Origin of the sequence: Tahibacter sp. (assembly GCF_032229445.1) — a bacterium.
Taxonomy (GTDB): domain Bacteria; phylum Pseudomonadota; class Gammaproteobacteria; order Xanthomonadales; family Rhodanobacteraceae; genus Tahibacter.
The window spans coordinates 1-48,928 of sequence record NZ_JAVTWC010000080.1; the positions used below are offsets into that span (position 1 = coordinate 1).

General features: G+C 65.7%; 42 protein-coding genes and 1 pseudogene. 22 read left to right on the top strand and 21 right to left on the bottom strand.

Translation table 11 applies throughout. From position 1 onward, the window contains the following. Nucleotides 1–101: 101 nt before the first annotated feature. The 9 genes from pcp to RUU78_RS14085 all read right to left on the bottom strand — a co-directional run bounded on the left by pcp (nucleotide 102) and on the right by RUU78_RS14085 (nucleotide 8,180). Nucleotides 102–758, bottom strand: a complete 657-nt coding sequence (gene pcp / locus RUU78_RS14045) for a pyroglutamyl-peptidase I (protein ID WP_313917624.1) — start codon at nucleotides 756–758, stop codon at nucleotides 102–104. Next, nucleotides 755–1,726 carry a DUF979 domain-containing protein gene (locus RUU78_RS14050; RefSeq protein WP_313917626.1) on the bottom strand — a complete coding sequence of 324 codons (972 nt, stop codon included), beginning with the start codon at nucleotides 1,724–1,726 and terminating at the stop codon, nucleotides 755–757. The genes pcp and RUU78_RS14050 overlap by 4 nt, the downstream gene beginning before the upstream one ends. Then, complete coding sequence (locus RUU78_RS14055) at nucleotides 1,723–2,406, bottom strand: DUF969 domain-containing protein (protein ID WP_313917628.1); 684 nt, start codon at nucleotides 2,404–2,406, stop codon at nucleotides 1,723–1,725. Before RUU78_RS14055 ends, RUU78_RS14050 begins: the two co-directional genes overlap by 4 nt. Beyond that, nucleotides 2,403–3,176, bottom strand: coding sequence for a 5-oxoprolinase subunit PxpA (locus tag RUU78_RS14060; RefSeq protein WP_313917630.1), 774 nt, complete (start codon nucleotides 3,174–3,176; stop codon nucleotides 2,403–2,405). Before RUU78_RS14060 ends, RUU78_RS14055 begins: the two co-directional genes overlap by 4 nt. Then, the gene (locus RUU78_RS14065; RefSeq protein ID WP_313917632.1) at nucleotides 3,158–4,138 is read right to left on the bottom strand and encodes a biotin-dependent carboxyltransferase family protein; all 981 of its coding nucleotides are present in this window, start codon (nucleotides 4,136–4,138) and stop codon (nucleotides 3,158–3,160) included. Before RUU78_RS14065 ends, RUU78_RS14060 begins: the two co-directional genes overlap by 19 nt. After that, nucleotides 4,135–4,851, bottom strand: a complete 717-nt coding sequence (pxpB, locus tag RUU78_RS14070; RefSeq protein WP_313917634.1) for a 5-oxoprolinase subunit PxpB — start codon at nucleotides 4,849–4,851, stop codon at nucleotides 4,135–4,137. Before pxpB ends, RUU78_RS14065 begins: the two co-directional genes overlap by 4 nt. Next, nucleotides 4,848–5,285, bottom strand: a complete 438-nt coding sequence (locus RUU78_RS14075) for an HIT family protein (RefSeq protein ID WP_313917636.1) — start codon at nucleotides 5,283–5,285, stop codon at nucleotides 4,848–4,850. Before RUU78_RS14075 ends, pxpB begins: the two co-directional genes overlap by 4 nt. Further along, complete coding sequence (locus tag RUU78_RS14080; protein WP_313917638.1) at nucleotides 5,282–5,953, bottom strand: dienelactone hydrolase family protein; 672 nt, start codon at nucleotides 5,951–5,953, stop codon at nucleotides 5,282–5,284. The genes RUU78_RS14075 and RUU78_RS14080 overlap by 4 nt, the downstream gene beginning before the upstream one ends. 112 nt (nucleotides 5,954–6,065) lie before the next feature. After that, nucleotides 6,066–8,180, bottom strand: a complete 2,115-nt coding sequence (locus RUU78_RS14085; RefSeq protein WP_313917640.1) for a tetratricopeptide repeat-containing diguanylate cyclase — start codon at nucleotides 8,178–8,180, stop codon at nucleotides 6,066–6,068. A 231-nt stretch (nucleotides 8,181–8,411) separates the two neighbouring features. Here RUU78_RS14085 and rimO point away from each other — a divergent pair, with 231 nt between their 5' ends. Both rimO and RUU78_RS14095 read left to right on the top strand, forming a co-directional pair. Next, nucleotides 8,412–9,731: a 30S ribosomal protein S12 methylthiotransferase RimO gene (gene rimO, locus RUU78_RS14090; RefSeq protein WP_313917641.1), complete on the top strand. Its 1,320-nt coding sequence runs from the start codon at nucleotides 8,412–8,414 to the stop codon at nucleotides 9,729–9,731. A gap of 11 nt (nucleotides 9,732–9,742) precedes the next feature. Further along, on the top strand, nucleotides 9,743–10,552 hold the full coding sequence (locus RUU78_RS14095; RefSeq protein ID WP_313917643.1) for a DUF3025 domain-containing protein: 810 nt from the start codon (nucleotides 9,743–9,745) through the stop codon (nucleotides 10,550–10,552). A 28-nt stretch (nucleotides 10,553–10,580) separates the two neighbouring features. Here RUU78_RS14095 and greB read toward each other — a convergent pair whose 3' ends face one another. Beyond that, nucleotides 10,581–11,087, bottom strand: coding sequence for a transcription elongation factor GreB (gene greB, locus RUU78_RS14100; protein WP_313917645.1), 507 nt, complete (start codon nucleotides 11,085–11,087; stop codon nucleotides 10,581–10,583). 135 nt (nucleotides 11,088–11,222) lie between these two features. On the opposite strand from greB, the gene RUU78_RS14105 reads away from it, so the two are divergent. Next, on the top strand, nucleotides 11,223–12,701 hold the full coding sequence (locus tag RUU78_RS14105) for a rhomboid family intramembrane serine protease (RefSeq protein WP_313917647.1): 1,479 nt from the start codon (nucleotides 11,223–11,225) through the stop codon (nucleotides 12,699–12,701). Nucleotides 12,702–12,704: 3 nt separating this feature from the next. On the opposite strand, the gene RUU78_RS14110 is transcribed toward RUU78_RS14105, so the two are convergent. Then, on the bottom strand, nucleotides 12,705–13,100 hold the full coding sequence (locus RUU78_RS14110) for a VOC family protein (protein ID WP_313917649.1): 396 nt from the start codon (nucleotides 13,098–13,100) through the stop codon (nucleotides 12,705–12,707). A gap of 385 nt (nucleotides 13,101–13,485) precedes the next feature. Here RUU78_RS14110 and RUU78_RS14115 point away from each other — a divergent pair, with 385 nt between their 5' ends. Continuing rightward, complete coding sequence (locus tag RUU78_RS14115) at nucleotides 13,486–14,394, top strand: cation diffusion facilitator family transporter (protein WP_313917650.1); 909 nt, start codon at nucleotides 13,486–13,488, stop codon at nucleotides 14,392–14,394. Between the two features lie 155 nt (nucleotides 14,395–14,549). Here RUU78_RS14115 and RUU78_RS14120 read toward each other — a convergent pair whose 3' ends face one another. Genes RUU78_RS14120 through RUU78_RS14130 form a run of 3 tightly spaced genes read right to left on the bottom strand, consistent with a single transcriptional unit; the run spans nucleotide 14,550 to nucleotide 16,547 of the window. After that, entirely contained in the window at nucleotides 14,550–15,278 is a 729-nt protein-coding gene (locus RUU78_RS14120; RefSeq protein WP_313917652.1) for a hypothetical protein, read from the bottom strand. 23 nt (nucleotides 15,279–15,301) lie between these two features. Further along, nucleotides 15,302–15,802 (bottom strand): Slp family lipoprotein, encoded by a 501-nt coding sequence (locus tag RUU78_RS14125; protein WP_313917654.1) that lies wholly within the window; start codon nucleotides 15,800–15,802, stop codon nucleotides 15,302–15,304. A 1-nt stretch (nucleotide 15,803) separates the two neighbouring features. Next, the gene (locus RUU78_RS14130; protein ID WP_313917655.1) at nucleotides 15,804–16,547 is read right to left on the bottom strand and encodes an NAD-dependent deacylase; all 744 of its coding nucleotides are present in this window, start codon (nucleotides 16,545–16,547) and stop codon (nucleotides 15,804–15,806) included. 194 nt (nucleotides 16,548–16,741) lie between these two features. On the opposite strand from RUU78_RS14130, the gene RUU78_RS14135 reads away from it, so the two are divergent. From RUU78_RS14135 to RUU78_RS14175, 9 genes are all read left to right on the top strand, one after another. Then, a complete protein-coding gene (locus RUU78_RS14135) occupies nucleotides 16,742–18,895 on the top strand; it encodes a S46 family peptidase (protein WP_313917657.1) in 2,154 nt (717 codons plus the stop codon). 503 nt (nucleotides 18,896–19,398) lie between these two features. Then, nucleotides 19,399–20,364, top strand: a complete 966-nt coding sequence (gene miaA / locus RUU78_RS14140; RefSeq protein WP_313917659.1) for a tRNA (adenosine(37)-N6)-dimethylallyltransferase MiaA — start codon at nucleotides 19,399–19,401, stop codon at nucleotides 20,362–20,364. A 120-nt stretch (nucleotides 20,365–20,484) separates the two neighbouring features. Beyond that, nucleotides 20,485–20,763, top strand: coding sequence for an RNA chaperone Hfq (gene hfq, locus RUU78_RS14145; RefSeq protein ID WP_313917661.1), 279 nt, complete (start codon nucleotides 20,485–20,487; stop codon nucleotides 20,761–20,763). Nucleotides 20,764–20,768: 5 nt separating this feature from the next. Continuing rightward, nucleotides 20,769–22,097 carry a ribosome rescue GTPase HflX gene (gene hflX, locus RUU78_RS14150; protein ID WP_313917701.1) on the top strand — a complete coding sequence of 443 codons (1,329 nt, stop codon included), beginning with the start codon at nucleotides 20,769–20,771 and terminating at the stop codon, nucleotides 22,095–22,097. 421 nt (nucleotides 22,098–22,518) lie between these two features. Continuing rightward, nucleotides 22,519–23,622, top strand: coding sequence for an FtsH protease activity modulator HflK (gene hflK, locus RUU78_RS14155; RefSeq protein WP_313917663.1), 1,104 nt, complete (start codon nucleotides 22,519–22,521; stop codon nucleotides 23,620–23,622). Further along, nucleotides 23,619–24,482 (top strand): protease modulator HflC, encoded by an 864-nt coding sequence (gene hflC, locus RUU78_RS14160; RefSeq protein WP_313917665.1) that lies wholly within the window; start codon nucleotides 23,619–23,621, stop codon nucleotides 24,480–24,482. Before hflK ends, hflC begins: the two co-directional genes overlap by 4 nt. Before the next feature lie 3 nt (nucleotides 24,483–24,485). After that, nucleotides 24,486–24,677 carry a DUF2065 family protein gene (locus RUU78_RS14165; RefSeq protein ID WP_313917667.1) on the top strand — a complete coding sequence of 64 codons (192 nt, stop codon included), beginning with the start codon at nucleotides 24,486–24,488 and terminating at the stop codon, nucleotides 24,675–24,677. A gap of 118 nt (nucleotides 24,678–24,795) precedes the next feature. Further along, on the top strand, nucleotides 24,796–26,088 hold the full coding sequence (locus tag RUU78_RS14170; protein WP_313917669.1) for an adenylosuccinate synthase: 1,293 nt from the start codon (nucleotides 24,796–24,798) through the stop codon (nucleotides 26,086–26,088). 222 nt (nucleotides 26,089–26,310) lie between these two features. Next, nucleotides 26,311–26,727, top strand: a complete 417-nt coding sequence (locus RUU78_RS14175; RefSeq protein WP_313917671.1) for a VOC family protein — start codon at nucleotides 26,311–26,313, stop codon at nucleotides 26,725–26,727. Between the two features lie 149 nt (nucleotides 26,728–26,876). Here RUU78_RS14175 and RUU78_RS14180 read toward each other — a convergent pair whose 3' ends face one another. Then, nucleotides 26,877–27,185, bottom strand: a complete 309-nt coding sequence (locus RUU78_RS14180) for a hypothetical protein (protein ID WP_313917673.1) — start codon at nucleotides 27,183–27,185, stop codon at nucleotides 26,877–26,879. Nucleotides 27,186–27,739: 554 nt separating this feature from the next. On the opposite strand from RUU78_RS14180, the gene RUU78_RS14185 reads away from it, so the two are divergent. Beyond that, nucleotides 27,740–28,096: a hypothetical protein gene (locus RUU78_RS14185; protein ID WP_313917675.1), complete on the top strand. Its 357-nt coding sequence runs from the start codon at nucleotides 27,740–27,742 to the stop codon at nucleotides 28,094–28,096. Nucleotides 28,097–28,883: 787 nt separating this feature from the next. Next, the gene (locus RUU78_RS14190) at nucleotides 28,884–29,321 is read left to right on the top strand and encodes a hypothetical protein (protein WP_313917677.1); all 438 of its coding nucleotides are present in this window, start codon (nucleotides 28,884–28,886) and stop codon (nucleotides 29,319–29,321) included. A gap of 300 nt (nucleotides 29,322–29,621) precedes the next feature. Here RUU78_RS14190 and RUU78_RS14195 read toward each other — a convergent pair whose 3' ends face one another. Then, entirely contained in the window at nucleotides 29,622–31,628 is a 2,007-nt protein-coding gene (locus RUU78_RS14195) for a M13 family metallopeptidase (RefSeq protein ID WP_313917679.1), read from the bottom strand. Between the two features lie 29 nt (nucleotides 31,629–31,657). Further along, nucleotides 31,658–32,323: a helix-turn-helix domain-containing protein gene (locus tag RUU78_RS14200; protein ID WP_313917681.1), complete on the bottom strand. Its 666-nt coding sequence runs from the start codon at nucleotides 32,321–32,323 to the stop codon at nucleotides 31,658–31,660. Between the two features lie 600 nt (nucleotides 32,324–32,923). Here RUU78_RS14200 and RUU78_RS14205 point away from each other — a divergent pair. Continuing rightward, entirely contained in the window at nucleotides 32,924–38,041 is a 5,118-nt protein-coding gene (locus RUU78_RS14205) for a kelch repeat-containing protein (RefSeq protein WP_313917683.1), read from the top strand. 431 nt (nucleotides 38,042–38,472) lie between these two features. Next, nucleotides 38,473–40,323: a hypothetical protein gene (locus tag RUU78_RS14210; RefSeq protein WP_313917685.1), complete on the top strand. Its 1,851-nt coding sequence runs from the start codon at nucleotides 38,473–38,475 to the stop codon at nucleotides 40,321–40,323. Between the two features lie 196 nt (nucleotides 40,324–40,519). Here the strand turns inward: RUU78_RS14210 and RUU78_RS14215 are convergent, their stop codons facing one another. Then, on the bottom strand, nucleotides 40,520–41,542 hold the full coding sequence (locus tag RUU78_RS14215; RefSeq protein ID WP_313917687.1) for an alpha/beta hydrolase: 1,023 nt from the start codon (nucleotides 41,540–41,542) through the stop codon (nucleotides 40,520–40,522). Between the two features lie 408 nt (nucleotides 41,543–41,950). Between RUU78_RS14215 and RUU78_RS14220 the strand changes: the two genes are divergently transcribed. From RUU78_RS14220 to RUU78_RS14230, 3 genes and pseudogenes are all read left to right on the top strand, one after another. Further along, a complete protein-coding gene (locus tag RUU78_RS14220; RefSeq protein WP_313917688.1) occupies nucleotides 41,951–43,489 on the top strand; it encodes a choice-of-anchor Q domain-containing protein in 1,539 nt (512 codons plus the stop codon). Nucleotides 43,490–43,843: 354 nt separating this feature from the next. After that, nucleotides 43,844–44,407: a sulfur transferase domain-containing protein gene (locus RUU78_RS14225; protein ID WP_313917690.1), complete on the top strand. Its 564-nt coding sequence runs from the start codon at nucleotides 43,844–43,846 to the stop codon at nucleotides 44,405–44,407. An 81-nt stretch (nucleotides 44,408–44,488) separates the two neighbouring features. Beyond that, a pseudogene (locus RUU78_RS14230) lies at nucleotides 44,489–44,623 on the top strand (IS5/IS1182 family transposase); the annotation flags it as partial. 249 nt (nucleotides 44,624–44,872) lie between these two features. On the opposite strand, the gene RUU78_RS14235 reads toward RUU78_RS14230, so the two are convergent. Further along, nucleotides 44,873–45,184: a hypothetical protein gene (locus RUU78_RS14235; RefSeq protein ID WP_313917692.1), complete on the bottom strand. Its 312-nt coding sequence runs from the start codon at nucleotides 45,182–45,184 to the stop codon at nucleotides 44,873–44,875. A gap of 15 nt (nucleotides 45,185–45,199) precedes the next feature. Here RUU78_RS14235 and RUU78_RS14240 point away from each other — a divergent pair, with 15 nt between their 5' ends. Next, nucleotides 45,200–45,388: a hypothetical protein gene (locus RUU78_RS14240; protein ID WP_313917694.1), complete on the top strand. Its 189-nt coding sequence runs from the start codon at nucleotides 45,200–45,202 to the stop codon at nucleotides 45,386–45,388. A 48-nt stretch (nucleotides 45,389–45,436) separates the two neighbouring features. Here the strand turns inward: RUU78_RS14240 and RUU78_RS14245 are convergent, their stop codons facing one another. Together RUU78_RS14245 and RUU78_RS14250 are read right to left on the bottom strand one after the other, a co-directional pair. After that, nucleotides 45,437–45,994: a hypothetical protein gene (locus RUU78_RS14245; protein WP_313917696.1), complete on the bottom strand. Its 558-nt coding sequence runs from the start codon at nucleotides 45,992–45,994 to the stop codon at nucleotides 45,437–45,439. A gap of 592 nt (nucleotides 45,995–46,586) precedes the next feature. After that, entirely contained in the window at nucleotides 46,587–46,892 is a 306-nt protein-coding gene (locus RUU78_RS14250) for a hypothetical protein (RefSeq protein ID WP_313917697.1), read from the bottom strand. Nucleotides 46,893–47,350: 458 nt separating this feature from the next. Here RUU78_RS14250 and RUU78_RS14255 point away from each other — a divergent pair, with 458 nt between their 5' ends. Beyond that, nucleotides 47,351–48,862 carry a hypothetical protein gene (locus RUU78_RS14255; RefSeq protein WP_313917699.1) on the top strand — a complete coding sequence of 504 codons (1,512 nt, stop codon included), beginning with the start codon at nucleotides 47,351–47,353 and terminating at the stop codon, nucleotides 48,860–48,862. Nucleotides 48,863–48,928 lie beyond the last annotated feature (66 nt).

Sequence of the window (48,928 nt, forward strand, 5' to 3'; positions counted from 1 at the left end):
TCTGAGCGATCACTCTTCACCCGGCCCGTTGGGCGTTCAGAGTGATCAGAACCTGTGGTTCCGGTTCTGAGCGATCACTCTTCACCCGGCCCATTGGGCGTTCAGTGCGTCGCGCCCGCTGCAACGCGCGCGTCGCGGCGCGTCGCGAGCGCGGTGTCGACGATGACGCGCAAGCTCGCGACGATGACGTCCAGGCTCAGGCTCGGTGCGCCCGCGTGTGCGACGGCCTGTTCGGGCAGGAACGGGATGTGCACGAAGCCGCCGCGCACGCGCGGCGTGTCGCGCAGCGCGTGCATGAGTCCGTAGAACACGTGGTTGCAGACGAAGGTTCCGGCAGTCTGGGAGATTTCCGCCGGAAGCCCGGCCTTCTGCAGCGCGGCGAGCTGGGCCTTGATCGGCAGGGTCGAGAAATACGCGGCGGGTGCGCCGCGTACGACGGCGCGGTCGACGGGCTCGCGTCCGGCGTTGTCGGCGATGCGTGCGTCGTCGATGTTGATCGCGACGCGTTCCAGCGAAACGCGCGAACGGCCGCCGGCCTGGCCGACGCTGATCACGAGGACCGGCGCGTGACGCGTGAGCGCGGCGCGCAAGGCGCGCAGCGACTGCCCGAAACAGGTCGGCAGTTGCAGCGCAATGACCTGGTGTCTGCGCACGATCTGTGCGTCGAGGCGGCGCACGGCTTCCCACGACGGATTGACGGTTTCGCCACCGAACGGGTCGAAGCCGGTCAGCAGCACGCGCGGAAGATCGCTTTTCATCGGAAGGCCAGGAAGTACATCAAGGCAATGTTGGTCGCGGCGAGCAGCACGGCCGTCGCGGCTTGCATGCGGATCACGCCGTAGCTGTCCTTGAGCTCGAGCAGCACCGCCGGCACGATGTTGAAGTTAGCCGCCATCGGCGTCAGCAGTGTGCCGCAGTAGCCGGTCAGCATGCCGAGCGCGCCGATCACGGCCGGATCGCCGCCGTGCTGGCGGATCAGCAGCGGTAAGGCAATGCCGCCGGTCATGACCGGGAACGCTGCGAAAGCGTTACCCATGATCATCGTGAACGCGATCATGCCCAGGCCGTAGGCGACGGTGCAGGCGAGCCGGCTGTCGGTCGGGATGACCTGTCCGATCAGTCCGGCCACAGCCGCGCCGACGCCGGTGCTCTCGAATACACCGCCGAGCGCGGCGAGCAGCATCGGCAGCACGACGGCCCAGCTCAGCTGATCCAGCAGGCGACTCGATTCGCGCAGCGCCTGGACCGGCCGCGCACGCGTAACGCGAAGCGCGAAGACGACGGCGACGCAGCAGCCCAGCGCCAATGCGGGCACGGTCGCGTTGCTGGCCGGGAACAGGCGCCAGTCGCCGGCGACGAGGTAGGGTGAGAGCAGGTACAGCACGGTCGTCACGAGTGGAATCATGAGCGCCGGACCAAACAGGCGATGGCCCAGGCGCTGCGCCGAGGCGTCGCGCGCCGCCGCGTCGGTTTCCGTTGCGGGCGCACGGCGCATGAGGCCGGAGCCGGCCAGCAGTGCCATGACAACGACAGCCACGCCGACGAGCTGGGTCGGCAGGCGGTTGCCTGCCTTGTCCGCGGCGAGGATGCTGTCGCCAGCGGCGAAGACGATGGCGATGAGCGCCCAGAACGCGGCATTGCCCCAGCGCCGCGCGCGCAAGTCGAATACCGCGGCAGCCGCCAGTACCAGCGAGGCGAGCCACCAGACGTAGCTCAGCGCGATCATGCGCGCGGCTCCGCCGCGCGGCGCCTGAGGCCGTACTGGAACACGACGATGCGCAGCGCATGGATGATGAAGGCCGCGAACGCGGTCGGTATCGCCCACAGCGCGATCGCGAACGGTGCGAGCTCAATGCCGTTGGCGCTGTAGAAGGTCTGGATCAACAGCACCGCGCCGAACGCGACGAAGACGTCCTCGCCGAAGAACAGGCCGACATTGTCGGTTGCCGCAGCGAGTGCGCGCGTGCGTTCGCGCTGCTCGTCGTCGAGATCCGGTGCGGTCTTGCGCGCTGCGGCCTCGGACATCGGTGCGATCAGCGGACGTACGGTCTGCGCCGGACCGCCGATGGAAGTCAGTCCGAAGGCTCCCAGGATCTGGCGCAGAGCCATGTAGCAGATCAGCAGCAGCGACAGGCTCATGTAGTAGAGCCCGGCGATCCAGCGCTGCGCGTGCTTGCGCAGGCCGGCGTGTTCGAGCAGCCCGACCACGGGCAGGGTCAGCACGATCAGCAACGGCGCACGCGTGGAGACGAAGGCCTTGCCGAGCAGGGCGAACTGGTCGGGTAGCGACAGGCCAGCGGCGAAGCCGCTGACGAAGCCCGCCGCGACCACGACGAGCATGGGGTTGAGGCGCAGCGCAAAGCCCGCGACTACCGCGGCGACGCCGAGCAGGGGCCAGTAGCTCATGCGCGCGCTCCGGCCACGGGCGCGGCAATCGTGACGCCGGCCTGTTCGAGACCTGCGCGCAGGCGGCGCGCGAACGCCGCGGCGTCGGCCTTGTCGCCGTGGATGCACAGTGTGTCGGCGGCGATAGCCACGGGACTGCCGTCGCCAGCGACGGCGTGCCCGCGCAAGGCGATCGACAGGCCCTGCTGCACCGCTTCCTCGATGTCATGGATCACGGCGCCGGGCTCGCGCCGTGGCGTGAGGCTGCCGTCGCGCCGATAGCGCCGGTCGCAGAAGGCTTCGGCCGCGACGGCGAGGCCCGCGGTCTGGCCGGCGCGCAACAGGGCGCTGCCGGCGAGGCCGACCAGGATCAGCTCTGGGTCGAACTCGGCGACCGCGGCGGCAATGGCGCAGGCAAGCGCGTCGTCGCGCGCCGCCATGTTGTACAGCGCGCCGTGCGGTTTGACGTGCTGCAGCCGTACGCCTGAACTTTTTGCAAAAGCGGACAATGCGCCAATCTGGTAAAGCACCAGTGCCTGCGCTTCGTCGGCGCTGACACTCATCTCGCGTCGGCCGAAGCCCTGCAGGTCGGGCAGCGACGGATGCGCGCCGATGGCCACGCCGTGCGCCGCGGCCAGGCGCACGGTGCGGCGCATGACGTCGGGATCGCCGGCGTGGAAGCCGCAGGCGATGTTGGCCGAGCTGACTTCCGCCAGCACCGCCTCGTCCTGGCCCATGCTCCAGGCGCCGAAGGATTCGCCGAGGTCGCAATTCAGGTCGATGCGTCGCATCCGCTCTCCCGCCGTCGCTGTTTCAATGTGTCGTGCAGCCGCTGCAGCGCCTGTTCGCGGCACTGACGCAGTCGTTCGGTTTCTTCCGCCTCGACCAGCTGTAGCACCACGCTGTCGCCGGGCCGGCGTTGGGCCAGGTGGGACTGGTCCGCGGCGATCAGGTGGGCGATGCGCGGGTAGCCGCCGGTGGTCGGGTGTTCGGCGGCGAGCATGATGGGCTGGCCCGATGGCGGCAACTGGAGCGTGCCCCAGGTGACCGGCGCGGAGACGAGTTCCAGCGGTGCGCGCAGTCGCAGGATGGGGCCGATCAGGCGCACACCGACGCGATTCGACTCCGACGAGACGCGGAAGCGCTGCGCCGTGAGCGCTTCCCGCGAGGGCTGGTCCATTGCACCGTGATGGCTGCCGCGCAACACGCGCAAGGCGCGTTCGGATGTCGGATCGAACCACGGCCACGGCGCGATCGACCAGGCCGGCGCGCGGCGCAAGCGGGGCGCCCCGTCGTGCGCCAGCGGCAACCGGTCGCCCGCGCGCAGCGCACGGCCTTCGCAGGGGCCGAGTCCCGCGTTGACGTCCACGCTGCGGCTGCCCAGCACCGGCGCGACGGCGATGCCGCCGGCGACCGCAAGATAGGCGCGCGCGCCGCGTCGCAGCGCGCCGGCGTCGAGCACGCTGCCGCGCGCGACCGGCACCGGGCGCCACGCCGGCAGTGCGGCGCCGTCGAGCCGCACGTCGGCGTCACCGCACCACGCGATGCAGGCGTCCACGTCAAAGCGCAGGCATGGGCCGCTCAGCGTGCATTCGATCGCGGCGGCATCGTCGGCGTTGCCGACCAGCCAGTTTGCGAGCCGCAGCAGCGTCGGATCCATCGCGCCGGCAGGGCCGACGCCGATGGCCGCATGGCCGCGACGGCCGAGATCCTGCACGCTGCTGAGCAGGCCCGGGCGCAGCACCACGATCATGGGTTTGCGCGGTCCGTCTGCAATTGGCTGAAGGTGGCGGCGTCCACCGCGCGGAAGCGCACGCGCATCCCGGCTGCGAGCCGGTTGGGCGGCGTGGCCTGAGGATCGAACAGGGTCAGCGGGGTGCGTCCGATCAGATTCCAGCCGCCCGGCAGCTCGCGCGGATAGATGCCGGTCTGCGCGCCGCCGATCGCGACCGCGCCGGCCGGTACGCGCGTGCGCGGGCTGGCGCGGCGCGGCAGGTGCAAGCGCGCATCCAGGCCGAGCAGATACGGAAAGCCGGCCGCGAACCCGAGCATCGCGACGCGATACTCGGGTTCGGTATGCGCGGCGGCGAACTCCGCTGCGGCCATCGCTGTGCCCGCCGCGGCGGCGTCGAGGTCGGGACCGAAATCGCCGCCGTAGCAGACCGGAATCTCGATCAGCGCCGTGTCGTCGTGCTGCGACGGCAGTGCCTGCGCCAATACCTGGCGCAAGGCCTGCGCGCAGCGCTGCGCGGGCGTCTCCGGTGCGTGCGGCCACTGTGCCGCATCGAACAGTACCGCGAGGCTTGCGTACGCCGGCACGAGTTCGACGATGCCGGGCAGCTGCCGTGCCGCGATTGCCTGCGCAGCCGCGTGCACGCGCGCATTGGTCGCCGCATCGATGCCGTCGCCGAAATGCAGCAGCAGCGCAGCGTCGCCGAGCGGCTCGATGACGCAGTCCTCGCTCATGCCTCGCGCGGCAGCGCCAGACCGGCGCGCAGCAGGCCGAGCACGCGCGCGCGCTCCTGCGGGGTATACGGCAGGCGTTCACCCACGCCCCAGACCGGCCGCGGCCAGGCCGCATCGCCAACGTGTCGTGCGATGACATGCACGTGCAGCTGGCTGACCACATTGCCCAAGGTGGCAATGTTCATCTTGTCCGGATTGGTGATGGCGTGCAGCACATGTGCGACGCGGTTGATCTCGTCGAGCAGCGCATGCTGCTGCTCGCGGGCGAGTTCGACGAGTTCGCGCAGGCCGGGCTGGCGTGGTACGAGAATCAGCCACGGAAAGCGCCCGTCGTCCATCAGCAGCACGCGCGACAGGCCGAGTTCGCCGACGACCAGGCCGTCGGCGGCCAGGCGTGCATCGAGCGAGAAAGGCACTTCGCCGGGGTCACTCATGCGTCGGCGCCGAGTTCACGCGCGAAGAAGGCGAGGCTGCGTTCGCGGGCGAGCGCAGCCGACGCCGGGTCGTAGTCGGCGCGCACATCGCAGTTGAAGCCGTGTCCGGCCGCATAGACATGGAACTCGGCCTGTGGCTGCCGTTCGCGATGCAGCGAGACGTCCGCCGGCGGGATGATCGGGTCGCGTTCGCCGAAGTGGAACAGCAGCGGTGCGCGCGCCGTTTCGTGGAGGAACGGCACGCTGCGGCCGCCGTAGTAGACGACCGCAGGCAGGCCCAGCCGCGTGGCGCTGAGGAAGGCAACGGTGCCACCCCAGCAGTAGCCGACCACGCCGATGCGGCCCGCCGAGGCGATGGCCTGGGCGGCGCTCGCGACGGATTCCACCGCGCGATCGAAACCGACTTCGCCGGCGAGCGCGCGGCCGCGCGCGACGCCGACCTCGTCGTAGTCGAGCTCGACGCCGCTTTCCACATGGTCGAACAGGGCCGGGGCGATCGCGACGTAACCCGCTTGGGCGTAGCCGTCGACGATGCGGCGGATATGCGCATTGACGCCGAAGATCTCCTGCACTACGACGATGCCGCCGAGTGGTGCTCCTGCGGGATCGGCGCGGTAGGCGCCGATGCAGTGCAAGCCGGGCGTGGGGATGCTGATGAACTGAGGCATGTGAGAAATCAGGGGGGAGTGGGAAACCGCCGAAAGCATAGAGCATTGGCGCAGCCGATACGCTGCCTCAACCCACTCTCGTTTCTCACTCCTCCCACCCTCGTTCCTGCCCTCAGGCCGCGTACGGCACCACCCGATTGCGTCCCTGCGCCTTGGCGCGATAGACGGCCACGTCGGCCGCGCCGAGCAGGTCTTCCAGCGTCCTGGAGCCGCTCTCGTGCAGGCTCGCCAGGCCGATGCTGATCGTCGGCGGTCGGCGCGCCTCGCCGATGCTGCCCAGGCCCTGGGCGACCTTTGCGCGCAGCCGTTCGGCGATCACGGCCGCCGTCGCGGCGTCGCGGCCGGGCATGACGACGACGAATTCCTCGCCGCCGTAGCGGCCGACCAGATCGCCCGGCTCGAGCCACTGGCGCACGATCTGGATACCGCTGGCGAGCACGCGGTCACCGAACAGATGGCCATGCTCGTCGTTGATGGCCTTGAAATGATCGAAGTCGATCAGCAGCAGCGACAGGTCCTGTCCCGAGCTCAGCGCGTGCGCGAGGTTCTCGTCGAGCTGGCGCAAGAGGTGGCCGCGGTTGTAGGCGCTGGTCAGCGGATCCGTGATCGCGGCCTGGTACAGCTCAGCCGCATGCGTACTCAGCTTGGCGTTGGCTGCCTCCAGGCGCACCTCGTGCGCGCTGATCTCCGCGTTCTTGTGCTGCAGCGCGCGGTACAGCGCGCGCGTGGCGCGGTAGCGCCGCAGCAGCAGCAATAGCATCAGCAGCAGCACGCCGCCGACGCCAATGCCGATATTGCGCAACAGCGCCTGCTGGCCCAGGCGCAGGCTCTGCACTTCGTTGGTGAGGCTCAGCAGGCGGATGCGCTGGTCGGCGTCGGCGCGCTCGTAGCGCGACTTCAGCGCGGCGAGCTGTCGTCCTGAACGTGTGCCCAGCAGTTCCTCGCGCAGCGCGGCGCGGCGATGCGCGAAATCGATCGCGGACGCAAGCTGGCCGCTCGCGATCGCGATCTCCTCGCGTGCGGCGAAGGCTTCGCTCAGGGCCGACTTCAATCCGGCTTCGCCAAGCACGCGGATCGCTGCGTCGAGGTGTTCGGTCGCCAGCGCCTCGTTGCCCGCGCGCAGCGCGATGCGCCCCAGGTGCAGCAGCGCGCCGCCGGTGATCTCGCGGTGATTCAGCTCGCGGCCGATGGTCAGCGCCTCGGTCAGCGCGGCCGCCGCCTCGTCGTCGCGGCCCAGGCGGATCAGCGCGCGACCGATCTCCACATTCTCCAGGCCGACGTAGGGCCGGTTGCCGATGCTCGCATCGATCTCGCGCGCCTGCCGCGCCATGGTCAGCGCCGCCGTCGCGTCGCCGATATCGTTGCTGAAGCTCGCGTAGCTGCCGAGCGCGCCGGCCATGGATTGTGGGTCGTAGTTGTGGCGCGACGACGCGAGCGCGGCTTCGAAGTTGAGCTTCGCCTGCTCGGTGTCTTCGATTTCGCGGTAGAGCAGGGCGATGTTGCGGTAGGAAAGGTCGAGCTTTTCCTGGCTGCCGAGCGAGCGACGCAATTCCAGAGCGTCTATCTGCAGCTCCAGCGCGCGGGCAAAATCGCCGAGGTCGCGATGCACGGTGCCGAGGTTCATGAGGACCTGTGCTTCGCCGACGCGGTCTTTCTGGCTGCGACGCAGGGTCAGTGCGGCTTCCTGATGGGTGCGCGCCTCATCGAGCTGGCCGCGACGCCGGGCGACCACGCCGAGATAGCCCTCGGCGGCCGCCTGGGCGCGCACGATCCCGTGGCTGCGTGCCTGCCTGAGCAGTTCGGCGGCCTGCGTGGAGGCGCTGTCGTAGTCGCCGCGGGCCAGCGCCAGCGCGACACGGCGGTCAAGGGCTTCGATCAGGCGGGCGGTGTCGCCGAGCGCGGCCGCGTGTGTGGCCACCGCGTGCCAGGCTTCGGCCGCCTGCCTGCCCGCGCCCAGGGATTGTTCGAGCAGGCCCACATGGCGGGCCAGCTGCAGCCGGCCGCGCCGGCCCAGCATCGGGCCGATCAGGCTGTCGGCGCCGCGCCAGACGTTTTCGAGGCCGACCGCGATGCTCTGCGCCGACGCCGCAAGCTGGCCGGCCATGGTCGGCGAGAGGTCGTCGGCGTAGAGCGGGTCCATCGTGCCGAAACCGCTGACCAGTAGCGCCGTTGCAATGACGCCCAGCGCGCGCTTGCGCCGCGGATTGAGGTGCTGGCCGATCGGCATTGCGCGAGGAAGTCCTGGAAGGGCGGGCCGCCCCATACGGACCGTGGCCCTATGCTAACGCGGTCCGACAGTCAACCGGAGTAAACAAACTTCACAAGCGGTGCCCCGAACCGGCAAACCTCGTTACTGCCCGCGTCCGGAGCCTGCACGCCCAGACACGGTTCCGGGCAGGCTCACGCAGCGTCGGTATTCGGCTTTACAATCCCGCTCTTGCCTCAAGCGAGCTTCCCCATGTCCCGCGAGAACCCAAAGGTCGGCTTCGTCAGCCTCGGCTGCCCCAAAGCGCTGGTCGACTCCGAGCGCATCCTGACCCAGCTGCGCGTCGAGGGCTACGAGATCGTGCCAACCTATGACGACGCCGATGTCGTCGTGGTCAATACCTGCGGTTTCATCGATGCGGCGGTGGAGGAATCGCTCGACGCCATCGGCGAGGCGCTGGCGGAAAACGGCAAGGTCATCGTCACCGGCTGCCTCGGCGCCAAGGCCGACGTGATCCGCGCGGCGCATCCGGGCGTGCTGTCGATCTCGGGTCCGCAGGACTACGCCAGCGTCATGAATGCGGTGCATGCACAGCTGCCGCCCAAGCACGATCCGTTCCTCGACCTCGTGCCGCCGCAGGGCCTGAAGCTCACGCCGAAGCACTACGCTTATCTCAAGATTTCCGAAGGCTGCAATCACCGCTGTTCGTTCTGCATCATCCCGTCGATGCGCGGCGATCTGGTGTCGCGGCCCGTGGACCAGGTGCTGATCGAAGCGGAGAAGCTGGTCAAGGGTGGCGTGAAGGAACTGCTGGTCATCTCGCAGGACACCAGTGCCTACGGCGTCGACATGAAGTACGCCGAGCGCGAATGGCGTGGCAAGTCCTATCGCACGCGCATGACCGAGCTCTGCCAGGGGCTGGCGGAACTGAAGGTCTGGACGCGTCTGCACTATGTCTACCCGTACCCGCACGTCGACGAGATCGTGCCGCTGATGGCCGATGGCCAGCTGCTGCCGTACCTCGACATCCCGTTCCAGCACGCGAGCCCGCGCATCCTCAAGCTCATGAAACGCCCTGGCGCCGTCGACAAGGTGCTGGCGCGGGTCAAGAAATGGCGCGCGATCTGCCCCGAACTCACGATCCGCTCGACCTTTATCGTCGGCTTTCCCGGCGAGACCGAGCAGGAATTCGAGGAGCTGCTGGATTTCCTGCGCGAAGCGCAGCTCGACCGCGTCGGCGCCTTCGCCTATTCGCCGGTCGACGGCGCCCGCGCCAACGAGTTGCCGGATCCGGTCGCCGACGAGGTCAAGGAAGAGCGCCTGGAACGCTTCATGGAAGTGCAGGCGGAGATCAGCGCCGAGCGGCTGGACCGCAAGATCGGCCGGCGCATCACGGTGCTGGTCGACAGTGTCGACGCCGACGGCGCGGTCGCGCGCTCTGCCGCCGACGCGCCCGAGATCGACGGCGTAGTACATGTGGACAATGGGCAGAAGCTGCGCCCCGGCCAATTCGCCGAGGTCGAGGTGATCCACGCCGACCAGCACGACCTGTTTGCCCGCCTGCCGGGCTGAGCGCGGGTCGCATGCGTTTCATCGCGCCGGACCGGGCCGAGTTCAGCCGCGACGTGCTGCGGCAGCCGCCGCTGGCGCAGTGGCGCGACGCCTCGGGCTGGCTCGACGCGATGCAGTTTCCGACCGTCGATGAACTCAATCGCGACTGGAGCGGAGCGTGGCGATTCGTCGCGCAGACGCCGGCGCTGCTCGCGGATGGCCTGCACTACGAGTCACGCATCCACCAGCATGGACAGATCGCGACCCGCGCCGACAACTGGCACGATTTCTTCAATGCGCTGGTCTGGCGCCGCTACCCGCTGCTCAAGGCTGCGCTGAATCGGCGTCAGGTCGCCGAGATCGCACTCATGGGCGACAAACAGCGCAGTCGCGCGCAATGCGCGCTGACCCATTTCGACGAAGGGGGTGTCATCGTCGTGCTGCGCGATGCGCAACTGCTCACGTGCTGGGATGCGCACGACTGGACCGGGCTGTTCTGGGAGGCGCGCGATGCCTGGGCGCAAGGGTTGATCCGCGCGGAAGTGTTCGGCCACGCGCTGCTCGAGATGGCGCTGGTGCCGGACAAGCTGATCACCGGCAAGGCGCTGGTCGTGGTCGAGGCCGACGACCGCGCACGCGATGCGGCGATTCCGGCGCTGGCCGCGGCGATCGCCGACGGCCGGCTGCTCAACGATCCGCAGGAGCTGCGCGCGCTGCCGGTTTCGGGTATTCCCGGTTGGCACCGGGCGAACGACGAAGCGAGCTTTTACGCAGCGGCCGAGTGTTTCCGGCCGCTGCGCACGGGGCGCCGCTATCCGCCGCCATTGAGGCTGGGCGACTGACACAGCCGTCCGCCGCTGTTGTTCAGCGTCACGCGTCGTTGCCGTAGCTGACCTCGACGACGACAAAGGTTGCGCGGCCGCCGGGCAGTTCGGCGCTGAATTCGTCGTCGATGCGTTTCTTCAGCGCAGCGCGCGCCAATGGCGAATCGATGCTGATCAGGCCCAGTGGCGCGTCGGTTTCGTCAGGGCCGACGATGCGGTAGCGGTGTTCGCGGCCCTGCTCATCTTCGAGTGTGATCCACGCGCCGAAGTAGATCGCATCGCGGTCGGTCGGCGCCTCGGGCGCGATCTTCAACGACTGCAGGCGCTTGCCGAGGTAGCGCACGCGCCGGTCGATCTCGCCGAGTTGCTTTTTGCGATACGTGTACTCGGCGTTCTCCGAGCGGTCCCCCTCGGCAGCCGCCGCGGCCAGGGCGCGCACGACTTCGGGCCGGCGCTCGCGCCAGAGATGATCGAGTTCGACCTTGAGCCGATCGTGCCCGGCGCGCGTGATCAGCGCGGTGGAATGTGCTTGAGGCGGACGCCAGCGTCCCATGAGTCAGCGTTCTGCGGAGGGAGCGCGACAAATAGGCGAATCCGCCGCGCATGGCAAGCCGCGCCGCGGCAGCTCCGCACTGCATGCGATCGCGCACTGCCTTTAGAATCGCGTCCACTCAGGGGAGTTCGAGACGTGTTGATTCTGCCGCTGCACCGCCCGCTTGACCGGGCGAATTTTCCGTTCGCGACGATGGCGCTGGTGCTGGTCAACGTGTTCGTCTTCCTGTTCCTGCAGGGGGGCGATGGTGCCGCCAACGCGCGCGCCGTGGCTTTCTACGGCGAAGCGGGTCTCGGCCGCATCGAACTGCCGCTGTACCGCGAGTGGCTGCAGGCCCATCCGCAGGCGCGGCGGGAAGCACTGCTGGAGCACCTGGACGAGGATTCGAGCGCCCTCACCGCGCAGGTGCTGCAGAGCGACGACGCATTCGTGCAGGCGCTCAACGCCAATATCCTGATCACGCCGCAGGACCCGCGTCATGCGGGTTGGAAGGAGCAGCGCACCGAATTCGAGCGGTTGTGGCAGCGTCAGTTCAAGGAGCGTCATCTGCTGCGTTATTCGCAGATAGACCCCGGCCGCGTGCTGAGTTCGATGTTCCTGCACGGCGACTTCGGCCATCTGCTTGGCAACATGATCTTTCTCGTCGTGCTCGGTCTGCTGGTCGAGGGTGCGCTCGGCGCGAGCCTGTTTCTCGCGGTCTACCTGCTCGCCGGTTGCGGCGCCGCGTTCGTGGCGCTGGCCTACCGCTGGGGCGATGTCGGCGGCATGCTCGGTGCCTCCGGCGCGATCGCGGGCCTGATGGGTGCGTATTGCGTGCTGTGGGGACTGCGCAAGGTGCGTGTGTTCTGGTGGGCCTTCGTCGTGTTCGGCTATTCGCGCATCGCGGCGCTGTGGCTGCTGCCGTTCTGGCTGGGCTGGGAGCTGTTCAACCTGGTGGCGAACGCTGACGCCGGGGTCGGCTTCGACGCGCATGCCGGCGGCATCGTCAGCGGTGCGCTGCTTGCCGCCGGCGTGCGTGCGCTGGGCTGGGAGCGGCGCGATTTCCTCGACGAAGACGAGAAGGCCGATCAGGCCAAGGCCCGGGGCGATACGCTGGACCGCGCCCTGCAGCATCTGGGGCGACTCGAAACCGCGCCTGCGCGGGCGCTGCTTGAACCGCTGGACCGGGAAGGCCCGCCATCGCTCGACGTGCGCATCGCGCTGTATCGTTGTGCGCGCTATTCCAACCAGCCAGCGGCGGCCCGCCGCGCCGTGGAGCGCGTGCTCGATCTGCCGCTGGCCGATGCGGCTGCGGCGCGCAAGGTCAAGCAGGTACTGGACGACTACCGCAAGCTCGACGCCGCCGGCATCGAGCTGGCAGCGCCGCAGCAGCTGCAGCTCGCGCGCGCCTGGCTGCGTATCGGGGCCGACGCGGATGCCGAACTGCTGCTGCGCGAGCTGGCCGCGAGCGCGGCCGACACGCCGGGCCTCGCCGAACTGTGCTGGCAGCTCGCACAACGCGCCCGCGAGGGATCGCCCGAGTGGCGCGCGCGTCTGCTGCTCATCGCGCAGCAGTGTCCGCGCAGTGAACTGGCGTCGAAGGCACGCTTCCTGCTCGCCCAGACGGGTGCCTGACCCTCAGCGGGCGAACTGCGCGAACGTGACGAAATGGCCGCCGGGTTCGCGGTAGCCGGTTTCCTGCGCGCCGTAGAAGGTGGTGCGCCGCTCCAGCACGATCTCACAGCCGTCCAGCGCCGCCTCGACCACGGCAAGATCATCGACCTCGACGAACAGCCAGGACTTATCACCGTCGAACTCGCGCGCATAGGGCGCAGCGTCGGCTTCCAGCGAAGCCGCGCTCTGCAGCATGATCTCCACCGATTCGTTCATGAGGATCGCAAAGCCCAGTGTGTCGCCGTGGGGGACTTCGACCGTGACCTGGAAGCCCAGGCGGTCCCGCCAGAACGCGAGGCTGGGTTCGATGGCGTCGACAAAAAGGACCGGCGTGCTCTTGCGAATGACGACATTGGACATGGCGGTTGGCTCCAGGGATGGGGTGGGCGGAATGGTAGACTCCGTCGGCTGCCGGCAGCGTTGCGCAAGTCCTCGATAGGGCCGCAGGCTTCGCTTCCGGAGCACCCGTGAATCGAGCGGACAAAGAATGATTGCCTGGGACCGCAGGTTCCGTCGGTAGACGGCCAACATGTGGGGTTGGCCGGGGTCGTGGAGATCGGGTGCGCGGCGCAGCGGTGACACGGCATTCGATTGTCGTGGCCGTGAGACACGGGCCTGGTGTGCGACCCAAGGGCGGCGTCGGTTTTTGGTTGCTATGGATAGAAATATATTTGTGGGAATTTGGTGTGTCGCAGGAACGACGCTCCAATAGCTTGTTGACAACGTCCTTAGGGGAATTGCGCAGATGGCGGGTAAAGCAGATTCGGTAAAGACGATTTTTTATGCCCTGTTTGCGAACTTCGCGATTTTTGTCGCCAAGCTCGTGGCCGCGATTCTTACCGGTTCGGGTTCGATGCTGGCGGAGGCCGTGCACTCGCTCGCCGACTGCGGCAACCAGGGCCTGCTCCTGCTCGGCCTCAAGCGCGCCAAGGCGCCGCCATCGCCCGACTTTCCGCTGGGCTTCGGCAAGGCGATCTACTTCTGGTCGTTCCTCGTCGCGCTCATGCTGTTCAGCGTCGGCGGGATGTTTTCGATTTACGAAGGCCTGCACAAGCTGCAGCATCCCGAGCCGTTGAGATGGGCCTGGCTTGCGGTAGGCGTGCTGACATTCGGCATCATCGCCGAGGCGCTGTCGATGTGGGGCTGCCTGAACGAAGTGAACAAGGCGCGCGGCTCGCAAAGTCTCTGGCGTTGGTTCCGCGACAGCCGTCAGAGCGAGCTGATCGTGATCTTCGGCGAGGATCTGGCCGCGCTGCTCGGCCTCGCGTTCGCGCTGATCGCGGTGCTGCTGACCATGGCGACCGGCAATCCCATGTACGACGCGATCGGCTCGATCGGCATCGGCGTGCTGCTGATCGTGATCGCGGTCTTCATCGCGGTCGAAGTCAAGGCGCTGCTGATCGGCCAGGGCGTCGAACCGCGCACCAAGGCAGCGATGCTGAAGTTCCTCGGCGCGCGCGAGGAGGTCAAGCAGGTCTACAACCTGCTGACCCTGCAGATGGGTCCCGACGTGATGGTTGCGATCAAGGCCGAGATGGCGCGCTATCTCGCGCCGCGCGACATGATCGAGGACATCAACCGCGTCGAGGCGGCGTTCCGTGCCGAATTCCCCGACGTGCGCTGGTGTTTCTTCGAACCCGACAGCCGCGATTAGCGCGAAAGAGGCGAGAGGAGCGAGAAAACAGTGCGCGTGGGCGAGCCCTGGGCCGCTGGCTCATTTCCCGCTTCTCGTCACTGGTTTCCTGCTCGTAAGCAGCGCTCGATCGGGAGTGAACCCGGAGCTGCGTTCGCGGGTATCGTTGCAAGGCCTCAGTCGCCGCGGAAATACAGCCCATCGATCGCCGTGCTGCCGTCGGGCTGGCCCGGCAGATGGGCCCAGCCCACAATGCCCTCGGCGGTCAGCAGCAGGTAGTCCGGGTTCTGGCCTGCCTCGTCGACGTGGCTGTTGTCGTTGAGCAGCACAGTCACGCGCGAGCCTGCCGCCAGTGTGACGCCGAGAGCCGCCGCGCCGGCGCCGGGTGCCCGGCGCAGCGTGACGGCCTGCTTTAGCGTTCCGCCGATGCCGACATGGCGCAGCGGCTGCGGCACTTCGACAAAGCGGCCGCCTTTCCACACGTATACCTTGCGCTGGTCGTAGAAATTGTTGCTGTGGCCAGCAACGACGATTCGCGCCTCTGGCAGGAACGCGAACTGCGTGCCGGCGGCCTGGAACACGTCCTGCTCGGCCTTGGCCGGATCGGGCAGGAGGCGGCAGCTCGGATCGGCGCTCGGCCCTGAATCGCAGATCAGGGTCATCGCCGGCAGCGTTCCCAGGCGCAGGGTCAGCGGTGCCGATGCGTAGATGCCGGCGGCCTCGTATTCCTTGAGCCAGGCCGGCGCCGTCGCGGTTTCGCTGCGCTCGCGCGGATACAGCACGGTCACGCCTTCGTTGGTGAGGTTCAGGCGCGTCAATGCCGGAAACAGTCCAGCGAGTTCCTCGGCGGTTGCCATACCGGGCAACATGGCGAAGGCGAGCACGAGCAGCGGCAGCAGATTCACGACGGGTCCTTTTTGCAGAGAAATCAGCGGATACGGACGCCGATGCCGACGCCGAAATGCCATTGCGAACGGTCGAACTGGAAGCCCGGCGGCCAGCGGTGCACATGCGCAGCCTCGACCAGCGGGAATACGTAATCGTGTGCGCCGACCTGGCCCGCGCGCGTGCCGGCCAGGCGGCCGTTCAGCGTCACGAACAGGCCGTCGGGATAGTCGTGCCGCTCCACATAGCCCGGCAGCACGATGATGAAGCGGCCGCGCGTACCGGCTGCCGGCACCGGCCTCTGTGCCGTATCGAGCGGATAGGCCAGTACAGTCACTTCGGTCTGGGTCTCGCGGTTTTCGACGGCGAGGATCATGCCGCCCCAGATCACCTCGGCACCGCGATAGCGTTCGGGTTCGGCCGCGACGTCAGACGGCAGCGCCGCCGTTACCGGAGCGCCGGCGACCACGACGGGGCGCGCGGCGCAGGCCGACAGCAGCATGGTGCCGGCGATCAGGCACAGCCACAACAGGGCAGGCTTCATGTCAGCTCTCCTTCCAGGCGGTGAGCGCGGCCGGCAGGGCGATCCCGGCCGGTGCCGCGATCACGAGATCGGCCTGCGGCGTCAGCGGCGTGGCCTGCGGATTGATTTCCGCAAACCACGCGCCGTGCTGCTGCGCGATGGACGGCAGTCCCGCCGCAGGATAGACCATGGCCGAGGTGCCGACGGCGAGAACCACGTCGCAGGCCCGCGCCGCTTCACTGGCGAGATCCAGGGCGTCCGGCGGCAGGTTTTCGCCGAACCAGACCACGCCGGGCCGGGCCAGCCCGTCGGCGTGGTGCGGCGAGCGCGGCGGTTCTCCGGGATTCGCGGCCAGCCAGTCGGCGTCGATGTCCCGGCGCGTCAGCGAGCACAGCGTGCGCGTGATGGATCCGTGCAGGCAGATCGCGTCGATCGAACCCGCGCGCTGATGCAGATCGTCGACGTTCTGCGTGACCAGCGCCGTCGGTACGCGGCGCGCGAGTTCCGCGACGGCGTAGTGCGCGGCGTTGGGTTGTGCCTGCGCGACCTGCTCACGTCGCCACGCATACCAGCGCCAGACCAGTGCCGGGTCGCGGCGAAATGCTTCCGGCGTGGCCAGTTCTTCGGGCCGGAAGCGCGCCCACAGGCCGCCCTGCGCGTCGCGAAACGTCGCGATGCCGGATTCGGCCGAGATGCCGGCACCGGTCAGTACCAGCACCCGGCGTGCCTGCCGCAGACGCGCGGCGAGTTCCTGGATTGCATTCATGGCGCGAAGTTTGGCACCGATGGGCCGCAAGCCGGCACTCAGACCGTGTGCGCGTCGCCATGACTTCCGGCGCTGGCCGGCGGCGGCGGGCTGCGGCATAACGCAACGTTGCGTTCGGCGTCCGCCAGGCTCGGGAAGTCTCTGCCGCCGTCGCGCCTTTCTCTTGCCGACCTCACTTCCTGGGAGCCTTGCCCGTGCGCCGAGTCATCGCCACTGCCGTTGCCGCCTGCTTCGCCACCCTCGCCACCGCCGACGAAGGCATGTGGCAGCCGGCCCAGTTGCCCGCGATCGCCGGCCAGCTCAAGCAGCGCGGCCTCGAACTGGACCCGTCGCGCCTGACCGATCTGACCGGTCCGACCATGGGCGCCGTGGTCAGCATCGGCGGCTGCACCGCGTCGTTCGTCTCGGCCCAAGCACTGGTCGTGACCAACCACCATTGCGCCTACGGTGCCATCCAGTACAACTCCACCGCGGAAAAAAACCTGATCAAGGACGGCTTTCTCGCGCGCAGCCAGGCGGATGAACTGCCGGGCGATCCGAATCAGCGTGTCTACGTGACCGACGAGATCCGCGATATCACGCGCGAGATCGTCGGCAGGATCGATCCGAAGGTCGGCGGCCTGGAACGCTACAACGCGATCGACAAGGCGCAGAAGGCCGCTGTCGCGAAATGCGAAAAACCTGGCATCAAGTGTGATGTATACAATTTCCATGGCGGCTACAGCTTCCAGCTGGTGCGTCAGCGCGAGATCAAGGACGTGCGCCTGGTCTACGCGCCACCGTCGGCGATCGGCAAGTTCGGCGGCGACGTCGACAACTGGATGTGGCCGCGTCACACGGGCGATTTCAGCTTCCTGCGCGCCTACGTCGCCAAGGACGGCAGCTCCAGGCCGTACGCGAAGGACAACGTGCCGTTCAAGCCCAAACACGTCCTGCCGGTCAACGCGGCCGGTCTCGAAGCGGGCGATTTCGTCATGGTCGCCGGCTATCCGGGCCGTACCAACCGCTATCGCCTGGCCGAAGAGGCGCGCGACGCGATCGAATGGCAGTACCCGACCAACATCCGCTGGTACGAAGAGATCCTCGGCATCATCAATCGCGCCGGCGCCCAGGATCCGGCCGTGGCCGTCAAGTACGCCAGTGGCGTCGCGGGCTACAACAACTATTTGAAGAATTTCCGCGGCCAGCTGGAAGGGTTGACCAAGGCGCGCGCGGTGGCGGTCAAGGCCGCGAAGGAAGATGCGCTGACGCAATGGCTGCAGGCCCAGGGCGGCGAGACCGCCGTGCTGGCCGGCAACATCGTCGAGCTGCGCGGCGTGCTCGCGCAGCAGCGCGCGGTGCGCGACCGCGACCTGGTGCTGGGCTATCTCAACCGCACCGGCTTATACAATTCCGCATACCAGATCTACCGCACGGCGATCGAACGCACCAAGCCCGACCTGCAGCGCGAGCAGGGTTTCCAGACCCGAGACGAGGCCAAGATCGAGGGCACCCTCAAGCAGTGGGAACGGCGCATGGATCCGGCCGTCGACCGCGAACTGTTCGTGCATTTCCTGCGCGGTTACGTGAAGCTGCCGGCCGAACAGCGCATCGCCGCGCTGGACACGTGGCTTGGCGCCGCGGCCGGCGACGATGCAGCGCTGGTCAGGCAGGTCGACGCGCTCTACGCCGCCACGACGCTGACCCGGGTCGAGGAGCGCCTGAAGTGGTTCAAGGCCACGCGCAGCGAGATCGAAGCGGCGGACGACGCGGGCCTGAAGTTCATGGTCGCGCTGATGCCGGAACTGCTGGCGATCGAGCAGGCGCGCAAGCAGCGCACCGGCGACGAACTGCGCCTGCGTCCGCGCTACATGCAGGCCATGATTGCGTACAACCTGTCGCTGAATCAGCCAGTCTACCCGGATGCCAACAGCTCGCTGCGCGTGACCTTCGGCCAGGTGCAGGGTTTCAAGAAAGATGGCGCGGAGTTCACGCCGTTCACGAGCGGTGACGGCATCGTCGCGAAAACCACGGGCAAAGCGCCGTTCGACACGCCGGAAAACGAATACAAGGCGCTGGTCGCGCGTGACTACGGCAGTTACGCCTCGGGCAAGAGCGGCGCGCTGCCGGTCAACTTCCTCGCTGACCTCGACATCACCGGCGGCAACTCCGGTTCGCCCGCGCTCGATGCGCAAGGGCGTCTCGTCGGCCTGGCCTTCGACGGCAATTGGGACAGCATCAGCGGCGACTGGATCTTCGACACCAAGCTGACGCGCTCCATCCAGGTCGACGTGCGCTACATGCTCTGGGTGATGGACAAGATCGACGGCGCGCAGAATCTGCTCAGGGAAATGGGCGTCGCGCGCTGAGCGCCGCGTGACCCCGACCCGGGCCGCGCGCCAGTCGTTTCCCGCGTCACGGCCATCGCGGCGGCAGCGCTTCCCCGCGCTGCCGCAGTGCATCGGACGGCGGCCGTGGTTGCATTGCGGGGCAAATGCTTCTAGCAGGCTGTTGAGAAACAGCCTGCTAGCGCGATCCAGAATGGATCGCACGAGAGTCGATCGCGTAAGCGATTGATTCTCGGAGAACGTGGGCAAGCTCCGCTTGCACCGTTCGATTGAGAAAGGGGTTTCTCCCCTTGCTCAACAACCTGCTAGGGGCTTCGCACGCCCATGCCGTCCCGCTGGCGCGCGAGATGCGACTCGCCGTTGCGAACCGACAGGCGCGCGGCAGGCGCGGTCCCGTCCGTGCAGAAGCCTCGTCATGCTTTGTATCTATTGATACAAAGTTTCTGTGTTTTACGGCTCGTATATCCGATTTCCCGTGTCGCGTGTCGACACCACCGTGACGTGAGCGCCGCTACAATCCTGCGATGCCCACCCGTGATCCTCGCCCGCTTGCCGTACTCCTGATGGGGCCTACCGCCTCGGGCAAGACCGCGCTGGCGTGCGCGCTGGCCGAGCGCTTTCCCTTCGATCTCGTCAGCGTCGATTCGGCCCTGGTCTATCGTGGCCTGGATATCGGCAGCGCCAAGCCGGACGCGGCCACGCTCGCGCGTCATCCGCATCGCCTCATCGATATCCGTGAACCGGACCAACCCTATTCCGCCGGCGAGTTCCGCCACGACGCGCTGCGCGAGATGGCGTCGATCACCGCGGCCGGTCGCGTACCGCTGCTGGTTGGCGGCACCGGCCTGTACTTCCGTGCGCTGATGCGCGGGTTCTCCGACCTGCCCGCGGCGGACGCAAGCCAGCGCGAACTGCTGCAGGCAGAACTGGAGCGAGACGGGCTGCTCGCCCTGCATGCACGGCTGGCTCGGCAGGATCCACTCGCCGCGAGCCGCATCCGCGCCAGCGACACCCAGCGGGTGCTGCGCGCGCTGGAAGTGATGGCCTTGAGCGGACGTGCGCTCAGCGAACTGCAGCAGGGCAGGGTCGAGCCACCGCCCTTTCGTCTGCTCAAGCTGGCGCTGGTGCCGGTCGAGCGCGCGCCGCTGCATGCCCGCATCGCCGAGCGCTTCGACGCCATGCTTGCCGGCGGCCTGATCGAGGAGGTGCAGGGTCTGCGCGCGCGCGGCAACCTGCACGCGGACCTGCCGGCCTTGCGCGCCGTGGGTTACCGCCAGGTCTGGCAATACCTCGATGGCGGGTTTTCCCGAGTGGAATTGCGCGACCGCGGCATCTTCGCGACGCGTCAGCTGGCCAAGCGCCAGATCACCATGCTACGCGCCGAAATCGACGCGCGCTGGCTCGACCCCGAGCGGGAGGATCTGTACGCACGCGCCCGCAGTGCCGTTCAGCTGTTTCTCGGCGCGGACGACGGCGTGTGCTTCTCATAACGCAGTCGACGTTCTCGGCGCATTCAAGACGGGTTAAGATCGGGCACTTGGACCGGGGCGCCGGGTTTACGGGGCGCATTCCCTGCTGCTTTTTTTCCGGTTCGATCTAGGAGAACACCAATGTCAAAAGGGCAGTCGCTGCAGGATCCGTTTCTGAACGCGTTGCGCCGTGAACGTGTGCCGGTGTCGATCTATCTCGTCAACGGCATCAAGCTGCAGGGCACGGTCGAATCGTTCGACCAGTTCGTCGTGCTGTTGCGCAATACCGTCAGCCAGATGGTCTACAAGCATGCGATCTCCACCGTGGTGCCCAGCCGCAACGTTCGCCTCGGCGAACCGCACCAGGGCCACGGCGGCGAAGCCGGCGAAACCGATCACGCCGACCATGGCGAGGGTTGACGGCCCTGTTTGACCGGGCAGCCAAGGGCGAGCGCGCCGTGCTCGTCCAGACCAGCCGATCAGGCGACAGCGATGTCGACGCGCGCCTGCAGGAATTCGCGGAGCTGGCCGCGTCCGCCGGCGCCAGTGTCGTCGCCCGCGTATTGGCGCGCGTGGACAAGCCCAACGCGCGCTTTCTTCTGGGGACTGGCAAGGTCGAGGAATTGCGTGAGCTCAAGCTCGCCAGCGAGGCCGATCTGATCCTGGTCAATCACGCGCTGAGCCCGGTGCAGGAACGCAATCTGGAAAAATATTGCGAATGTCGCGTGATCGGCCGCACTGGACTGATCCTCGATATCTTCGCGCTGCGCGCCCGCTCGCACGAAGGCAAGCTGCAGGTCGAGCTGGCCCAGCTCAAGCACATGGCCACGCGCGCGGTGCGTGGCTGGAGCGGTCTGGACAGCCAGCGCGGCGGCTCCATCGGCCTGCGCGGCCCCGGCGAAACCAAGCTGGAACTGGACCGGCGCTACCTGCGCGGGCGCATTCAGCTGTTGCAGGAGCGCCTCGACAAGGCTGCCCAGCAACGCGAGCAGACCCGGCGCAGCCGCGTGCGCAACGCGGTACCGCTGGTGGCCCTCGTCGGTTATACGAATGCCGGCAAGTCGACCCTGTTCAATCGTCTCAGCGGCGCCGGCGTCTATGCCGCCGACCAGCTGTTCGCCACCCTCGACCCGACCCTGCGCCGTATCGACGGGCTGCCCTGCGGGCCGTTCGTGCTGGCCGATACGGTCGGTTTCATCCGCGATCTGCCGCACGACCTGGTCGCGGCGTTCCAGTCCACCCTGTCCGAGACGCGCGACGCCGACCTGCTGCTGCACGTCATCGACGCGGCCGATCCGGAGCGCGAGCAGCGCATGGCTGACGTAGCCACGGTGCTCGCGGAGATCGGCGCGGAAGATGTGCCGCAGCTGCAGGTGTTCAACAAAATAGACACTATCGACGGCGCGCAGCCGCGTCGCGATGACGTCGATGGCGGACAGCAGCCGCGCGTGTGGATTTCGGCGGCGCAGGACATTGGTATCGATTTGCTGCGTGATGCGATCGTCGACCAGATCGGCCGCGACCGCATCCGCGTCGCCCTGCACGTCGCGCCGGCGCAAGGGCGCCTGCGCGCGCGCCTCTACGAGGCCGGAGTCGTCGGCGGCGAGAGCGCTGCAGACGGCGGTGGCTGGGAACTCGCACTCGATGCGCCGCGCGAGCGGCTGCACTACCTGTTCGGCCTGTCCGACGGGGACGGCAGCTATTTGCGCAAGGCCCTCGGCGCACTGCTGGCACCGGTCGACAGCGAAGACTGACGCCGTAAACCTGGCCTTTCGCGGTCTGCCAGGGGCTCGGCCCTTGAGTCTGGCGGCGCTGTCCCGATCTAGACCTCGGTTCTTCAGGACGTTCTGAACAGGAACGGGCGGTGTCGCGCTTTGCACTCAGCACCTTATCCCCACAAACCGGCCAGATGGCTGCTGCGCAGGCATCTGGACATCCCTTTGACGCACGGCGGCTCCGACAACCGAGGCGCATGTCGGCAGGTCCGGACGTCCTGCCGGATCGCGGGCGTGTCCGATCGTCGATTTCGTCCGGTACAATCCTGCCGCAATCCGTCCCGACCACGCCCTGCGTGCGTCCACCGCGGTTGCCGACCGGACAACCGTATTTCCCACGAAGCTGCAGCTAACACCCAACGGCGCGCCGGCGACGGCACGACAATCACGAGGTCAACTCATGGCATGGAATGAGCCGGGCAAACGCGATCCCTGGCGGGGCAACCAGAAAGGCCCGGATATAGAGGACATGCTGCGCCGCCTGCGCGAGCGTTTCGCATCCCTGTTCGGCGGCGGCACTGGCAGCGGCGGTGGGGGTGGCGGTGGCGGCAACACTGGCTCCATCGGCGTTCTGATCGCCGTCGTCGCGATCCTGCTGGCCTGGGTTGCACTGGACAGCTGGAGCGTGATCAATGCGCGCGACGTCGGCGTCGTGCAGCGCTTCGGCAAGAAGACCCGTGTCATGAGCCCGGGTTTCAACCTCAAGTGGCCGCGCCCCATCGAGACCGTGACCAAGGTCAAGATCAAGGACGTGCGACTGCTCGCCGACAGCGTGCGCATGCTCACGAAGGACGAGAACATCGTCCAGATCGACTTCAACGTGCAGTACCAGGTCTCGGATGCGCAGAAGTACCTGTTCCACGTCAAGGATGTCGAAGATCCCACCATCAAGCACGCGGCCGAAAGCGCCGTGCGCCAGGGCATCGGCGGCAGCGCGATGGACACGATCCTGTCGGGGCAGGGCTCCGAGCTCGTCGCCGAAACCAAGAAGGTGCTGCAGACGACGCTGGACTCCTATGACGCAGGTATCGCCGTGACCGAGGTGAACTTCCAGTCGGTCGCGCCGCCGCATGAGGTCAAGGAATCGTTCGACGATGTGACCAATGCGCGCGAGAACAAGCAGCAGACGGAGAACGAGGCGCAGGCCTATGCGAACAAGGTCGTGCCCGAGGCGCGTGGCCAGGCCGCGCGCATCAAGGCCGAGGCCGAAGGCTATCGCGCGGAACGCATCGCCCGTGCCGAAGGCGATGCCGATCGCTTCAATCAGCTCGTGGCGCAGTACAAGACTGCGCCGGACGTCACGCGCAAGCGCCTGTATCTCGAAACGATGCAGCAGGTGCTCAAGGACAACGTCAAGGTGCTCGATTCGACCAACGGCCGTAATCTGATCAACCTGCCCATGGAGAGGCTCGTGCCGGCCGCGACCAGCTTCTCGCCGGGTGCCGGCGTGTTGCTGCGATCCGCCGACGATGCCAACCGTGCCACGCCGGGAGCCCAGCAATGAAGTCCTTTGCCGCCCTGATCGCCGCGCTGCTGTTGCTGCTCGGTGTCAATTCGACGTTCATCGTGCGCGAAGGCGAGACCGCGCTGCTGCTGCAGTTCGGTCGCATCGTTCGTGCCGGCTACGACCCCGGCCTGCAGTGGAAGCTGCCGTTCGTGCAGCAGGTCTTGCGCTTCGACAAGCGCATCCTCGGCCTGGACACCAAGCCGGAGCGCTACCTCACCTCGGAAAAAAAGAGCGTGCTGGTGGACTTCTACGTCAAGTGGAAGATCGACGACGTCACCCTCTTCTACGGCGCCTCGGGTGGTGCCGAGGACCAGGCGACCCTGCGCCTGACACCGATCGTCAAGGACGCGCTGCGCTTCGAGTTCAACGCGCGACCGCTGCATGAGCTGATCGCCGACGGCCGCGTCGACATCACTTCGCACGTGCGCGACAAGGCCAACCAGGCGACGCGCAGTTCGCTCGGCATCGAAATCGTCGATGTGCGCATCAAGGGCATCAACTTTCCGGAAGAAGGCACGGTGCTTGGGTCCGTCTACGATCGCATGCGCGCTGAGCGGTCCCAGGTTGCCAACGACCTGCGCGCGCGCGGCAAGGAAGCCGGCGAAACGATCCAGGCTGACGCCGACCGCCAGCGCCAGGTGCTGCTGGCCGAGGCGAACAAGGCGGCTCAGTCGGTGCGCGGCGAAGGCGACGCGAAGGCAGCGGAAATCTACGCCCAGGCCTACGGCAAGGACGCGGAGTTCTATGCGTTCACGCGCAGTCTGGAGACTTACCGCGAGTCGTTCCGTAACGGCAATGGCGTATTGCTGCTGGACCCGAAGTCCGAGCTGTTCCGCTATTTCGGCGACAGCAAGTAATCAGTGGAGGATCTCAACGCGGCGCTGTGCCTGGTGCTGGTCGTCGAGGGTTTGTTTCTGTTGGCGTTGCCGGCCGTGTGGAAACGCATGGCTGACCTGCTGCAGAACCTGAGCGAGCGCGATCTGCGCATCGCCGGTGCGGTCATGGTCGCGGTAGGCCTGCTCGCCCTGCAGCTGGTGCGGCGCGTGTTCTAGTTTCACGAGCGCTCCAGGGAAGGACCGCCCGGCGGCCATCGACGCCGCGGATTTCCGGCGCCTGCGTTCGTCGCGAACGCGGGCGTCTTCATGTTTCCAGTTTGAGGAATGTACAGCCATGGGCAAATCAGTCGTCATCCTCGGAGCCCAGTGGGGCGATGAAGGCAAGGGCAAGATCGTCGACCTGCTGACCGAAGACGTTGGCGCGGTCGTGCGCTTCCAGGGCGGCCATAACGCCGGTCATACCCTGGTCATCGCAGGCAAGAAGACCGTGCTCCACCTCATTCCGTCGGGAATCCTGCGCGAAGAGGCGCTGTGCCTGATCGGCAACGGCGTGGTGCTGTCGCCCGCGGCACTGCAGACCGAGATCGGCGAACTCGAGGCCAACGGCGTCGACGTGCGTTCGCGCCTCAAGATCTCGCCGGCGACACCGCTGATCATGCCGTACCACATCGCCGTCGATCAGGCGCGCGAGAAAGCCTCTGGCGCCAAGGCCATCGGCACCACGGGGCGCGGCATCGGCCCGGCCTACGAGGACAAGGTGGCCCGCCGTGGCATCCGCGTCGCCGACCTGTTCTATCCGGACCAGCTCGCCGACAAGCTGCGCGACGCGGTCGACTATCACAACTTCGTGCTCGAGCACTGGCTCAAGGCCGATACCGTCGACTACCAGAAAGTGCTCGACGACGCTCTGAGCTTCGGCCACTACGTCAAGCCGATGGTCGATGACGTCTCGACCATTCTTTACGACCTGCGCAAGGCCGGCAAGAAGATCCTGTTCGAAGGCGCGCAGGGTTCGCTGCTCGACATCGACCACGGCACCTATCCGTACGTGACCTCGTCCAACACCACGGTCGGCGGCGCGTACGCGGGCTGCGGCGTCGGTGCCCGCGATATCGACTATGTGCTCGGCATTGCGAAGGCCTACGCGACGCGTGTCGGCGGCGGTCCGTTCCCCACCGAACTCAATGATGACATGGGCGAACTGCTGCGCAAGCGTGGCAACGAATTCGGAGCCACCACCGGGCGGCCGCGCCGCTGCGGCTGGATCGATCTCGTCGCGCTCAAGCGCGCGGTGCAGATCAACGGCATCTCGGGCCTGGCCATCACCAAGCTCGATGTGCTCGACGGCCTGCCCACGATCAAGGTATGCATCGCCTACGAGTATCGCGGCAAGCAGCGCACGCTCGCGCCGCTCGACGCCGCCGGCTGGGACGAGTGCAAGCCGGTGTACCTCGAATTCCCGGGTTGGCAAGAGCCGACCTCGGGCGTGCGCGAGTTCTCCAAGCTGCCCCCTGCAGCGCGCGCCTACCTGCGCGCGGTCGAGGAACTGGCCGAGTGTCCGCTCGCTCTGGTCGCGACCGGTGCCGATCGCGACGACACGATCATCCTGCGCGATCCGTTTGCCTGATGACGTTGCGGGGCGCGCGCGTGGTGCGTTCTGCATCCTGCGCGATCCACCGCAACGGATGCACGCCGGTGCCGCCCGTTCGTCGGCATAGGTAACTGCAACGTGACGCCGCGCACTATCGCGCAGATAGTGCGCGGCACCATCGACGAAACCGCATACCTCCCGATTCGCCGAGCGCGCAGCCGCGGTCGCCGAATATCCAACCGCTGTCCGAAGGCTCCCATGACGCCTTTTCGTATTCGTGAAATCGATCATCTCGTGCTGCGCGCCCGCGACCAGGATGCGCTCGTGCGCTTCTACTGCGAGGTGCTGGGTTGCCGTGTGGAGAAGCGCCAGGAAGCGATTGGCCTCGTGCAACTGCGCGCCGGCGCGTCGCTGATCGACATCATCACGGTCGAGGGCAAGCTCGGACGCCTTGGCGGTGCCGCGCCCGGCGACGAGGGCCGCAACCTCGACCACTTCTGCCTGCGCGTCGACCCGTTCGATCTCACCGCCATTCGCGCGCATCTGCTGACGCACGGCGTCGAGCCCGGGGACTACGGCTCGCGCTACGGTGCCGAGGGCGCAGGCCCGTCGCTGTACCTGAGCGATATCGAAGGCAACACCATCGAGCTCAAGGGACCGCCCGGGCCGGTTTGAGCCGGTGCGGAAAGGTCCTCACGATGCAGCTGGGATCGTGGCGGCAGGTGTTGACCCGGTCGTCGCAGTTCCCGCTGTGTTGCCGGCAAGCGGTCCTCACCAAGGTGTTGCGAGCGCTATAGCGGGATATCGTCGCGTACCTCGTTGACCTAGGCGAGAATCTCGCGCACCTGCGTGGCGCTGCGTAGCCATTCGCGGATCACCTGCGCGCGCACGTAGTCGTCGCCGAGACGTTCGATCCATAGCTGCTCGGCGCGGCGTTCGGCCTCGGTGGAGCGCACGAGGTTCTGCCACGGCTGGGTGAACACGAGGGTCAGCTTGTCGGCCAGCGCGAGGCGGTCGAGCAACCGCCATTCGCTGCGGTCGAGCCAGGCTTCGTCGCAGTGCACACACAGGACTGGCGCCTTTTCCCTTACCGCCCACTGCAGACCGACTTTCCATGACAAATCCCTTTGCATGAAGTCGCCCCCGGAACGGCGAAAAGGGTGGCGAACGGTGTGCGTGCCAGCGGACCGGCGCGGGACCGGCGCGCCTCGCGGCTCCCCGCGCTGCCGCCGGAAATTGGCATGTGGCGCCGCACAAAAACTGGGTGTAAAAGCGCCGGCTTTCGGTGAGACGGTGTGTGCGCCGTAGATTCAGGCTGCAAAACCCGGCTGCTGATTGGCGGCAACGAGTGGATTGTTCATTCGGCGGCTGGCGCTGCCAGGCGCGCATTTGTCCCTTATGGTGCCAACGAGGACAACGTCAAAAAAGTGGCGAAAGCGGCAGATGTCTGCAAGAAGAATATTGACGTAGACTCGCCGTAGCGCGGATTCCGTGCGCTCGAACGGTGGGTGTCCCAGGCCGCCCGCCCAGTCCGCGCGACGCTCGGCTACCCAGCGCTGAGCGGTTCTAGCGAGCACGCGCCGCATGAATGGGTGTCCGAAATTCAGGGGGAAGAAAGCCGTCGCGATCGCAATGCTGCGACCGGGACGTTCCCGCCGCTCCAGCGGCTTCAGACGAAGGATCCTCCATGAAAAACCTGCTGCTGTCCGTTATGGTCGCGGGCCTGCTCGTCGGTCCTGCAATTGCCGAGGAAAAAGCGACTGGCGGGATGCCGCCACTATCCACCACGGCTGTCGATGGCTGCTCGTTGCCGCCGCATACGACAACGTTCAGCTTCTGGAATTCCTGCAGCAATGTAGTGCTCGATGGCTGCACGCTGAAGGCAGACTGCCGAGAAGCGAACGGCAAAACTCGTGCAACCACCTTTGACATGAGCAAGTTCGATCAATGCCATTCCGACTTCTTCGGCGGCAGAAATCTCGTCAATGACAACGGCAAGCTCTGCTGCGGCTACGCCGGCACGAAAATCATATGCGGCACATGACGGCACTCATCCGCATTTGTTGTCCGTAGCCGCCACGCGCAATGAAGCGCGTTCTGCCTTTCTCGCTTCTGCTCATCGTGTCGGTTCCCGCGTCTGGCGCGAGCAGTTGGCGCCAGACGCGTCCAACGCCTGAATCGCCCCGGATATGCCGACACCGACGTGGTGTGAGCGAAGATCCATTCCGCGGGCGCGGTGTTCTCCAAACCTGACTCAAGCGCCGGAGCGGCGCGCGCCGCCCTGGCAGCGCGGGACTTGCGGTCCCGTATCGGGATGGGCTCTCAACAGCCCGCGTACATCGCGCAAGAGGATCGCCACCGCTTCGGAAATCCCGAAGTGTGAGCGCGGTTCCGGGGCCTCCAGCCGGGACGACGCCACGGTCTGGCTGAGTTCGTGGATGGTCGTGCGCGATCCAGGATTTCGTCCTGCAACGCCTCGCGCATCGAGGACACACGCAAACTGCACCGGCGTGGACGAAATCTCGCAGTGCAGGGGATAGAACGAACCTCGGCGGCTCATGGCCGAGAATTCAGGACACCCAATGGCGCGTGCAGACGGTTTGGGGCGTGCGTCGGAAGAATCCGAATTGTGAGTGTTCCCATCTCGGCGTCGGGGCGATGTCATCTTTGCCAACGGCATCGACCTGTAACCGCCATTCAATCCGGCTGGCGCACCGAAGCTCGCGTCATGCGTGCCGGCAGCAGCGTGGCGGCCGAGTGGTATGACCACTGGTACTTGCGCGACCAGCGCCGTGTTTCCACACTGCCAAAAAAAGCGAGTTCCTATACCTATGCCAATTCTTGCAACGCTCGCTGCAAACCGTTTCCTGCTGCTCCGCCGCATGATCGTCGGTGTGCTTGCCGGCCTGCTGATCTTCTATCACTTGACTGTCCTCTACGACCTCTATCTTGGTGTCGGCAACCATGAGGGGCTTTACGACAGGACAGCGAACGGAACGCCAAAGTCCTACGAATATATCCAGTCGGCGCTCCGTCTCGTCATCATCGCCGGACTGGCGCTGGTGGTGTGCGGTTTTCGCCGCGCGCTATGGGTGATGTGGGCGGGCATCGGCGTACTGGTTGCAACCCACTACTGGGCGCATTTTGGTGATATCCCCGTCGCCTTTGCCGTAGGGCGTCATCCCTTGTCCTACCTGAAGGGCTTTATTTTTCCGACGGTCATCACGCTGTTGACGCTGCTGCCGTCCCGTCCAGGCGGCAATCGTTGATTCGGCGGCAACTGCATCAGGTTTGCCTGGTCGGTCCGACGTGGCGAAATTCAGGACGGCGAAATTCGGGACACCCCAAAGTTCATGAGTGGGAAATCGGGCCAACCATAGCGTTGTACCCATGGGCGCTGGGAAACTCAGGACACCCCGTTGGAAGCATCGGTATTGGGGGTGTCCTAATCTCGTTGCGCCGCACTGTGCGGATGAGAGCGGTCGACGCATGGATCTGCGGCCGTCAGGGCGTGATGATGGATGCCGCTCAAATTCGGCCATCTGCACGCTCTGATTGCCTGATGGCTCCTACCAGATGTGCACCCGGTTTGCAGGCGCGAGATAGAGCTTGTCGCCAGGCTTCACGTCGAACGCGACATACCACGCGTCCATATTGCGTACGACGCCATTGACGCGGAATTCCGCGGGACTGTGGGGGTCGGCGATGAGGTTGGCGCGCAGTTGCGTTTCGCGAATGTTCTCGCGATAGGTTTGGGCCCAGGACAGGAAAAAACGCTGGAGCCCCGAAAAGCCGTCCATGACGGGCGGTTCGTTGTTGCGCAATGAAATCTGATAGGCCTCCAGCGCGACGCTGAGACCGCCGTTGTCGCCGATATTCTCGGCGAGGGTCAGGTTGCCGTTGAGGTGCGTGCCGGGCAGGGGCTCGAAGTGCGAATATTGTGTCGCGAGTCTCGCGACCAGTGTCTTGAAGTGGGCGACGTCTTCGGCTTTCCACCAGGTGCGCTGGATGCCGTTTTCATCCGACTTCGATCCTTGATCGTCGAACGCGTGCCCCATCTCATGGCCGATCACGCCGCCGATGCCGCCGTAGTTGACCGCGGGGTCGGCCTCGGCATCGAAGTAGGGGGGCTGCAGGATCGCTGCGGGAAACACGATTTCGTTGAAATACGCGTTGTAGTAGGCGTTCACGGTTTGCGGTGTCATGCCCCACTCGTCGCGGTCCGTCGGCTGGTCGAGGCGTACGATGCGGCGACGCCATTCCCATGCTTTCGCGCGCTTGCGGTTGCCGACGGGATCGCCGGAGCGAATATCCAGCGTCGAGTAGTCGCGCCACGTGTCCGGGTAGCCGATCTTGACGCGAAACGTATCGAGTTTTCGAAATGCCGCTTGCTTCGTTTCCTCGGACATCCAGGTCACACGCGCGATCCGCGTGCGGTAGGCCGCACGCAAGTTCTCGACCAGCGATGCCACTTGCGCTTTTGCTTCAGGCTTGAAGTGGGTGCGCACATAGAGCGTGCCGACGGCTTCGCCTAGCGCGGCATTCAACGCTACGGTCGCGCGTTTCCAGCGCTCTCGCTTCTGCGGTTGTCCCGAGAGCGTCTTGCCGTTGAAGTCGAATGCAAGGTCGTCGAGGTTTCCCGGCAACACATCCGCCATGGCGTTGAGGTACTGGAACGTCATGTACGCCCGCCACGTCTTCACGGGTGTCGCGCGGAATAGTTTCGTCAGCTCACCGATGGCATCGAGTTCCTTGACGACGAAGAAGTCCTGATGCGGGATCTCTGCCGCGGACAACGTCGCCAGCCACGGGAAATCCGGCGCGAACGCCACCAGCTCGGCCCGCGATCGGGGGTGATAGGTCAGATCGCGATCGGCGCGCTTCTCCGCGGACCAGTGCAGCGTCGCGATCTTCGTTTCGAGCGCGGCAACGGCCTTGGCGGAACGCGCCGCCTGTGGATAGCCGCCCAGCGACAGCAGTGCCTCGATGTAGGCGTGATGCTTGCGGCGTATCTCGACGAATTTTGCGTCGTCCTTCAGGTAGTAGTCGCGGTTCGGAAGGCTCAGGCCGGACTGGACAATGTTCACCGCGTAGCGATTCGGATTTTTTGCGTCGGGCCAGGGCGTGATAGAGAAAGGGCCTCCCACGTCGATGTCGCGGCGTCCCATGAGGCGCGCGACATCCTCATGCGAGCGCGCTGCAACGATCGCGGCCAGGTCGTCGCGGATCGGTGCGAATCCCGCCTTCTCAATGGCTTCCGTATCGAGGTACGCGTTGTAGTAATCGGCGATCTTCTGTTCGATCGATCCCGCCGGATTCGGCCGGCTTGCGACCGCTTCGACAATGGCTGTGACCGCTGTCTCGGCATTCGCGCGCAGAATGGAAAACGTACTCCATGACGCGCGATCTGGCGGGATGGGGGTATTGGTCATCCATGCCCCGCCGCTATAGCGGAAGAAATCGTCTCCCGGCTTCACCGTTCGATCCATGCCGGCCAGATCGAATCCCCACGGGCCACTGTGTGGCTTGCCCGCTTCGCCATGGGCGACGTTGAGCGATAGCAACAGCAGGGTCATCACGACCAGCGCGCGAATGCCGTTCGATGTCATGGCGAGTCCTTGGAAACGGTTCGGGCTGCGTGCGCCATACCGCGTATCGCGAGCCTCGGCGATGTCGTGCCGCGCTGGGGAACAATGGAATCGATAGCAGGTACCCGTTGGCGTGCGGTTGAATTGCGGGCCACGCGGGACGGACCGCGGCGTGCGCCGACCTTCACTCTCGCTTGCACTCGGTCGACCCGGGGGCGTCGATCGGGCGCGCGTTCCAACCGCGCAAATCCGGCCACGACGTCGTCTGCCTCAGCATTGAGCGCCTTTGCCGTTTCGGCGAGCGCCGACCCTATCGGTTGCAGCGTCTCCACCAGCGCAGCTCCCTTCGAAAACAAACGCGATGGCCGCCGCCGTCCGTCACCTCGATCGGCATGCTCGGCAACGAGGCCTGACTTGCGTGTCTGGCTGACGGACGGATGGCTGATCGCGCGCACCGCAGCGAGCTCGTTCACCGACATCGCGCCGCGCACGGCAAGCAGATTGAGCACGCCCATCCAACGCGGTTCAAAGACGATACCGGCCTGGGTATACGCCCGGTTGGCATCCCGGTCGATGAGCTCTGACAGGCGCCGCAGAAGCGCGCCGACCGACGCTCCGCCCGGTTGCCCACTGTCGTCTGACGTATCTTTCACGGCGCGTGGCGATCGAAGGGTGGTCTGCATCGACCTATTTCGTAGATACCTTCAGACTGAGATGGCTGTGAACGAGAAAGGGTTTAGCAGGCTGTTGAGAAACAGCCTGCTAGCGCGATCCAGAATGGATCGCCCGAGAGTAGATCGTGTAAGCGATCTACTCGGGAAGGGTGACGTCGATCGCGCAAGCGATTGATTCTCGGAGAACGTGGGCAAGCTCCGCTTGCACCGTTCGATTGAGAAAGGGGTTTCTCCCCGTTCTCGCCAACCTGTTAGAGGCGAATGGCACTGACTCAGCGCCAGCCGTCTACATCGAGCCACGCGCGGTGAAGCGACGATCGACACCCTGCAAAGTGCTGATACTACCGCGGCCCGCTGCGCGGGAAATCGTTCGCGTGCAGGGTCATCTGGTGCGCGTCACGCCAGTGCCCTTCGAACCTGACACCGATTCCGTGAAGGCAAGGTCCCGACAGCGACGACGACAAGACTGATAGGCGAGGGCGCCTCTGTGCGCTGTTGTCCTCAGCCGCCTTAGCACGTTGCGCCGTGAGCCGTCGCGAAAGCCTGGTTGCTTCCATTTGTTTTCGCGCCGACGTCCGCTGCCGGCTTTTCGTTACTGGAGGAATTTCCTTGAATCTCAGCACCTGCACGCGTGGTGAGCTGGTGCGTTTCGGCATTTGGGCGGCCATTCTTCAGGCCGCGAACGACAGCTTGTGCTTGATGGTCAGCACTTTTTTGAGGCTGTTCGCCACTACCAGCGTGCGCGGTCACTGCTCACCTGCGACAACCGCGAGAGCCTCGCGTACGCAGATCTGCGCCATCGGCTTGATCGCGCTCGCGGCAGCTCCGCTGGTTCATGCGACGGGATTCGTGGCCGGTGGCTCGCTCGCACAGTCCCGTTACCTGCATTCCGCGACCACCTTGTCGTCGGGCAAGGTGCTCGTCGCCGGCGGTACCAGCGGTAGCGCCAATCTTTCCTCCTGCGAACTCTACGATCCGACGGCGAATACCTGGACGCCGGTCGGCTCGCTCACGACGAAACGCGAACGCCATACCGCGACCTTGCTGCCGTCGGGCAAGGTGCTGGTGACGGGCGGCATCTCGGGCAGCGCCATCACAACCTCGAGCGAACTCTTCGATCCGACGACCAATACCTGGTCGGGAACTCCGGCGCTTTCCCGGGCACGCGAAAGCCATACCGCGACCTCGCTGCAATCCGGAAAGGTGCTCGTGGTGGGTGGTTTCAACGGAACCGACGGGGTTCTTCCCCAAGGGTCGGTCTACGATCCGGTCGCCGTCGGTTGGGCGGCGGCCGGTACTCTCACGACCGCGCGCACCAACCACGCCGCGACCTTGCTGGCATCCGGCAAGGTGCTCGTCACCGGCGGCCAGGGCTCGACCGGCAGTGCGCTCGCTTCCGCCGAGATTTACGACCCGGCCACGAATACGTGGTCCGTGACGAGCCCGCTCGCCGCCGCACGCTATCGTCATACCGCGATCCTTCTGCCGTCGGGCAAGGTGCTGGTTGCGGGCGGCAACAGCAATTCCGGTATCCGGGCCTCCGCCGAACTCTACGATCCGACCACCAACACCTGGTCCGCTGCCGGCCCACTGGCGACCGGGCGCTACTACCACACCGCCACCTTGCTGCCGTCCGGCAAGGTGTTCGTTGTCGGCGGGACAGGTACCGCCGGCACCCTGGGTTCCGCCGAGCTGTACGACCCGACAAGCAACACCTGGTCCTCGGCAGGCTCGCTCGCAAACGTTCGCACGTACCAGACCGCCACGTTGCTGCCCGCGTCGAGCCGAGTGCTCATCGTTGCCGGTCAAGGCACGGGCGGAGCACTCACATCGGTCGAACTCTACGGTCCGGGCGTCGGGACGATGGCGGCATCGTTGACGACCGCCCGCTACTTCCACTCGGCAACCTTGTTGGCTTCAGGCAAGGTGCTCGCTGCTGGCGGTTACAACGCCGTTCCTCTGGCTTCGGTCGAGCTCTACGATCCGGCCGGCAACACCTGGGCCGCTGCCAGCCCGCTCGCGAGTGCACGCCAACTGCACAGCGCGTCGCTGCTGCCGTCCGGCAAGGTCCTCGTCGCCGGTGGCGAAAACAGTACCGGCTCTGTCGCCGCGGCGGAGGTTTACGATCCGGCCAGCAACACGTGGACCGCCGGCGGCTCGCTCGCAAAGGCGCGCAGGTACCACACGGCAACGGTACTGCCCTCGGGCAAGGTGCTCGTCGTCGGCGGGAGGGACAACGCGAGCAATTTCGTCGCGTCGGCCGAACTCTACGACCCCGCCAGCAACGCGTGGTCCGCGGCCGGCTCGCTCGCGACCGGACGCCACCAGCATACGGCGACCCTGTTGCTGTCGGGCAAGGTGCTGGTTGCGGGCGGAGCTAACAGCACCGGGTCTCTGGCTTCGGTGGAGATCTACGATCCGGCCACCAACACCTGGTCGTCCGCTTCCACACTCGCGACGGCCCGCAGTCTGCATTCCGCGAGCGTGCTGCCTTCCGGCAAAGTGCTTGTCGTGGGCGGCAGCCCCGGTACCCTCGCCGGCATTGCCGCGGCGGAGCTCTACGATCCGACGACCAATACCTGGTCGGCAGCGGGCTCGCTGGCGGCCGGACGCTACGTGCATACGGCAACCCTGTTGCCTTCGGGTCAGGTGCTCGTTGCGGCGGGCGTGAGCGGAGGCAGCGCGCTGCTGTCGGCAGAAACGTACGATCCCGCCAGCAATGCGTGGTCGCCGGCGGCCAGTTTCCTCGCAACGGCACGCGCCTACAGCACCGCGACCTTGCTGCCTTCCGGCGCGGTGCTTCAAACCGGTGGACTGAACGGCAGCAGCGCGGTCGCCAGCAGCGAGGTGTTCTACCCGGCCAGCGTTACCTGGTCAGCGGCAGGGTCGTTGACAACCACCGAACGGGACCTGCACACCGCGACGCTGCTGCCGTCGGGAAAGGTGCTCATCACTGGCGGTCGCCAACTCGGCAATTCGGGACTTGTCTCCACGGAACTCTACGATCCGGCCGGTAACACCTGGTCCGCGGCCAGCGCGCTCGCCATCGCGCGCTACTCGCACACTGCAACGCTACTGCCGTCAGGCAAGGTGCTCGTTGCCGGCGGTCGCGACATCGACGGAGCCACGCTCGCGTCGTCGACGATTTACGATCCGGCCACCGATACGTGGTCGGCAGGCGCCTCGATGACGACAGCGCGCGATTCGCACACGGCGACCTTGTTGCCCTCGGGCAAGGTGCTCGTGGCTGGCGGAATCAATACCGCCACGACGATAGCCACGGCCGAACTGTACGATCCGGGGACCAACACCTGGTCGTCTGCCGGATCGCTTGCCGCCGCGCGCAACCTGCACAAGGCGACGCTGCTGGCCTCGGGCAAGGTGCTCGTGGCCGGTGGTCAAAGCGGCGGTGCCTTGGGTACCAGCGAGCTCTACGACCCGCCGAGCAATACGTGGTCCGCGGCAGGTTCGCTCATCAGCGCACGCTATTCGCATACGCAAACGCTGCTGCCTTCCGGGAAAGTGCTCGTGACCGGTGGCCAGCTCAGTAGCGGAGTGGCGGCTTCGGTCGAGATCTACAATCCGGTAAGCAACACCTGGTCGGCAGCCAGCCCGCTCGCAACGCAGCGTTACGCGCATACCGCGACCTTGCTGCCGTCGTCCCAGGTGCTCGTTGTCGGTGGCTTGAACATCCTTGGATATCTCAGCTCGGTCGAGCTGTTCGATCCGATCAGCAATTCGTGGTCCACGATCAACCCGATAGCTACGCTGCGCGGTCGACACACGGCGAGTCTGCTGCCCTCCGGTCGGGTGCTCATTGTGGCGGGTACCGGCTTCATCTCAGCAGAACTCGCCGATCCCGGCTTGAGTCCCGACCCAGCGCGCCAGCCGACGATCAGTACGACCAGCGCCTTTGTACTTCAGACCAGTGCCCTCGCGGTGACTGGCAGCGGCTTTCGGCCGAGCCTGGAGGGCAGTAGTAGTGAGGTGAACAATTCGGCATCCAATGTGCCGGTATTTCAAGTGGAGCGCGTCGACAACCAGCAGAGGATATTCATCGCCAACGACCCGACGGTGAACTATTCGAATACGAGTTTCACCGGTAGTGCGACGGCGTTCGCCGGCTTCCCCGCGGGCCCCGTGCTGGTGCGCGCGTGGGTGAATGGCGTCCCCAGCGCTGCGAGCTACAGCACACTGGCGGTGATGCCCGGCAAACCGGCCACACCGACCGCGAGCGCAGCCATCGAGCAGGCGACCGTGAATTTCACGGCGGTCCTCGACAATGGTGGGACCGCCATCACGAGCTACACCGCGAGGGCATCGCCGGGAGGGGAGACAGCATCGTGTACCGCGCCGTGCACGAGCATCGTCTTCAATCCGATCGGTTGGGGCGCGTATACGTTTACTGTCGCTGCGAACACGGCCGCAGGCACCGGGGAGTGGTCGTCCCCAAGCAGCACGGTCAGGGTGACCCGGGCCACTACCACGACCATCACGTCCACGGCGCCTTCGGTGGCAGGGCAGCCCTATGCGATCGCCGTAGCGGTCAGCACGGCCGACGGCACGCCTGTCAGCGGGACGATCAGCGTCAGCGACGATGCGATACCGCCCAATACCTGCGGACCGGCTACGTTTTCGGGTGGAACCGCGACGTGCACGATCGCCTGGTTCGCCACCGGCACCTACTCGCTGACCGCGGTATACGGGGCCCCGGCCGGCGGTACGTTCGCGCCCAGCACCAGTGCGGCGCAAATGCACGTGGTGAACAAAGGCGGTACCACGGTCACGATCTCGCCGCCCAGTGGAGCGGTCAGCGTGGGCAGCGCCTACCCGATCACTGTGTCGGTGACCGCGGCAGCTCCGGCGGCCGGAGTGCCAACCGGCAGCGTCAACATCAGCGACGGCACCGGCGACACGTGCACGATCCCGACGCTCGACGGCAACGGCGCCGGCACCTGCCAACTCACGCCGACGACGGCTGGCGGCAAGACGCTGACGGCCACCTATGCCGGCGATGCAAACTTCACCGGCAACAGCGGCAGCGCGAGCCTGACCGTCACGCAAATCGCCACGACCTCCGCAGCGACGAGCAGTGCCAATCCCAGTACATTCGGGCAAGGCGTGATCTTCACCGCCGTCATCAGCGGCAACGCGCCGACCGGAACTGTCGCGTTCAACGACGGAACGAACGTCATATCCGGTTGCAACGCGGTCGCCTTCAGCGGTGGAACGAGCAATAGCCCGGCGGCCGTGTGCCTGACGAGTTCACTCACGACGGGAACGCATAGCGTCAGCGCGACCTATAGCGGCGATGCGGTCAATGCGGGGTCGACATCGCCGCCGGTGTCGCAGGTCGTCAATCCGGTATCGAGCGCGACGGCCGTGTCCACGAATTGCCAAACGACGTTCGTCAACAACGAGCCGTTCACTTTCACCGCGACCGTCAGCGGTTCGAGTCCCACCGGTACCGTGACGTTCATGCGTGCTCCCGACGTTCTCTGCGACATGGTCGCGCTGATTGCCGGCAGCGCCAGTTGCACGGTCAGCACGCTGGCCGCGATCGGATCGAATATGCAGGACACGTTCGACCTGACGGCCGACTACAGCGGTGATCAAAACAACGGAACGAGTACGAGTTCACCGCTGACAGTCACGGTGCTCAATACCGCCGACGTTGTTTTCAGAAACCACTTCGAGGAGATGACGCCGTCGTGCCCGATCTTCTGAGGGCCAGGGAGTAGCCTTTCCCTGACAGGTATCGCAGGAAACGGCCAGGGCCTCGCGAAGCAGCGGCACGTAGCGTCGTCGGTCATGGTCATCCCGGAAACAAGGCACGCGAATAGTCGCGTGCTGATCGACGTGTTGCGGTAGACCGGGCAGATCGCGGCGAGGTAGGCGAGCCCTGCGAGGCGTTGATCGCGGACGCTACCGCGAGGACGGAGGCCTTTGCCGATTCTCTGTCCAGAATCGTCGGGGTCCTGCTTGCCGTACGTGAACCTGGCCGCGCAATTGCACTTGTCGCAAATCTGCGTAATCGTGGCGCCGGGCAGGTCGGTATCGGAACGGTCTGTTCGCGGGCGTGTGGCCCGGGCCGGCGAATCCGGGATTTCCGAGGCGTTCAACCGGCACCGACGGCGACGCACAGCCTGGGGGAAGCAATGAAATCAGCACAAGGGCGTAGCAGGGTGGGGCAATTCGCCGTAGCCGGGTTTCTTCTCGTCTACGCAGCGCTGGCCGGTGCGCAATCGATGTTCGCCACCGGCTTCGAGCTCGCGGAAGCGCCGCCATTCAATCCACCGCCCCCTGTCCTGTGCACCGCCGCTGATCCGCGCTGCGGTGCGGCCTATGATCCTGCGCACCCGATGAGCGCGGGTGAGCTGGCGCAAGCCATACAGGCCGGGATGGCGGCCTGGCGATTCCACGGAACACGCGGCGCCTGCTCGGGATGCCATCTTCCCGATGCGCTGGATCTGGCGATGGGAGGCTTTTCGGACGACAGCATACGGCGGCGGTCCTCGACGCACATCGACCCGCAACGGGCAGAGGCTGTCGTGAATCTGGTACGTGCGATTCGCCAGAAGTTCGAATTGACGACAGTGTTCCATCCTGCCGCGTTGCGGCCGCTGCAGCCCGGTTTCGAGCCTTTCCACGAGACCACGCCCGGTCTGCCGGTATGGGACAGCGCCGGGCAGCGCGAACGTGACCAGGCGTTCACCGATCATCTCGTCAACGGTCAGCGTCTGCTCTGGGCCACCGGCAGGGTGGACAGCCTGCCCAAGGCCCGCCAGGCCTATGACGAGTTGCGCGCCATCAACCTGCGGCGGCTCAAGCTGGGCATCCCGTTCGACCTGTTCAGCGAAGACGGCTTCTATGGGGAAACCCACAAGAGCGTCTTCGAATGGTTCCCGGACATCGCCAGCACGCCGAACAGCGGCATGGACAGCGGTTTCTACGCGCTGGTGGATGCGTACATCGCCAACCCCACGGATGCGAACCTGTGGGCGTACTACGATGCGGTTTCCACCCACACCGCGTGCGATCCGGATCTGGGCGGCGCCGATATCGGCGACTATGCGAGAGCCTGCAACTGGATGCGGCTCAAATACCGGTCGCTTCAGTTCTTCGGGCATCTGCTGCGGCGCCGGGATCTGAAGTATCCCGACTTCCTGGCCGACCTGCGCTCCACCCAGCCGCAAGCCCATTACCGGAATCATCTGGACACCGTGATCGCGCGCAACCCGGTCTGGGAAGCCGGCGACTTGCTGCGGATCGCGCCACTGCAGCGTCCCGCGGCGACCGCGTGCAACCAGACCAATCATCCCTGCACCCTGCTACCGCCGATCGTGGACGTAACCGTCCACAATATCCCCACGCCACGGGGGGCGCGTATCAAGCAGAGCGAAGTGTTCCAGCAGAGCTGGTTCGTGATGAGCTGGCTGGCGGACCCGGCGCTGCTGTACGAAGGCGACAGTTTCGCGACCTTCATCGGCGATTATCTGGAGAGCGTGCTGCTGCCTTACTACGACGTCCACCATGCGTTCGTGGTGGCCAAGATGGCGGTCGAGAAGAGTGCAGCGAGCGAGTGGATGAACGCGCCGGGCTTTCGCCAGGGCACCGGCAAGATCGCCAGCGTGCGGACATTTTCGTTCAAGCAATTGCGGGACAATTTCAGCCCGCCGCCGCAGAACGATCCGCGCTATCCGGTGCACGCGAGGATGTTCGCCAACTTCGCGCGCATGTGGATCTACCTGGTCGAGGAGGACGTGCGCGTCAGCGGTTCCATCTACCATCGCACCGAGGTGATGCGGGCCGTACGTTTCATGCGTACCTGGATCGTGCAACTGGAAGGGCAGGAGGACGCGCAGATCAATGCGCTGGTGGGTGCGCTGGAAACCTCCGCCGCCGCTGCCACGGAGCTGCGTACGCAGCAAAACATCAGCGAGAACCCCGGCACCGGACTGCAGCCCAACGGACGCTGGGCGGAATTCGATACGCCCTACGTGCCGTGACGTATCCCGAACCAACGGGGCCAGATCAACTCGGTGACGTTGGGAGTCTGGAGGTTACCCTGATCCCCGTTACGGCAGCACGCTGCGTGGCGTTACGCGCGGCCTTTGCGCAGCGCGTAACGCAGTAGCGTTGACCACGTCTTCCCCGATGCCTTGCCCACACCTGCTGCACTGCGAGTGGCACCTGCAGCGTGCCTCACTCGGCAGGCGGCGGATCCAGCAGTTTTTTCGCCGCGGCGGCGACGGCAGCCGGTTGATCCAGTTGAATGTCGTGCGAGGTGTTGGCGACCTCGAGCACGCTACTGCGACGGGACGCCGCGAGTATTCGCGCGTGGGTTTCGGCACGAGCGGCTTGCAGCACCGCCCGCACTTCGTCCGGTGCATCCTGATCCTGGAGCGTGGGTCGCAACAGGATCAACGGAATCGCGCCATAGTTTTCATCGGCCGGCACCGGCGCTGAGAACACCTGTGTGTTGCTCGTCATTTCCGAACGCAGGCTGAGCCAATAGCCCGGCGCTGACTTGTTGTGGCGCGTGGCCTCGGCGACGGCCGCACTCATCCAAGGCGGCGGCGGGCGTAGGCAGCGCTGCTGCAGGGTGTCTTTGTCATTCGCCGCGGCTGCCTGCTCGCAGGTGGTGAGCAGCGCGTCGCGCCGGATCAGCCCGTCCGCGACCTCTGCCTGCCAGGCGGCCGGCATCCTGGCGTCGGCAGCCTGTTCGGGAGGATCCACCAGCACCAGTCCCGCAACCCGCTGCGGGTAGGCTTGCGCGTAGCGACGCACGATGTTGCTGCCCAGCGAATGGCCGACCAGCACGACCGGCGACCCGATGTTCGCAGCCTGCAGCAGGGCGTGCAGATCGGCCACCGTCGCATCGAGGTCGCGCGGCAGCGGACCGGCATCGCTGAAGCCAAAACCGGCGCGGTCATAGGCACAGACCTTCGTGTGTTTGGCAAGCAGCGGTCGCACCCGAAACCACGTGCTGGAATCGGCGTTGCCGCCGGCCTCCAGGATCACCGCCGGCGTACCGTCGCCGCTGCAGCGCAGGTTGAGCCTGCGCCCATCCGCAAGCAGCACGCGCTGTCCTGCCTGTGCATACGTGTCCGGCGTGTAGTCCTGTTGGGTTTCGATGGCCCGTGCGGGCGAGGCGTCGGCACATCGAGGTAGCGCCACCCAGGGCAGCGCAGACAACGCCACTGCACACATCATGAGTCGCTGCATGCAACACATGTCGATATCTCGATGGCGATGGGGATGTTCAAAGTACAGGAAATTCCCATGCCCTATCCAGGCAGCCAGAAATTCAGACGCTCATTTCGCACAGTCCCCGCCCGACGACGGCACGTGGTCCAGCCGCGTGCTTTCAAGCCAACTGACGAAGGCGCCTACCTTGGTCATGGCAAGCCCGCCGCCGGGGTAACTGATCCGCCCCCCACCTTCGCAGTTCCGGATGAACAGGAAATACGTGCCGGCAGGCAGGTTCGAAAACGGGGTCGGGTCAACGGGGTGATGTGGCCAGGACGTCAACTTGACTCCGGAAGTCGCAGGCGGTCGTGTGCGAAACGCGGGCAGGTTGGCGTACTGGCGTTACTCTGCAAGTTAACCTGACCCCGTTAACCGGAGTCCGCCATGTCCCCGTTCCCGCGCATCGTCGCCCTGCTTTTCCTGTCGTCACCTGCGATCGTTGCGGCTCAGGCCGTGTTCGACTGCCTGGCGCCGGCCGCACCGCTGCTCACCGCGCCCGTGGTGCTCGGCAACGGCAGCGCCGGCAGCGTGACGACGGCCTCGCTGCAGGCGGCGCTCGATTCGGGCGGGCCGATCCGCCTGAACATCGGCACGTCGACACTCGTCGTCACCGCAGAGCTGCGCATCACGCGCGAGACCGTGCTCGACGCGAACGGCGCGACCCTGTCAGGGGGCAATGCCAGACGAGTACTCCGGGTGGGCAATCCCAATAATCTTGCTTCCTATACGTTTTCCTTGTTGAACGCGACGATCACCGGCGGCAGCACGCCGGGCGCGAGCGGCGCGGGCCTGTTCAAGCCGGCCGAAGGGCCCTGGCAGGCCGCCACCATTCGCATCCACAATTCCCGTTTTACTGCGAACACGGCGATCCAGAGCGAGCAGGACGGCGGCGGCGGCGCGATCTACGTCATCGGCGCCCAGGAGATCGCGATCATCGGCAGCACGCTCGACGGCAACCGCGGCAGCAATGGCGGCGCGCTGTATTCGCTGGGTTCCCGGCGCGTCAACCTGTTCGACAGCACGCTGTCGGGCAATGTCGCCACCGGCAGTGGCGGCAATCCGGGCAATGGCGGCAATGGCGGCGCGCTGGGCGTGGACGGCGAAAACCGGTTCGTGAACCTTTGCCGCGCGCGGCTGCTGAACAACAGTGCGGGCGCCTACGGTGCCGGCCTGTTCACCGTGGCCTACGACCTGACGAGCTTCACGCGAATCCATAATTCCACAGTGCAAGGCAACAACAGCACCGGCACGAGCAACGCGCACACGGGCGGTGCCTATATTCAGGGCGGCCCGGTCAGCATCGGTGGTTCGACCTTCCGCGACAACCAGGCGTCGGGATACGGCGGACTGAGTTTGTTCGACCACGGTGGCGTCGTCACGTCGGGCGACATCACCAACAGCACGTTTACCGGCAATGTCGCGCGCGCCGGCCTCGGCGGTGCAATGAACCTGCAGGCGACCGGCGGGCTCACGCTGCAGAATCTGACCATCGCCAACAATTCCGCGCCCTGCAATGTGTGCTTCGCCGGCGGCATCGCCAACGGCTCGAACCCGATCACGTTGCGCAATACGCTGTTTTTCAACAACACCGGCGGCAACGCGTTCAACCCCTGGGCCATGCTGCAACCGGTCAGCGGGTCCAACAATATTCAATGGCCGCTGGTACGCCCGGATTCCTTCGGACAACAGGAAAACCCTGTGACGCCAGGGGCGATCTTCGCGGACGCGCAGCTCGCGCCGATCGCCAACAACGGCGGGCTGACCGAGACGCTGGCGCTCTCCGCCACGTCGCCAGCGGTCGATGCGGGGACTTCGACGAATGCGCCGCCGGTTGATCAACGCGGGCAACCGCGCGCCGGCGCGGTCGACGTGGGTGCCTACGAGTACGCCGGCGATGGCCTGTTCGCCAATGGTTTCGAATGAGGAGCAGAGGCATTCGAGGCGAATTTGGCAGGCGAATGCAGGAGGGCTCCGGAACAGTGGCTTCTCATGAGCCGGAATCTCCAGGTGGTACCCATGTGGCCAGCATGACCGCTGGTGCGCCGCGGCGCGTGCGGATGGATGCGGGAGCAGTGTCGGAAGAATCCGGATTGTGGGTCGCCTGTCTTCCCTGTTCTTGCCTGTTGTTACCGGTGGTCGCCGGATCGGATCGGCGCGCGCAACAAACAGACCATCGTATTCACCCCTCGTGATCTCCGGAGGGACGGGGCAGCTTCAGGTAAGTTTGCCCGGTAGGTTTCCCGCTCTTCGTTGGCCCAGCCTCGATTGGAGTTTGCCGTGAATCGTTTGCCTCTTGCCTTGACGATGTCCGCCGCTTTTTGGTTGACAGCCTGCGCGACTGCGCCGCAGAAGTCCGCCGTCGCCGCCCCTGTACCGCAACCCTCTGCGCTTGCCAAAGCAATCCCGCAGGGCGAGGTCCTGCTTGCCGCTCAACCGACGCTCGAAGACCTGCAGGGACTGAAGTCGCGCGACATTCGCTTCGTCTTCAACTTGCGGACGCCGGAAGAGATGAGCACGCTTTCCTTCGATGAGCCGGCACTGATTGCGCAGCAGGGCATCGGCTACGAACAGCATCCCGTCAACGGCAATGCGGCATGGACACCCGAGCTGCTTGCGGCGTTTGCCAAGGCGGTACAGGCCAACGACGGCAAAGTGCTGCTGCATTGCGCCAGCGGCGGCCGCGCTGCCACGTTGTATGCGGCTTATGCCATGAAGTACCTCGGCAAGACACCGGACGAAGCCGTGCAAGTCATGGTGGCGGCCGGCTCCTGGCCATTGCCACTGGAACGCCTGACCGGGGAGCGGTTGTCGTTGGTACGCAGCAAAGACCCGGAAAAATGAGCGCGGCGGGGTCAGGCTCACTGCCCAGCCACATCGGCGAGTGAACCTGGCCTGGGTAGAATCCGAAAATGCGTGATCAGTTACGTGAAAGTGCGCTGCGAGGGCTTCGCAAAGCACACGGCACAGGTCGTCACGCTATTTGCGCTGGCGAATCTTTACCTCGCACGAAAGCGCTGGTTGGCGACGACGGGACAACTGCGTCCGCAGGCTGTGTAGAGGGCGGAAAATGCGCTCGATCACGCGAAAATCGCCCAAAAGAACCCTCGCAAACTTCAGCCCGCTACCAAATCACTCTGGACGGCGTTCAGTTTGCGAAGTTGATCAGAGGTTCCCAAGTGGTCGGAATAATCTGCCGGTCTACGTGAAATTTTCTTGCTCTCGCTGTGTATCCGCTGGCGCAGCTACGCGTACCCATCGGAGGTCTGCCAAGACACACTATCGGGCCGTTCTCGCAGCAGGCGTTGCTCACTCGCGTCTTGCCGGACTGGAGTTTTCAAACGGCTTGGATAAATCCCACACGTGAGACGACACGCCGTTGTTTCTTGTGTATTCCCCTGCGAGAACAACATCTCTGTAATCCATTTCAAGCCCTGCTACCTGGTAGCGCAGACCCTTCAAGGTTCTATCGCTAGCCACGAGCGCACAGCGTAACAAGCGAGGGGTAGCCATCGACCCGTCGTGCGTTTTTGCATTTTCAAGAACGGACAGCGCTTCCAGTTGTTCATGTTCGACGAATTTGTCTTTGACAAAAATCTCAATATCTGTCGGTAGTGGCATAGCACGGCTCCACAAATGATTGAGTTTGCTCGGTACCGTGAAGGGTACTTCGAGATGCAGGACTTTTTTCGTTTTCCGACGGAGATTGGATCACGATTGCGGTGGTCCCCCAGCACCGGTCTGTCGGAACGGGTGCTGCCGAAAAAAGGTGTTGGCTTCAGCCGGACTGGCGAACAGCTACCGACCGGCGTGATGCCCGACTGAAACAAGAGGTTTGACGCTGGGCAGCGAGGGCTCCATGGCGCCAAAGCATCATGGCTTCCGGGAAATGAGGCGCAGTTCGGTGATGACGTCTTGCCCCGCGCCAAACAGGGCACGGAACGGCGACGAACCGGCCTCGATCGTTTCGAGGCCGGTTTCGATCGTCCGCACGCCAGCGTAAGTCAGGAAATAGAAGCGAACTTTTCCTGGGGCCGGATACGGATAGTCCGACGTCGGCGACGCGTCGCCGACGTGCCGGTTGGCCAGCGACACAAGGCGCAGCGCGGCTTTCCTCACATCGGCATGGTAGCCCCCGCCGATGATGCCGAAGCTCGACGTCGTGTAGAGGCTCGCCGTTCCGTCAGAGGCCGAGATCACGGTCGCCGTCATATCTCCCACCGGCCAGTCGATGGCCACGCCATACACGTGCGGAAATCTGCTGGTCGGCGAGGCGCCCAGCTTGGCTGCCGTCGTGGCAAGGAATGTCTGACGGAGTCTCCGACCCGTGCCCTCATCAGCTGGCCGCTCGACCCACGGGGCCGCGTGGAGACCAAGGGAGGCAACCAGGGCAACAAAGGTACCGAGCAGCCGTTGAAACGTGGTCATCAAGAAGAACTCCGGAGCGGGCAAGGATGGGTCAGGCGCATCGATACGTCCCCGGACGCAGTGCTCTATCCACTCGCAACGGGGCGTGTCGCCAATGGTGGGCGTGCGCCTGAGCCGGCAACGTCGTAGAACCCATCGCGCGTCAGTGCGCGACGGGCGTGCCCGATTCTCCCTGTCGCTTGCGCAAGAAACCTCTCAGCCAGCCAGAGCAGCTGGCGCGCGTGGGCGAAACCGATTTTCAGACGCGATGATACGGGGCACCGGTCAGGATTCGGCACCCCGAACGATGCTGGCCCGCCCGTACGACCGCACGGCCGTTCCGGTGGTTGTCGTGCGGGCCGAGAATCGTGCGCGCTGGGTGCGCTGCTCACCGGCCGAGGCGAGGGGATTGCTGCGGCCGCTGCGACTGCGCGTGGTAGTGCGGACCGTGTGACGCCACGCGAATATCGCCGAGGTGCTGTATGGCCCCGGCTATGTCGACGCGGACATCGTGTAGGCGAGGAAACAGCGAGCCAGCGCCGCGGCGCGCGTGCGTACCGCGCGCAAATCGTCGCAAACGCCGGAACGGCGCGACGCCGCCCCGGCAGCCGTGAACTTACGGACCGTTGTCGAAATAGGCGTCCAGCATCCCGTGCACATCCCGCGAGAACAGCGCTATCGCTTCGACCATCCCGAAATGCGAGCGCGCATCCGCGTCATCCAGCTGCGCCATCGACAGCGTCCCGCACAGTTCCTGGATGGCCGTGACGCGATCCAGAATTTCGTGCTGCAACGCCTCGCGCTGCTCCGGCGTATCGAGCGCATACGGAAACAGCACCGGCTGGCACGACGGTAGTTCGCGGGGCAGGGGAAAGAACGAACCGTGGCGGATCGTGGCGCGCGCCTCCCGGAGCAGGAACAACGCCGCCACTGCAGACAAGGGAACAGCGACGCGGCTTACCCAGTTGGAATAACTCTCTTTGTGGGTGTCCTAATCTTCGCTCCCCGCTGGAAGATCTCGAACTGTGGGTGTCCTGATTTTCAGATTTCCAGTCACCGATGACTGATTCTTCTTCAGTGACGACTGCCGGAGGGGCATCGTCGGCTGAAGTTAAGCCGACGACGACGTATCTGCACACACTTGGGGGAATCGCTGCGCGCCCGCGTCTTCCGGGAGTGTGTGTTCCGATGACCGGCGGTAACGATGTCGCACCTGTTGCTGGTGCCATCGCCTGGATCCGCCACGATGTCGAGACCACGGGCGCCGCCGCGCTCGCCATGGCTTCTGCCGCACATTGAGTGGCGCGCGCGGCTGCAATCCAAAGCACGGCGTAGCCGCGCCGGCAGGTGAGGTTCACGCTTCGCAGTCTGGAGTTCTTCATGAAAAGCAATGCACTGCGCGCCGCGGTCGCGGCGAGTCTCGTCGCGTCCGCCGCGGCCGGCGAGCGCGCGAATGCGGTCGAACTGAGCCCCGAGGGCACCGGCCAGGTCCTGATCTATCCGTACTACACGGTCAACCGGAATCAGCAGACGGTCATCTCGGTGGTCAATGCGACCAACGCCGCCAAGGCGGTCCGGGTGCGTTTTCTCGAGGGCTACAACGCGCGCGAGGTGCTCGACTTCAACCTGTTCCTGTCCGATTTTGACGTCTGGACGGCGAGCGTCTTTGCCCTGACCGATGCGGGCTTGAACGGTGACGGCGCAGCCATCACCACCACCGACCACAGCTGTACGGCGCCGGGCAAGGACTTCTGGACCGGCGCGCTGGGAACCGGCCGTCCGTATCAGGAATTTCTTTCCTCCGCGTATACCGGCACGCATGCGGACTCGGGACCGACGGGTGTGGCGCGGACGCGCGAAGGTTATGTCGAACTGCTGCAGCTGGCCGATCTCGGCGGTTCGCTGCGTACGGCGGTGACACATACCAGTAGCGGCAATCCGGCCAACTGCCAGATCGTCCAGGTCATCGATCCGGAGAATGCCGGGTTGCTGCCGCCGACCGGCGGACTGTTCGGCGCCGGCGGTATCGTCAATGTCGCGCAGGGCACGTTCCACGCCTACAACGCCGATGCGATCGGGGGCTTCAGCAAGGTCGCGCTGTATGCGGTGCCCGGAATACCGTCGCTCGCGCAGGCGAACACGGCAGACGGTATCGCCACGGCCTTCACCTTCGACGCAGCCGGCGAATTGTTCCGCTCCGACTACGTCACGAACGTGCCGCCGTCCCAGGCCATCGATGCGGTGTCCGCGGTATTCATGGCGTCCTATCTGCTCAACGAATACAACGTCGACGCGTCGGCCGGGTCGAATACCGACTGGGTGGTGACGTTCCCGACCAAGCGCTTCTATGTCGATCCGGAGATCCTCGGCCTGCCGCTGGGCAGTGCCGGTGCGCTCCCGCCGTTCACGTTCACGTTCGGGCAGCGAGTCACGGTCAACGGAACCGAGATCAACGGCGACGCGCGGTCCTGCAGTCAGGTCCAGTTCCTGCCGTTCGATCGCGAGGCGGGGCGTCCGGGCCCTTACAACCCGCCCTTTCCCATGCCGTTCCCACCGCCTCCGACGCTCTGCACGACGGTCAACGTGATCACCATGCCGAACCTCCGCGAGCGGCCGACCGAATCCGTTGTTCTGGGATCGCGGCTGCATACCCATGTGGAGCCTTTTGCGGCTGCCGGCTGGCTGCGCCTTTTGCTCGATCCGGCGTCGCAGCCGCATGCGCTGCGCGCCTCGCGCGACGGCGATGTTTTCCGCGGTCTGCCGGCAACCGGGTTCCAGGCCGTCAACTACGTCAACGGCAATGTCGCGCCGGGCGTGCTGTCGAACTACAGCGCAGCGTTCCGGCATCGTGCGGTGCGCAGCTGCGTGAACGGCGCGTCCGCGTGTAACTGAGGGGTCAGGCTCGAATGGCACTTACTTAAGGCGCACCGGATGACCCTGCGCGCGAACGATTTCCCG

Excerpts from the sequence above, each read along its gene's own strand:
- RUU78_RS14240 (WP_313917694.1), top strand. The coding sequence starts at position 45,200 with ATGATTGAGTTTGCTCGGTACCGTGAAGGGTACTTCGAGATGCAGGAC.
- RUU78_RS14055 (WP_313917628.1), bottom strand. The coding sequence starts at position 2,406 with ATGAGCTACTGGCCCCTGCTCGGCGTCGCCGCGGTAGTCGCGGGCTTT.
- RUU78_RS14185 (WP_313917675.1), top strand. The coding sequence starts at position 27,740 with ATGAAAAACCTGCTGCTGTCCGTTATGGTCGCGGGCCTGCTCGTCGGT.
- RUU78_RS14195 (WP_313917679.1), bottom strand. The coding sequence starts at position 31,628 with ATGACCCTGCTGTTGCTATCGCTCAACGTCGCCCATGGCGAAGCGGGC.
- RUU78_RS14080 (WP_313917638.1), bottom strand. The coding sequence starts at position 5,953 with ATGCCTCAGTTCATCAGCATCCCCACGCCCGGCTTGCACTGCATCGGC.
- RUU78_RS14170 (WP_313917669.1), top strand. The coding sequence starts at position 24,796 with ATGGGCAAATCAGTCGTCATCCTCGGAGCCCAGTGGGGCGATGAAGGC.
- rimO (WP_313917641.1), top strand. The coding sequence starts at position 8,412 with ATGTCCCGCGAGAACCCAAAGGTCGGCTTCGTCAGCCTCGGCTGCCCC.
- RUU78_RS14110 (WP_313917649.1), bottom strand. The coding sequence starts at position 13,100 with ATGTCCAATGTCGTCATTCGCAAGAGCACGCCGGTCCTTTTTGTCGAC.
- RUU78_RS14220 (WP_313917688.1), top strand. The coding sequence starts at position 41,951 with ATGTCCCCGTTCCCGCGCATCGTCGCCCTGCTTTTCCTGTCGTCACCT.
- RUU78_RS14130 (WP_313917655.1), bottom strand. The coding sequence starts at position 16,547 with ATGAATGCAATCCAGGAACTCGCCGCGCGTCTGCGGCAGGCACGCCGG.
- RUU78_RS14200 (WP_313917681.1), bottom strand. The coding sequence starts at position 32,323 with ATGCAGACCACCCTTCGATCGCCACGCGCCGTGAAAGATACGTCAGAC.
- RUU78_RS14075 (WP_313917636.1), bottom strand. The coding sequence starts at position 5,285 with ATGAGTGACCCCGGCGAAGTGCCTTTCTCGCTCGATGCACGCCTGGCC.
- RUU78_RS14050 (WP_313917626.1), bottom strand. The coding sequence starts at position 1,726 with ATGATCGCGCTGAGCTACGTCTGGTGGCTCGCCTCGCTGGTACTGGCG.
- pcp (WP_313917624.1), bottom strand. The coding sequence starts at position 758 with ATGAAAAGCGATCTTCCGCGCGTGCTGCTGACCGGCTTCGACCCGTTC.
- RUU78_RS14215 (WP_313917687.1), bottom strand. The coding sequence starts at position 41,542 with ATGCAGCGACTCATGATGTGTGCAGTGGCGTTGTCTGCGCTGCCCTGG.
- RUU78_RS14210 (WP_313917685.1), top strand. The coding sequence starts at position 38,473 with ATGAAATCAGCACAAGGGCGTAGCAGGGTGGGGCAATTCGCCGTAGCC.
- hflK (WP_313917663.1), top strand. The coding sequence starts at position 22,519 with ATGGCATGGAATGAGCCGGGCAAACGCGATCCCTGGCGGGGCAACCAG.
- RUU78_RS14255 (WP_313917699.1), top strand. The coding sequence starts at position 47,351 with ATGAAAAGCAATGCACTGCGCGCCGCGGTCGCGGCGAGTCTCGTCGCG.
- RUU78_RS14190 (WP_313917677.1), top strand. The coding sequence starts at position 28,884 with ATGCCAATTCTTGCAACGCTCGCTGCAAACCGTTTCCTGCTGCTCCGC.
- hfq (WP_313917661.1), top strand. The coding sequence starts at position 20,485 with ATGTCAAAAGGGCAGTCGCTGCAGGATCCGTTTCTGAACGCGTTGCGC.
- miaA (WP_313917659.1), top strand. The coding sequence starts at position 19,399 with ATGCCCACCCGTGATCCTCGCCCGCTTGCCGTACTCCTGATGGGGCCT.
- RUU78_RS14060 (WP_313917630.1), bottom strand. The coding sequence starts at position 3,176 with ATGCGACGCATCGACCTGAATTGCGACCTCGGCGAATCCTTCGGCGCC.
- RUU78_RS14115 (WP_313917650.1), top strand. The coding sequence starts at position 13,486 with ATGGCGGGTAAAGCAGATTCGGTAAAGACGATTTTTTATGCCCTGTTT.
- RUU78_RS14235 (WP_313917692.1), bottom strand. The coding sequence starts at position 45,184 with ATGCCACTACCGACAGATATTGAGATTTTTGTCAAAGACAAATTCGTC.
- pxpB (WP_313917634.1), bottom strand. The coding sequence starts at position 4,851 with ATGAGCGAGGACTGCGTCATCGAGCCGCTCGGCGACGCTGCGCTGCTG.
- RUU78_RS14125 (WP_313917654.1), bottom strand. The coding sequence starts at position 15,802 with ATGAAGCCTGCCCTGTTGTGGCTGTGCCTGATCGCCGGCACCATGCTG.
- hflC (WP_313917665.1), top strand. The coding sequence starts at position 23,619 with ATGAAGTCCTTTGCCGCCCTGATCGCCGCGCTGCTGTTGCTGCTCGGT.
- RUU78_RS14180 (WP_313917673.1), bottom strand. The coding sequence starts at position 27,185 with ATGCAAAGGGATTTGTCATGGAAAGTCGGTCTGCAGTGGGCGGTAAGG.
- RUU78_RS14095 (WP_313917643.1), top strand. The coding sequence starts at position 9,743 with ATGCGTTTCATCGCGCCGGACCGGGCCGAGTTCAGCCGCGACGTGCTG.
- RUU78_RS14175 (WP_313917671.1), top strand. The coding sequence starts at position 26,311 with ATGACGCCTTTTCGTATTCGTGAAATCGATCATCTCGTGCTGCGCGCC.
- RUU78_RS14065 (WP_313917632.1), bottom strand. The coding sequence starts at position 4,138 with ATGATCGTGGTGCTGCGCCCGGGCCTGCTCAGCAGCGTGCAGGATCTC.
- RUU78_RS14085 (WP_313917640.1), bottom strand. The coding sequence starts at position 8,180 with ATGCCGATCGGCCAGCACCTCAATCCGCGGCGCAAGCGCGCGCTGGGC.
- greB (WP_313917645.1), bottom strand. The coding sequence starts at position 11,087 with ATGGGACGCTGGCGTCCGCCTCAAGCACATTCCACCGCGCTGATCACG.